General features: G+C 60.8%; 39 protein-coding genes, 1 tRNA gene and 1 pseudogene. 23 read left to right on the forward strand and 18 right to left on the reverse strand.

Translation table 11 applies throughout. The annotated features are described in order from the left end of the window. Positions 1-225: hypothetical protein (locus HEP69_RS07330; protein WP_290557905.1), on the reverse strand; the 225-nt coding region annotated here is incomplete at its 3' end. A 117-nt stretch (positions 226-342) separates the two neighbouring features. Between HEP69_RS07330 and HEP69_RS07335 the strand changes: the two genes are divergently transcribed. Further along, entirely contained in the window at positions 343-1,791 is a 1,449-nt protein-coding gene (locus HEP69_RS07335; RefSeq protein WP_290557906.1) for a TrkH family potassium uptake protein, read from the forward strand. Between the two features lie 3 nt (positions 1,792-1,794). Next, on the forward strand, positions 1,795-3,384 hold the full coding sequence (locus HEP69_RS07340) for a 5-guanidino-2-oxopentanoate decarboxylase (RefSeq protein ID WP_290557907.1): 1,590 nt from the start codon (positions 1,795-1,797) through the stop codon (positions 3,382-3,384). Between the two features lie 19 nt (positions 3,385-3,403). Here HEP69_RS07340 and HEP69_RS07345 read toward each other — a convergent pair whose 3' ends face one another. Then, the gene (locus HEP69_RS07345) at positions 3,404-5,137 is read right to left on the reverse strand and encodes a trypsin-like peptidase domain-containing protein (protein ID WP_290557942.1); all 1,734 of its coding nucleotides are present in this window, start codon (positions 5,135-5,137) and stop codon (positions 3,404-3,406) included. A 199-nt stretch (positions 5,138-5,336) separates the two neighbouring features. Between HEP69_RS07345 and HEP69_RS07350 the strand changes: the two genes are divergently transcribed. The 8 genes from HEP69_RS07350 to glmM all read left to right on the forward strand — a co-directional run bounded on the left by HEP69_RS07350 (position 5,337) and on the right by glmM (position 15,823). Further along, positions 5,337-6,266 carry a glycine--tRNA ligase subunit alpha gene (locus HEP69_RS07350; RefSeq protein ID WP_290557908.1) on the forward strand — a complete coding sequence of 310 codons (930 nt, stop codon included), beginning with the start codon at positions 5,337-5,339 and terminating at the stop codon, positions 6,264-6,266. Then, a complete protein-coding gene (locus HEP69_RS07355; RefSeq protein WP_290557909.1) occupies positions 6,263-6,790 on the forward strand; it encodes a DUF6446 family protein in 528 nt (175 codons plus the stop codon). The genes HEP69_RS07350 and HEP69_RS07355 overlap by 4 nt, the downstream gene beginning before the upstream one ends. A 13-nt stretch (positions 6,791-6,803) precedes the next feature. Further along, on the forward strand, positions 6,804-8,906 hold the full coding sequence (glyS, locus tag HEP69_RS07360) for a glycine--tRNA ligase subunit beta (protein WP_290557910.1): 2,103 nt from the start codon (positions 6,804-6,806) through the stop codon (positions 8,904-8,906). Positions 8,907-8,950: 44 nt separating this feature from the next. Further along, positions 8,951-11,551, forward strand: coding sequence for a putative PEP-binding protein (locus tag HEP69_RS07365; RefSeq protein WP_290557911.1), 2,601 nt, complete (start codon positions 8,951-8,953; stop codon positions 11,549-11,551). Between the two features lie 182 nt (positions 11,552-11,733). Beyond that, positions 11,734-12,363 (forward strand): cell wall hydrolase, encoded by a 630-nt coding sequence (locus HEP69_RS07370; RefSeq protein WP_290557912.1) that lies wholly within the window; start codon positions 11,734-11,736, stop codon positions 12,361-12,363. A 180-nt stretch (positions 12,364-12,543) separates the two neighbouring features. Further along, positions 12,544-13,464, forward strand: coding sequence for a dihydroneopterin aldolase (locus HEP69_RS07375; protein ID WP_290557913.1), 921 nt, complete (start codon positions 12,544-12,546; stop codon positions 13,462-13,464). Then, a complete protein-coding gene (gene folP / locus HEP69_RS07380; protein WP_290557914.1) occupies positions 13,461-14,471 on the forward strand; it encodes a dihydropteroate synthase in 1,011 nt (336 codons plus the stop codon). Before HEP69_RS07375 ends, folP begins: the two co-directional genes overlap by 4 nt. A 5-nt stretch (positions 14,472-14,476) precedes the next feature. Next, positions 14,477-15,823: a phosphoglucosamine mutase gene (gene glmM / locus HEP69_RS07385; RefSeq protein ID WP_290557915.1), complete on the forward strand. Its 1,347-nt coding sequence runs from the start codon at positions 14,477-14,479 to the stop codon at positions 15,821-15,823. A gap of 13 nt (positions 15,824-15,836) precedes the next feature. On the opposite strand, the gene HEP69_RS07390 is transcribed toward glmM, so the two are convergent. Continuing rightward, on the reverse strand, positions 15,837-16,757 hold the full coding sequence (locus HEP69_RS07390) for a DMT family transporter (protein WP_290557916.1): 921 nt from the start codon (positions 16,755-16,757) through the stop codon (positions 15,837-15,839). 480 nt (positions 16,758-17,237) lie between these two features. On the opposite strand from HEP69_RS07390, the gene HEP69_RS07395 reads away from it, so the two are divergent. Further along, the gene (locus HEP69_RS07395) at positions 17,238-17,408 is read left to right on the forward strand and encodes a hypothetical protein (RefSeq protein ID WP_290557917.1); all 171 of its coding nucleotides are present in this window, start codon (positions 17,238-17,240) and stop codon (positions 17,406-17,408) included. Between the two features lie 72 nt (positions 17,409-17,480). On the opposite strand, the gene ilvC is transcribed toward HEP69_RS07395, so the two are convergent. Further along, positions 17,481-18,503: a ketol-acid reductoisomerase gene (gene ilvC, locus HEP69_RS07400; protein WP_290557918.1), complete on the reverse strand. Its 1,023-nt coding sequence runs from the start codon at positions 18,501-18,503 to the stop codon at positions 17,481-17,483. 132 nt (positions 18,504-18,635) lie between these two features. On the opposite strand from ilvC, the gene HEP69_RS07405 reads away from it, so the two are divergent. From HEP69_RS07405 to HEP69_RS07415, 3 genes are all read left to right on the forward strand, one after another. Then, the gene (locus tag HEP69_RS07405) at positions 18,636-19,091 is read left to right on the forward strand and encodes an Lrp/AsnC family transcriptional regulator (RefSeq protein ID WP_290557919.1); all 456 of its coding nucleotides are present in this window, start codon (positions 18,636-18,638) and stop codon (positions 19,089-19,091) included. Next, positions 19,088-19,546: an Lrp/AsnC family transcriptional regulator gene (locus HEP69_RS07410; protein ID WP_290557920.1), complete on the forward strand. Its 459-nt coding sequence runs from the start codon at positions 19,088-19,090 to the stop codon at positions 19,544-19,546. The genes HEP69_RS07405 and HEP69_RS07410 overlap by 4 nt, the downstream gene beginning before the upstream one ends. A gap of 129 nt (positions 19,547-19,675) precedes the next feature. Continuing rightward, entirely contained in the window at positions 19,676-20,803 is a 1,128-nt protein-coding gene (locus tag HEP69_RS07415) for an aminotransferase class V-fold PLP-dependent enzyme (protein ID WP_290557921.1), read from the forward strand. A gap of 67 nt (positions 20,804-20,870) precedes the next feature. On the opposite strand, the gene HEP69_RS07420 is transcribed toward HEP69_RS07415, so the two are convergent. The 3 genes from HEP69_RS07420 to HEP69_RS07430 form a co-directional block, all read right to left on the reverse strand. Then, complete coding sequence (locus HEP69_RS07420) at positions 20,871-22,067, reverse strand: UbiH/UbiF family hydroxylase (protein ID WP_290557922.1); 1,197 nt, start codon at positions 22,065-22,067, stop codon at positions 20,871-20,873. 72 nt (positions 22,068-22,139) lie between these two features. After that, positions 22,140-22,388, reverse strand: a complete 249-nt coding sequence (locus tag HEP69_RS07425; protein ID WP_290557923.1) for a hypothetical protein — start codon at positions 22,386-22,388, stop codon at positions 22,140-22,142. Between the two features lie 88 nt (positions 22,389-22,476). After that, on the reverse strand, positions 22,477-23,121 hold the full coding sequence (locus tag HEP69_RS07430; protein ID WP_290557924.1) for a pyrimidine 5'-nucleotidase: 645 nt from the start codon (positions 23,119-23,121) through the stop codon (positions 22,477-22,479). 102 nt (positions 23,122-23,223) lie between these two features. On the opposite strand from HEP69_RS07430, the gene HEP69_RS07435 reads away from it, so the two are divergent. Further along, the gene (locus tag HEP69_RS07435; RefSeq protein ID WP_290557925.1) at positions 23,224-23,877 is read left to right on the forward strand and encodes a GntR family transcriptional regulator; all 654 of its coding nucleotides are present in this window, start codon (positions 23,224-23,226) and stop codon (positions 23,875-23,877) included. A gap of 15 nt (positions 23,878-23,892) precedes the next feature. Here the strand turns inward: HEP69_RS07435 and HEP69_RS07440 are convergent, their stop codons facing one another. Together HEP69_RS07440 and carA are read right to left on the reverse strand one after the other, a co-directional pair. Then, entirely contained in the window at positions 23,893-25,794 is a 1,902-nt protein-coding gene (locus tag HEP69_RS07440) for a glycosyltransferase (RefSeq protein WP_290557926.1), read from the reverse strand. Between the two features lie 72 nt (positions 25,795-25,866). Next, entirely contained in the window at positions 25,867-27,039 is a 1,173-nt protein-coding gene (gene carA, locus HEP69_RS07445; protein WP_290557927.1) for a glutamine-hydrolyzing carbamoyl-phosphate synthase small subunit, read from the reverse strand. Between the two features lie 186 nt (positions 27,040-27,225). Here carA and HEP69_RS07450 point away from each other — a divergent pair, with 186 nt between their 5' ends. Beyond that, positions 27,226-27,690 carry a GatB/YqeY domain-containing protein gene (locus HEP69_RS07450; RefSeq protein WP_290557928.1) on the forward strand — a complete coding sequence of 155 codons (465 nt, stop codon included), beginning with the start codon at positions 27,226-27,228 and terminating at the stop codon, positions 27,688-27,690. On the opposite strand, the gene HEP69_RS07455 is transcribed toward HEP69_RS07450, so the two are convergent. Further along, positions 27,687-28,175 carry a DUF2244 domain-containing protein gene (locus tag HEP69_RS07455; RefSeq protein WP_290557929.1) on the reverse strand — a complete coding sequence of 163 codons (489 nt, stop codon included), beginning with the start codon at positions 28,173-28,175 and terminating at the stop codon, positions 27,687-27,689. The two genes, HEP69_RS07450 and HEP69_RS07455, sit on opposite strands and share 4 nt — an antisense overlap. 155 nt (positions 28,176-28,330) lie before the next feature. Between HEP69_RS07455 and HEP69_RS07460 the strand changes: the two genes are divergently transcribed. After that, on the forward strand, positions 28,331-29,341 hold the full coding sequence (locus HEP69_RS07460) for a Hint domain-containing protein (protein WP_290557930.1): 1,011 nt from the start codon (positions 28,331-28,333) through the stop codon (positions 29,339-29,341). Between the two features lie 80 nt (positions 29,342-29,421). Here the strand turns inward: HEP69_RS07460 and ctaD are convergent, their stop codons facing one another. Further along, positions 29,422-31,095, reverse strand: coding sequence for a cytochrome c oxidase subunit I (gene ctaD, locus HEP69_RS07465; RefSeq protein WP_290557931.1), 1,674 nt, complete (start codon positions 31,093-31,095; stop codon positions 29,422-29,424). A 282-nt stretch (positions 31,096-31,377) separates the two neighbouring features. Between ctaD and HEP69_RS07470 the strand changes: the two genes are divergently transcribed. After that, positions 31,378-31,797, forward strand: coding sequence for an HIT family protein (locus tag HEP69_RS07470; RefSeq protein ID WP_290557932.1), 420 nt, complete (start codon positions 31,378-31,380; stop codon positions 31,795-31,797). Between the two features lie 40 nt (positions 31,798-31,837). Here the strand turns inward: HEP69_RS07470 and lipB are convergent, their stop codons facing one another. Next, positions 31,838-32,515, reverse strand: a complete 678-nt coding sequence (gene lipB / locus HEP69_RS07475) for a lipoyl(octanoyl) transferase LipB (protein ID WP_290557943.1) — start codon at positions 32,513-32,515, stop codon at positions 31,838-31,840. 121 nt (positions 32,516-32,636) lie between these two features. Here lipB and HEP69_RS07480 point away from each other — a divergent pair, with 121 nt between their 5' ends. Together HEP69_RS07480 and HEP69_RS07485 are read left to right on the forward strand one after the other, a co-directional pair. After that, complete coding sequence (locus HEP69_RS07480; RefSeq protein WP_290557933.1) at positions 32,637-34,304, forward strand: peptidoglycan-binding domain-containing protein; 1,668 nt, start codon at positions 32,637-32,639, stop codon at positions 34,302-34,304. 121 nt (positions 34,305-34,425) lie between these two features. Continuing rightward, positions 34,426-34,512 (forward strand) — tRNA-Leu (locus tag HEP69_RS07485). Positions 34,513-35,062: 550 nt separating this feature from the next. Here the strand turns inward: HEP69_RS07485 and HEP69_RS07490 are convergent. After that, a pseudogene (locus tag HEP69_RS07490) lies at positions 35,063-36,037 on the reverse strand (recombinase family protein); the annotation flags it as partial. 557 nt (positions 36,038-36,594) lie between these two features. Here HEP69_RS07490 and HEP69_RS07495 point away from each other — a divergent pair. Further along, on the forward strand, positions 36,595-37,314 hold the full coding sequence (locus HEP69_RS07495; RefSeq protein ID WP_290557934.1) for a hypothetical protein: 720 nt from the start codon (positions 36,595-36,597) through the stop codon (positions 37,312-37,314). A gap of 316 nt (positions 37,315-37,630) precedes the next feature. On the opposite strand, the gene HEP69_RS07500 is transcribed toward HEP69_RS07495, so the two are convergent. From HEP69_RS07500 to HEP69_RS07520, 5 genes are all read right to left on the reverse strand, one after another. Further along, positions 37,631-38,653 (reverse strand): IS110 family transposase, encoded by a 1,023-nt coding sequence (locus tag HEP69_RS07500; RefSeq protein WP_290557935.1) that lies wholly within the window; start codon positions 38,651-38,653, stop codon positions 37,631-37,633. A 141-nt stretch (positions 38,654-38,794) separates the two neighbouring features. Continuing rightward, positions 38,795-39,403 (reverse strand): hypothetical protein, encoded by a 609-nt coding sequence (locus tag HEP69_RS07505; protein WP_290557936.1) that lies wholly within the window; start codon positions 39,401-39,403, stop codon positions 38,795-38,797. Beyond that, entirely contained in the window at positions 39,396-40,250 is an 855-nt protein-coding gene (locus HEP69_RS07510) for a hypothetical protein (RefSeq protein ID WP_290557937.1), read from the reverse strand. Before HEP69_RS07510 ends, HEP69_RS07505 begins: the two co-directional genes overlap by 8 nt. Before the next feature lie 322 nt (positions 40,251-40,572). After that, positions 40,573-41,187, reverse strand: coding sequence for a hypothetical protein (locus HEP69_RS07515; protein ID WP_290557938.1), 615 nt, complete (start codon positions 41,185-41,187; stop codon positions 40,573-40,575). Positions 41,188-41,269: 82 nt separating this feature from the next. Continuing rightward, on the reverse strand, positions 41,270-41,872 hold the full coding sequence (locus tag HEP69_RS07520; RefSeq protein ID WP_290557939.1) for a hypothetical protein: 603 nt from the start codon (positions 41,870-41,872) through the stop codon (positions 41,270-41,272). Between the two features lie 321 nt (positions 41,873-42,193). Here HEP69_RS07520 and HEP69_RS07525 point away from each other — a divergent pair, with 321 nt between their 5' ends. Next, positions 42,194-42,811 carry a tyrosine-type recombinase/integrase gene (locus tag HEP69_RS07525; protein ID WP_290557940.1) on the forward strand — a complete coding sequence of 206 codons (618 nt, stop codon included), beginning with the start codon at positions 42,194-42,196 and terminating at the stop codon, positions 42,809-42,811. Further along, positions 42,802-43,017 (forward strand): WGR domain-containing protein, encoded by a 216-nt coding sequence (locus tag HEP69_RS07530; RefSeq protein ID WP_290557941.1) that lies wholly within the window; start codon positions 42,802-42,804, stop codon positions 43,015-43,017. Before HEP69_RS07525 ends, HEP69_RS07530 begins: the two co-directional genes overlap by 10 nt. The last annotated feature ends 271 nt before the right edge of the window (positions 43,018-43,288 follow it).

The raw sequence follows: 43,288 nt of genomic DNA on the forward strand, positions 1-43,288 counted from the left end.
ACCGGCCCCCGCCAAACCGGCCAAAGTGTCATCCGCACCCAAGGCCAAGACCGCCGCGTCCAAGGCTAAGACAGCCGGACCGAAGGCCACAACCGCAGCACCCAAGGCGAAAGCCAAGGCATCCGCGCCCAAGGCCAAAGCCGCGAGCGCGAGCGCGAAGGCGGAGCAGAAGCCAGAGCCAACCGCCAAAGCCGCACCGGCGGAGAACACCAAAGCGGCCCGCACCCCTCGTGCGCCCTCCGAGCCGCCAAAGATGCCCGAGGGTCCCGCGAAACCCTGATCTGCGCGTCGCGGAACGGTGCGGCTTGACAGCCGGACACCGGCGCGCCAACGCTCGGCCCCATGTTGGACCTGCGCCCTATCGGATATGTGATCGGCCTTTTGGTCGCCGTTTTGGGCGCCACGATGTTGTTGCCGATGTTGGTCGATCTGGCGGAAGGGCGCGGCCATTGGCCCGCCTTTGCCGAAAGCGCGGTGATCACCATTCTGATCGGCGGGCTTTTGGCGCTGTCATGCGCCAACTCCGTCGATCAAGGGCTGACGATCCAGCAGACATTCCTGCTGACCACCAGTGTCTGGCTTGCGCTGCCGATCTTTGGCGCGCTGCCATTCATCCTGGGCGAGACGGATCTGCGCTTTGTCGATGCGTTTTTCGAGGCGATGTCAGGCCTGACCACGACCGGCTCTACTGTTCTGAGCGAGCTGGAAGAGCTGCCCAGCGGGATGCTGTTGTGGCGGGGCCTGCTGCAATGGCTGGGCGGCGTCGGTATCATTGTGGTGGCAATGGTGTTCCTGCCGGAACTGCGCGTCGGCGGCATGCAGATCTTTAAGTCCGAAGGCTTTGATACCTTTGGAAAAATCCTGCCGCGCGCCGGTGAGATCGCGCAGCGGATCTCGGTCATTTATCTGGCGCTGACGATGATCTGCGCGCTGGCCTATCTGGGGTCGGGGATGAGTGCGTTCGATGCCACCGTCCATGCCATGACCACGATCGCCACGGGCGGATTTGCCAATTACGATGCCAGTTTCGCGACATTCGGGGCCGCGACGCAGTATTTCGCGGTGGCCTTCATGCTGTTGGCCGCCCTGCCGTTCGTGCGCTTTGTCCAACTCACCGCCGGTACGGCACAACCGCTGTTGCACGATCCCCAGATCAGGGCATTTTTCCTCACGGCGTTTGTGCTGGTCGCGGGCCTCACGCTCTGGCAGCTCAGAGCGCTTGAGGTCAGCACCGAAGAGGCGTTTCGCAGCACGCTTTTCAACACCGTGTCGCTGTTGACCGGTACGGGTTACGCCAGTGCGGACTATATGCTGTGGGGCAGTTTCGCGGTCGCGGTGCTGTTTTTCACCGGGCTTATCGGAGGCTGCGCGGGATCGACGGCCTGTTCGATCAAGATCTTCCGCTATCAACTGCTTTTTGCGTCGATCCGCGCGCAGGTGGCCCGCATCCGCTCGCCCAACGGCGTGTTTGTTCCGCGCTATGACGGGCGGCCCGTGGGCGATGATGTGCTCAATTCGGTGATGTCGTTCTTCATGTTCTTCGTGGTCTCGCTGGGCGTTCTGTCGGTGGGGCTGGCGATGACGGGCCTGGATTTTGTCACGTCGCTGTCGGGGGCTGCGGCGGCGCTTGCCAATATCGGGCCGGGTCTGGGCGATCAGATCGGCCCGACGGGGAATTTCGCGGCCCTGAACGACACTGCCAAATGGATGCTGTCGATTGCCATGCTGCTGGGGCGGCTCGAACTTCTGGCGGTTTATGCCATTTTCACTGTTCACTTCTGGAGGGCCTAGACCATGACACGACCGTTGGGCGCACAGATTTCCCATATGCTCAAGGCGCGGGGCGTCGACGTGATCTTTGGCATTCCGGGCGTGCATAACCAAGAGATGTATCGCGGCATCGAAGAGGCCGGGATCACCCATGTTCTGGCCCGGCACGAACAGGGGGCGGGGTTCATGGCAGATGGCTATGCCCGGGCCTCGGGGCGTGCGGGGGTTGCGTATGTGATTACCGGACCGGGTCTGACCAACGTGCTGACGCCGCTGGGGCAGGCCTATTCCGATTCGGTGCCGGTTCTGGCGATATCCTCCTGTCTGGACGATGTGGCCGCGCGGCGCGGACAATTGCATCAGATGCTGGATCAGCGCGCCGCGGCCGATACCGTTTGCGACTGGTCGTGCGAGGCGCGTTCGCCCGATGCCGCCTATGCGTTGATCGATCGCGCGTTCACCGAGTTTGCCTGCGACCGCCCCCGGCCCAAGCACCTCCAGGTGCCGATCCTTCTGTTGGAAGGGCAGGCAGAGAACCCGCCGCCTGCGCCCGCCCGGGCCGTGCGACCGCGCGCGCCCGATGCTGAACTGGAGGCCGCGATCCGCGCGGTCTTGAGCGCTCAAAAACCGCTCTTCATCTTTGGCGGAGGCGCGCGGGGCGCCGCCGATGCGATTGGACCGCTGCTGGAGATGACCGGTGCGGCGGCATTCGTCACCTATGCGGGCCGGGGCCTGGTTGCGGCCGATGCTCCGCTTTACTTCGGCTCCTCTCTCGCGCGACCGGACAGCGACACGGTGCTGGCCGAGGCCGATCTGGTGATCGTGGCGGGCAGCGAGCTGGGAGAGGTCGATCTTTGGCGCGACAGGCCCGACATCCGGGGCCGGATGATCCGCATCGATCTGGACCCGGAGGTATTGGCGCAGGCGCGGGCAGGGGATCTGGCGGTGCGCGCAGATGCGGCTGCCTTTCTGACGGCGATGCGCATCGCGATCCCGGCCCGGACCGAGGACCGCGCGCCCTGCTGGGATGAAGCCAGGGTTGCCGCCGCCCGGCAGCGCTGGCGTGCCGAGGTCGATGCCGAGGGTCCGGGTATCGTCCCGGTCTGTGCCGCCCTTCAGGCCGCGCTGCCCCAGAACATGATGGTCTATTCCGACATGACCACCTTTGCCTATGCCGCCAAAGAGGTATGGGATATGCCACGTCCCGGGCACTGGCACCATCCCACGGGCTTTGGCACGCTGGGTTACGCGCTTCCTGCGGCGATTGGCGGGGCGGTGGCGCGGCCTGGCCTGCCCACCTTGTGCATCGCGGGCGATTACGGATTTCAATACACCTTGCCAGAGCTGGGTGTGGCGGTCGAACTGGGCCTGCCGCTGCCGATCCTGCTGTGGGACAACGGCAAGCTGGGGGCCATCGAAGACAGCATGACCCGTGCCCAGATCGCGCCCAACGCAGTGATCGCGCGCAACCCCGATTTCCTGGCGCTGGCCAAGGCATATGGGGCCGCGACGGCGGCGCCGAGGGATCTGGAGGCCCTCAGCCGCGCCGTCCTCGATGCGTTCGCCGCCAAGGGTCCCACCGTGATCCACCTGCGCACCGATATCGCGCTTTAGGCACCTGTGGTGCGCGGCGTCAGTCCCAGCAGCTGACCAATACGGTCATACCCGAAGCGACCCGCGACAGCTCGGTCGGGGTGATCGCGGCACCGTTGACCGCACGCTGCGGGCTGAGCCCGGCATCGGCCAGCACGTTGCCGATGGCGGTTGCGTTGGCGGCAAAACTGACATCGCCCGGCAATTGCGGGCCGCGGGTCGCGCGGGGCAAAAGCATGCCCAGCACCGTGCCGCCGGTATCCAGAACCGGCCCGCCCGCATCACCGGGCAGCGCCGCGAGGGCCAGCCGTTTCAACTCGGTCTCGCCCCTGAGGCCCTTGAGGTCCGACAGCGTGCCGAACGTCAAGGAGGGCGCGCCCAGCACCCCCTCATAGGAATAGCCCGCAACTGCCACATCCGACTGCAAGCGCGGCTGCGTGGCCACGAAACGGGCCACCGACATCGGCGCAAGAGGCGCGCCAGGGCGCAGAACGGCCACGCCCAATGCCCGGTCTTCGGTCACCAGTTCGGCCTCCACATCCGCCTCCAGCGTGATCCGCGTACAGCTCTCCACGACCTCAGAGGTCGTCACAACCGTCCCGCTGGCGTCGATGAAAAACCCCGAGCGTGACACCCGAGGCTTGCGGATCTCCAGGCCCGAGATCAGGTCGATATCCTGAACCGCTTCGCTGCCCGTCGCGGGGTCGAGAACGCCTTCGACACGGGCAAAGCTGGCCTTCATTTCCGCCAGGACCCGTTCACGCCGGGGCTCGTCTCCGCTGGGCCAGATCAGGGTAAACCCCTTGATTTGCCCATCTCTGAGCGCGGCCTCGGTATAGGAGACAATCGCGCTGTTGCGCCCTTCGAGGGTGAAACTGTCGCTGCCGCGTCTCCGCGGGCCCTCAAGCGGTACGATCTTGAGGGTTTGCATGATCTCATAAAGGCCGAACAGGGTTGTCTGATCGCCAGGCTGGCTGATCAGCAGCACCCTTGCACCGAGATCTCCGGCCGTTCCGTAATGCGCAAAGGGGGGCTCATAGGTTTCAAATGTGACCTCTCCCATCGGCAGAAGCATTTCGATGCCCGCCTCGTCGTCCCGCACCATCGCCATGCCGACACTGGTGAGCGGCGCATTGTAATCGGCCAAAAGCTCCGCGCGTTGTGCGGTGGTCAGGATCCCAGTTTCGGGATAGCCCCTGTCGACCTGCCAGGCGGCCATCGAGCCGCGCGTGCCCCGGCCAAAGGCGCCGTCAATGGCGGCATTGTAGTAGCCTGCCCATTGCAGCGCGATCTGCAAGGCGCGGCGTTCGTCGCGCGTCAGTTGCGCCTCGCTCCGCCGGGCGTCCGCCGGGCTCTCGTCAGTGGGCTGTGGTGCGGGCGCCTGAACAACGGGCTGCTGCGGGGTCTCTTGTGTGACCTGCGGTGTCTGGACCTGACCCAGGGTGTTGGCGCCCACTGGCCAGAATTGCTGCCCCAACCTCGAAGTCAGCTGGATATAGCTGTCATTGGGGATCAGCCGATCCGCGCGATAGATCTGCAACACCCGTTCGGCATCGGCGCGCAGATAGGGGCCCAGAACAACGGCATACCAGCCGCCGCCCAATGCAAAGCCGTTGACATCCGGCATCGCCCCGGCATAGCGGCGGGCGGCATCCTGGGCCGCGCTCAGGCTGGGTTGCGCCTCGATCTGGACCCAGACCACGTCCTGCTGGGCCAGCGCGGGGCGCGCCAGCATGAGAAATGTGAGGATAAATGCTGTAAAATAGGCCTTCATAAAATCCATCGAACCCTTTGTGATCCCTGTTTTTTGCACAGTCTAAACAAGATGCGGCGGGCTTGGCCATGGCTTTGCGCATAGAGGCCTGCCAGAGTTCGTCTTTTGGGCCGCGCTCGACCTGTCGCTGCCCGTTGACCCCGGCGGAACAGGGGGATAACGAGAACGCGCCCCCATGCAGCCCGAGAGCCCAGCAATCATGACGGATATCGCGACAGCCCCCCGCTCGTTCCAGGAGATCATTCTGAGGCTGCAAACCTATTGGGCTGCCAAAGGATGCGCGATCCTGCAACCCTATGACATGGAGGTGGGGGCCGGCACGTTCCACCCCGCAACCACGCTGCGGTCACTGGGCTCCAGGCCCTGGGCCGCGGCCTATGTCCAGCCGTCGCGCCGCCCGACCGATGGGCGCTATGGCGAGAACCCCAACCGTCTGCAACACTACTATCAATACCAAGTGCTGATCAAACCCAGCCCGCCCGATCTGCAAGAGCTCTATCTGGGCTCACTGGAGGCGATCGGCATCGACATGGGCCTGCACGATATCCGCTTTGTGGAGGATGACTGGGAAAGCCCGACACTGGGTGCCTGGGGGTTGGGCTGGGAGGTTTGGTGCGACGGCATGGAAGTGTCGCAATTCACGTATTTTCAGCAGGTTGGCGGCCATGATTGCCATCCGATCTCGGGCGAGCTGACCTATGGGCTTGAGCGTTTGGCGATGTATGTTCTGGGCGTCGATCATGTGATGGACATGCCCTTTAACGATCCGCAAACGCCGATCCCGCTCAGCTATGGCGATATCTTTCGCCAGACCGAAGAAGAATATGCCCGCTACAATTTCGACTCCGCCAACACGGATGTGCTGCTGCGCCAGTTCCAGGAGGCCGAGGCCGAATGTGCCGCTCTGTTGGCGCAGGAGGATATCGACCCCAAGACCGGCAGGCGCATCATCATGGCCCATCCCGCCTATGACCAATGCATCAAAGCCAGCCATATCTTTAACCTGCTGGACGCGCGCGGGGTGATTTCTGTCACCGAACGCCAGGCCTATATCGGGCGGGTCCGGGCGCTGGCCAAGCAATGCGCCGATGCGTTCGTGCGCACCAAAGCGGGTGGGCACGCGGCATGAGCGGCAAACTCCTCAGTCTCGCGATCCTGGTGTCGGCGATTCTGGCTGGTGGCGGGCTCTATTACCTCCAGATCTATGGCTTTTACGAAGACGTGCCCGAAAGCGCGCGTCCCGACATCGTATTGATTGCCCAGGCGACCGACCAGCCGGAGCCGATTGATTATGCGGCGTTCCAGGCGGTCGATGCCGACAGCTCTCCGATCCGGTTTCGGGCCTGTTTCACCACCTCTGCCGATCTTGAGACGCTGAGCGCCACCTATGTCAGCGCCGGTGACGTCATTCCGCGCAACGCGCCGGGCTGGTTTGAGTGTTTCGATGCCGCGGCCATCGCGCAGGCGCTGCGCGACGGGACAGCGCGCGCCTATCTGGGCGAAAAGAACATCCGATACGGTGTGGACCGGATCGTGGCGGTGACCCGTGACGGGCGCGGCTTTGTCTGGCACGAGTTGAACGATTGCGGGACAAAGGCCTATGACGGCACGGTCACGGGTGAGGAATGCCCGCCATTTCCCGGAACAAATTGAGAAAGTCTGAGTAATGCCCCAGCTTCTGATCGAGCTCTTCTCCGAAGAGATCCCGGCGCGGATGCAGGTTCGTGCGGCCGCCGACCTCAAGACGCGCGTGACCAACGGGCTGGTCGAGGCAGGGCTGACCTATGCGGGCGCCGAAAGCTTTTGTACGCCTCGACGGCTTGTGCTGGTGGTCGATGGGGTTCTGGACGCTTCGCCAACCCTGCGGGAAGAGCGCAAAGGCCCCAAAGTCGGCGCGCCCGACAAAGCGGTTGAAGGGTTCTTGCGGGGTGCAGGCCTCACCCGCGCGGACCTTGAAGAACGCGAGACACCCAAGGGGGCGGTCTTTTTCGCCATGATCGAAAAGCCGGGACGTCCTGCGGCCGAGATTGTGGCCGAGGTGCTGACAGATGTGATCCGCCAGTTTCCCTGGCCCAAGTCCATGCGGTGGGGCACCGGTGCGCTGCGCTGGGTGCGCCCGTTGCAGTCAATTCTCTGTATTCTCAGCGACGATGCGGGACCGTCCCCGGTTCCGCTGGAGATTGATGGGATGGTCGCGGGCGACACCACCGAGGGGCACCGATTCATGGCGCCGGGACGGTTTTCCGTCTCCAATTTCGAGGATTACACGGCAAAGCTCAAGCGCGCCTTCGTGCTGTTGAGTGCCCAGGAGCGGGCACAGCACATCTGGGCGGATGCAACCAACATGGCGTTTTCCGCAGGGCTGGAGATGGTCGAGGACAAGGGCCTTTTGGCCGAGGTTGCGGGGCTTGTCGAGTGGCCTGTGGTGTTGATGGGCGAGATCGGCGCGGAGTTCCTGGAATTGCCGCCCGAGGTCTTGCAGACCTCGATGCGCGAGCATCAGAAGTTCTTTTCCGTGCGGAACCCCAAATCGGGCCGGATCGAGAAATTCGTGACCGTCGCGAACCGCGAAACCGCCGATCATGGGGCCACCATTCTGGCGGGGAACCAAAAGGTGCTGTCCGCGCGGCTGGCGGATGCCAAATTCTTCTGGGAAAACGATCTGCGCACGATCAAGACCGTCGGTCTGGAAGGCATGGCCGGACCGCTGTCAGAGGTGACGTTCCACAACAAGCTCGGATCTCAGAAGGCGCGGGTCACGCGGATCGAAGCCCTGGCGCGCCATCTGGCGCCGATGGTTGGGGCCAAACCGGATCTCGCGGCGGAGGCGGCGCGGGTCTGCAAGGCCGATCTTGCATCGGAAATGGTCTATGAATTCCCGGAATTACAAGGAGTTATGGGCCGTTATTACGCTGTCGCGGCCGGCCATGATGATGGCGTGCCCGAGGCATGTGAGGCGCATTATTCGCCCCTTGGCCCCTCGGACGATGTGCCCACGGCGCCGGTATCGGTGGCGGTCGCGCTGGCCGACAAGATCGACATCCTGACCGGGTTCTGGGCGATTGACGAAAAGCCCACCGGGTCAAAGGATCCTTTTGCCCTGCGCCGTGCGGCGCTGGGTGTGATCCGGCTGGTGCTGGAGAATGATTTGCGGCTGGATTTGGCTTCCGCCGTTAGGAAAGCCGACATTTTGGTTGCTGAGAATGCAGATGGCATCGTTGGACCGTCTGCGAGCGGGTATATTCATGACCTTCTTTCCTTCATCCACGACCGGCTCAAAGTTTATCTGCGCGACCAGGGCATCCGTCATGACGTCATCGACGCCAGCCTGGCGATGCCTGGCAATGACGACCTGACCCTGCTTGTCACCCGTGCGCGTGCGCTGTCTGAAACGCTTGCCACGGATGACGGCGAGAACCTGATCCAGGGGTTCAAACGGGCCAACAACCTGCTTACGCAGGCCGAAGAGGCCGATGGCGTTGAGTATTCCTTTGGCCCCGATCCCAAATTCGCCGACACGCAGAGTGAACGCTCGCTGTTTGCAGCGCTGGACCGCGCCGAGGCTGTGATTGCGCCAGCGATGGAGGCGGAGGATTTCGCTCAGGCCATGGCAGCGATGGCCGACCTGCGTGGCCCGATCGATGCGTTCTTTGAGGATGTGAAGGTCAATGACGAGAACCAGACCCTGCGCCGGAACCGCCTGAACATGCTGCACCGCATCCGTGGACTCTGCCTTGAGGTTGCCGATCTGACCAAGATCGAGGGCTGAGCCCCGTGACACCGCGCACACTTGCGTGGACCGGACATCCTCCTATGCTGCGCATCACTTTTCCATGCCGCAGTGCAGAGACAGTGCAGAAAGCCGCGCCCTTGCAAACCCACCCCCATACGACACTCATTACAGCGGATGCGCCCGTGGCCACCTTCACCCATGGAGGGCGTGCGAAATGCCTGCAACGGCTGGTGCGGCTGGATCTGCCGGTCCCGACCACTGTGGCGCTGTCGTTTTCGGCGGTGCATGAGATTGCCAACGGCCATCTGCCGGACATCGCCAGTATCGTCGCTTGTTTCGCCGAAGATGCGCTGATGTGCGTTCGCCCATCCTCCGAGGATCCCGATTGGGGCGGGCCGGGGGCGATATTGAATGTCGGGATGAACGATGCACGTCTGGCGGAACTGAGCGCGACCATGGGCGCCGAGGCTGCGACCGCGCTCTATCTGCGGTTTGTGCAGGCTTACGCGTTACATGTCGCGCGGCTCGATCCAGATATTTTCGAGGATATTCAGTCCGATTGTCCGGGCGCGCTCGGCACCGCGCTTGAGCTTTATGAAAGCGAGGCCGAGGAGCCCTTTCCCCAAAGCATGGCTGAGCAGTTGGCCGGTGTGCTGCGATCCATGGCGCGCGCCTGGGAGGGGACGACCGCGCGGCTTTTGCGGCAGGCCAAAGGCGCGCCGCCCGACGCGGGGCTGGGCCTTGTGGTGCAGCAGATGATCCCGGGCCTGGGCAAGGGCGAATGCGGATCGGGCGTGTTGCAACTGGTCGATCCGATGACGGGCCTGCCGCAGATCACCGGCCGGTACCTCAGCCAGAGCCAGGGCCGCGACGCTCTCGGCGCTGGGGTCGAGGCGCTTTATCTGGAGGAAGATCCGCGCGGCCCGTCCTTGGCCGAGCTTGCGCCAGAGGCCTTTGCCCGGCTTAAATTCATTGCCGCGCTGATGCGGGCGAAGCTGCGCGAAGAGATGCAGGTCGAGTTCGTGGTTCAGGGCGGCGATGTGCATATCCTGGACGGTGTGCGTGTGCCAAGATCTGCGCGGGCGACCGTGCGCATAGCGGTCGGATTGGCGCAGGATGGGATCATCCCGGCCCAGGAGGCCGTGATGCGGGTCGAACCCAACATGCTCAACGAACTTCTGCACCGTCAGATTGCCCCCGATGCGGTGCGCGATGTTCTGGGGACAGGTATCGCCGCAAGTCCGGGAGCGGCGACCGGTCGGCTGGTCTTTTCATCGGCTCAGGCGCAGGCGAGTGCCGCGCGGGGCGAGGCTTGCGTGCTGGTGCGCCGGGAAACCTCTCCCGAGGATATCCGGGGCATGCATGCCGCTGCGGCGGTGCTGACCGAGCGCGGCGGCATGACCAGTCATGCCGCCGTGATCGGGCGGGGGCTGGGCCTTCCTTGTGTTGTTGGCGCGTCGGGCATGCGGTTCCGCACCGGCAAGCAACAGATCATCGCGGAGGATGGCCGCGTGCTGAACGCGGGCGATCTGGTCACTGTAGATGGCAGTTCGGGCCAGGTTCTGGCGGGCGAGCCCGCGATGCTTGAGGCGACATTGGATGACGCATTCCAGACGCTCATGACCTGGGCGGATGCGGCCCGCGACATCGGCATCCGCGCCAATGCCGACACGCCCGCGGATGCGCAGACGGCGCGCAACTTCAACGCGCAGGGCATTGGCCTGTGCCGGACCGAGCACATGTTTTTCGAGCCTGGCCGTCTGACCGTGATGCGCGAGATGATCTTTGCCGAAACCTCCCGCGGGCGGGCTGCGGTACTGGAACGGCTCTTGCCGATGCAGCGCGACGATTTTGTCCAGCTTTTCCGTATCATGGAGGGACAGCCGGTCTGCATTCGGCTTTTCGATCCGCCCCTGCATGAGTTCCTGCCGACTTCGCGCAGCGGGCAACGCGAGCTGGCCGAGGCACTGAACCTGCCGGTTTCGCACGTGACCCGGCGGGTGGAGCAGATGAGGGAATACAACCCCATGCTGGGGCTGCGCGGCGTGCGGCTGGGCGTGACCGTGCCCGAGATCTATGACATGCAGGCGCGGGCGATTTTCGAGGCGACGCTCGAGGCCAGCCACGAAAGCGATCCGGTGGTGCCCGAAATCATGATCCCGCTCGTCTCTGCCAAGCGCGAAGTCGAACTGGTCAAGGCCCGGGTGGATGCGGTCGCAGCCGAGGTGCGCACCGAACGGGGGCGCGATTTCAACTATCGCCTGGGTGTGATGGTCGAGACGCCGCGCGCCGCTCTGCGTGCCCATGAGATCGCCCAGCATGTGTCGTTTCTCAGCTTTGGAACCAACGATCTGACGCAGATGACCTATGGGTTGAGCCGCGACGATGCCGGTCGGTTCATGTCGGCCTATGTCCAGCAGGGCGTCTTTGCCGAGGATCCGTTCCGAACCTTGGATATCGACGGCGTGGGTGAGCTGCTGCGTCTGGGTGTCGAACGCGGCCGACAGGCGCGCCCGGACGTGATCCTGTCGATCTGCGGGGAGCATGGCGGCAATCCCGAATCAATCGCCTTTTGCCGCGAGGCCGGCTTCGACTATGTGTCCTGCTCTCCGTTCCGGGTGCCGGTGGCGCGACTGACCGCCGCGCAGCTTGCCATTGGCCACAAGATGGGCGCGGACTGACCCGCTTGCCCCTCTATATAGTGTATCTGCCTTGGTCGCTCAGGACCCTGATCGGCGGAAAGCCGCGGCGAACTGCCCCGGAAAGCGTCAAAAACTAGACCTTTTAACCTGTTTCCGTTAGGAGCACCTGATGCGTGGCCCTGGGGGAAGGGTTGCGCGTCGGATTTTAAGGTGACCATCTCATGCTGAGACTTCTTTGCTGCCTGATTGTGGCCGGTTTGGCCATAACCGCCCCTGCCGATGCATCAGAAGAGGCGCTGCGCGAAGTGATCGAGCGCGAACGCGCGTCGTTGTCGATGATCCCGCGCGCCCGGCTCAAGGCGCTGATTTCCGAACCCGAGAGCCACACGCCGGCCTTCAGCTATTCGCGCGACTGGGTCGATGCGCAGCCCGGCGCACAGGGTGACGCCGAATGGCGCTGCCTGGCCGAGGCGCTGTATTTCGAGGCCCGCGGTGAGACCGTCAAGGGCCAGTTTGCGGTGGCGGAAGTGATCCTCAACCGGGTGAAAAGCGCGCGCTTTCCGTCGTCGATCTGCGGCGTGATCAATCAGGGAACGGGCCGCCGTTACCAGTGCCAATTCACCTATACCTGCGATGGCTATAAGGACGTGATCGGTGAACCGCGCGCCTTTGCCCGTGTGGGCAAGGTGGCCCGCGCGATCATCGATGGCGCCAACAACGACCTCACAAACGGCGCCACGCATTATCACACAACCGCCGTCAACCCGAATTGGAGCCGGATCTATACGCGGACGGCCCGGATTGGTGTGCATCTCTTTTACCGGCATAACTTCCGCACGGCGTCGAACTGATCGTACCCGGCCACGCTTGGCCTGCCCCAAAGGGGCGGTCGCTTGCGTCGCATAAATGCAGCAGGTTGGGCTGATCTCCCAAAGGCGCCGCATTCAACCGATGGCGTGGCGGTCCCGGGCCTGACGGGAAGGCCCACTCACCTAGTATACGTGATACAAAACGATTGTGAGGCCACCCCGATGAGTTCTGAAATCCGCCTTGCCTTTGCGCACCCCTCCGAACGGTCCGAGGCGACCTCGGCCCTTGGGCCGCTCGACCGGATTTCGCTGCGCGATCATATCGTCGAGGTCGAGATCGGCGCGTTTCAGGCCGAACGGGGCACCACGCAGCGGATCTGCTTTAACGTGGTGGTCGAGGTTGAGCCGATTGCCGCGCCGCTTGACGATGATGTCGACCGGATCCTCTCCTATGACCGGGTCACGGAGGCGATTGCGCATGAGCTTTCGGAAGAACGGCTCAACCTGCTTGAGACGCTCGCCGCGCGCATCGCCGAGCGCATCCTGCTGGAGCCGCAAGCGGTGCGGGCCTTCGTGCGGATCGAGAAGCTCGACCGGGGTCCGGGTGCGCTGGGCGTTGAGATCGTGCGCAGCCGTGCGCAGATCGAGACCGCCGAACGGGAAGACCAGAAACCGCACCCACGGCTGGTCTACCTGTCCAACGACGCAATGGCCTCGGCCCATCTGTCCGGCTGGATCGATCAGCTGGAAGAACGCGCGCGGCCGCTGATCTTGTGTGTCGGGGCGCCGGATCGACCCGCCCCCCGGACCGGTCATGGCATGACCCAGCGCCGGGTCGATCTGTTGGCAATCGAACAGAATGCCTGGATGCTGGCCGCGCGGGATCCGCGCTGCGTGGTAGTCTCGACCCGAACTGAACTGGATTGGGCCATGAAGAACGGGCAAATCAGCGTCTGGGCCCCGTCCAAGATCGTGCTGGACGCGGTTGATGGACCGTCCGCCCATCCGCGCGACGCGGTCGCACTGGCCGCGTGGTTCGCGGCCACCTTCGAGGCCGGGGAAATGATGGTGATCGGCGCGGCTCTGCCGGAAGCGGCGTCGCTGCCGCTGCGGGCCGTGCCGGTGGATCAGGCACAGCTGTGAGTGTCTATCGCCCCCTTGTTCAATCGGACCCGACACGCCCTGCCGGTGCTGTGTTGCTGGCCGGGGGCCCGCTGTGGTTCACCCATGCCGAACGGCTGACGCGCGGCTCCAGGCCCGAACTGGTCACGGCGGCCGAGATCCCGCCCGAGCCGCTTGCCCGGCTCAGCGCATCGCGGGCGCCGATTGCGGGTGTGACCTTTGATGCCCCCCGGCTGATGGGTATCCTGAACGTCACGCCGGACAGCTTTTCCGATGGCGGGCTGCATCATGAACCCACAGATGCCCTGATTGCCGCGCGCGAGATGATGGAGCGCGGCGCAGACATTCTGGATATCGGCGGCGAATCCACCCGCCCCGGAGCCCTGGAGGTTCCTGTCAATCAGGAGATCCAGCGTGTCCTGCCCGTGATTGGGGCGATTGGCGCTGAACTGAGCATTCCGCTCTCCATCGACACGCGCAAGGCGGCCGTGGCCGAGATCGCGTTGGCGGGTGGTGCTGCGTTGGTGAACGATGTGGCGGGCTTTACCTTTGATCCCGATCTCGCGCCGCTCTGTGCGAGGCTTGGAGCGCCTGTCTGCGTGATGCACGCGCTGGGCGATCCGACCACAATGCAGCACGATCCGCGCTATGATGATGTCGTGCTGGACGTATATGATTTCCTGCAAGCGCGCATCGACGCATTGGTCGAGGCCGGTGTCGCCCGGGATCAGATCATTGTCGATCCGGGCATCGGGTTCGGCAAGACGATCGCACATAACCTGACGCTGCTGCATAATGTGTCTGTCTTTCATGGGCTTGGCTGTCCCGTTTTGCTGGGTGTGTCGCGCAAACGTTTCATTGGCGTGATCGGACATGCGCCGATTGCCGCCGAAAGGGCGCCGGGGTCCATCGCGGTGGGGCTTGCGGCATTGGCCCAAGGCGTGCAAATCCTAAGGGTGCATGACGTGGCCGCAACGGCGCAGGCGCTTCGCCTGTGGCGTGCGGTGCGGGACAACAAAGAAAAATAGGCACCATGCGAAAGCTTTTTGGGACAGATGGCGTGCGCGGCACCGCCAATCATCATCCAATGACCGCCGACATGGCGCTCAAGATCGGGGCGGCCGTGGGCCGGTTCTTTCGTCGGGAGGCGGGGGGCGTGCACCGGGTCGTTATCGGCAAGGATACCCGCCTGTCCGGCTATATGTTCGAGAGTGCGCTGACCGCGGGTCTGACGTCGACGGGGATGAACGTGCTGTTGCTGGGGCCGGTGCCGACGCCTGCGGTGGGTCTGATGACCCGGTCGATGCGCGCCGATTTGGGCGTGATGATCTCGGCCAGCCATAACCCGGCCGAGGATAATGGCATCAAGTTCTTTGGCCCGGATGGCTTTAAGCTGAGCGATGAGGCCGAGACCGAGATCGAGGCGTTGATCGACGCCGGTGTCGAGGCCGCCAGACCCGGCAATATCGGGCGCGCCAAGCGGATCGACGACGCGCGGTTTCGCTATGGCGAGCGGCTCAAGGCGTCATTGCCGCGTGAATTTCGGCTCGACGGGCTCAAGGTGGTGATTGACTGCGCCAACGGGGCCGCGCACCGGGCCGCGCCGGAAATCCTGTGGGAGCTGGGCGCGGACGTGATCCCGGTTGGGGTCAGCCCCAATGGCACGAATATCAACCAGGGCTGCGGGTCGACCCAGCCCCGAGTTGCCGCCGAAACGGTCGTTTCCCATGGCGCGCATGTGGGCATTTGCCTGGATGGCGATGCCGACCGGGTGATCCTGATCGACCAGACGGGCGCGATTGCCGATGGCGATCAGATCATGGCGCTTCTGGCCACGCGCTGGGCGGCGGAGGATCGTCTGTCGGGCGGCGCGCTGGTGGCAACGGTGATGTCGAACCTGGGGCTGGAACGACACTTGCAGGCCCATGGCCTGCGGCTGGAACGCACGGGCGTGGGCGACCGCTATGTGGTGGAGCGGATGCGCGCGGGAGGCTTTAATCTGGGCGGTGAGCAATCCGGTCATATCGTGATGAGCGATTTTGCCACCACGGGTGACGGGCTGATGGCGGGTCTGCATTTTCTGGCCGAGATGATCCGGTCGGGTGAAGCGGCCTCGACACTCACCCAGCAGTTCACGCCGGTGCCGCAGCTTCTCAAGAATGTTCGTTTCGTTGCGGGTCAGACACCGTTGGAGCGTGCGGGCGTGAAATCGGCCATCGCGGCGGCGGAGGATCAGCTAGAGGGGCAGGGGCGCCTGTTGATCCGCAAATCCGGCACCGAGCCTCTGATCCGCGTGATGGCGGAATGTGAGGACCCGGCCCTGCTGGAGCGGACCGTCGACAGTGTCGTTGACGCCGTGGCCGACGCGGTCTCGGCCTGAGGGGCGCAGCGCGTCACGCACGCCGGAACAATCGCGTCAGCGCCCCGTACTGGCTGAGCGCGACACCGCCCAGGATCAGAGCCATGGCCCAGAGGAGCGACGGCGGCAGCGGTTCGGCCAGGAGCCAGGCACCCAGAAGAACCGACCACAGCGGGACCTGGTAATTGGTCAGCGACATAAACACCGGACCCGCCGTGCGCACCACCATCACCCGCAGGAAATTGGCGCCCGCCGTGGGCACGAGGCCCAGAAAGGCGAGGATCCACAAGGTGCGGGCGTCGGGCAGGGGCGGTGGACCCTCGATAACAAACGCGATGGGAACCACAATCGTTGTCCCGACGACCATCAGAACCGTGGCCAGCCCAATGGGGTCCACGGCCGGCAATCGGCGCATCAGGATCGAGCTGACGGCATAGCAGCTTGCAGCGGCAAAACAGGCAATCCGCCCCGGCAGTTCCAGCGACGTGCCGGTGCTTTCAAACGCCTGCGCGCCGATCAGCACAACGACCCCCACAAATCCAATCGCAAACCCGGTAGAACGGCGCAGGGTCATCCGTTCGCCCGGCACAAACACATGCGCCAGCGGCAGAATGATCAACGCGACTGCCGCCATGCTGACCCCGGCAAAGCCTGCCGTCACATATTGCTGCCCCCAGGCCAGCAACATGAACGGTATGGCCGAGCTGAGCGCGCCCACCAGCAAAAGCGCGCTCCACTGGCTGGGCTGGGGGCGCTCCAGAAACAGCTTCCATCCCAACGCGCTCCAGATAAGCAGGGTCATCGCCGCGCCGAAGCTGATCCGGGCGGCTGCCAGCCAGAAGGGGGTGATGCCGTCCAGCGCAAGTTCCGTGACCAGGAACGTCCCGCCCCAGGTCAGGCCGAGAATGCCGACCATGGCCCAGCTTTTCCATGTGATGTCCGGCGCTTGGATCATTCGGCGTTCCTTGGGGGTGCAGACAGGGGTGCCCGCCTGCACCATCGGGTCTTCCCTGAGCTTGTGGTACACGCATCCCGGGACCGCAAGACCTTCCTGTCGCGGATCCGATCCAGCTCTCGTGGAGTGGTCAATCTTTCGAAACGCGCTGTGCGTGAAGCTCCCGGTCGCTGGCCGGGGAAGGGCGCTGGCCCCCCAAATTCAGGCATGGGACATCTTGCAAGAGCCAGCCGCGTCTTGGGCACAGGCCGCCCAAGCTTCGCGCGAATGTTCCAGAGCAAAACGTCATTTAGATCTGTCAGGATCTGTCGTGGCGCGCTGTCGCTGTAAGCGAAGGTCGGATGGCGGCGCCGTATCGTGGCCCTTTGATCCGCAGGCCCCGGCGTGCGCTCTGCAAAGACGCAAAAACGGAACTTTTCCGCCGGTTTGCGCGTTTCGTGACGGTATTCTGCACCGATACCCGACAGAGGAGACCGCCCGATGGATCTGACATTCCTGCTCGTGACGCTGGCGCTAGGCACCATGCTCGCCGTGGTTCTGTTCGCGCTGCTCAGCAAGAAAAACGTCGAGGATCGCCGCAACGATCCCGACAGCAAGAGAAGCACCTTGGCCAAGGACGGCCCATCGCATGGGGCGCCGCAAGACGTGTAAAGGCCAGACCATGAGCCGACCGACAGAAAACGGCCCCGCAAGAAATGCAGGGCCGTTGCCGGGTTGCGCAGTCTAGTTCTTTTCCTTGTCGACCATCTTGCCGGCGGAAATCCACGGCATCATGCCGCGCAGCTTTTGGCCGACTTCCTCGATCTGATGCGCGTCGTTCATCCGGCGCGTGCCCTTGAAGAAAGGTTGACCCACGGCATTTTCCTGCATGAAGTCGCGCACGAATTTGCCGGTCTGAATGTCGGTCAGGATCGCCTTCATCCGCGCTTTGGTCTCGTCATAAGGCAGCACGCGCGGCCCGGAGACATACTCGCCATATTCGGCGGTGTTCGAGATCGAGTAATTCATGTTGGCGATGCCGCCTTCATAGATCAGATCGACGATCAGCTTGACCTCATGCAGACACTCGAAATAGGCCATCTCGGGGGCATAGCCGGCCTCGACCAGGGTCTCGAACCCCATGCGGATCAGCTCCACCAGACCGCCGCAGAGCACGGCCTGCTCACCGAACAGATCGGTCTCGCATTCCTCACGGAAATTCGTCTCGATTATGCCGGAGCGGCCGCCGCCAATGGCTGAGCAATAGGACAGGCCAATCTCAAGCGCCTTGCCCGACGCGTCGTTGTCCACGGCCACCAGGCAGGGCACGCCACCGCCCTTGGTGTATTCGCCGCGCACGGTATGACCCGGGCCCTTGGGCGCCATCATGATCACATCGACACCGGGTTTCGGCTCGATCAGGCCGAAATGCACGTTCAGACCGTGGGCAAAGGCAATCGCGGCACCCTCACGGATGTTATCATGCACATATTTACGATAGGTTTCGGCCTGCAATTCATCGGGCATGGTGAACATGATCAGGTCGGCCCATGCGGCGGCCTCGGCGATGCCCATAACCTTGAGCCCTTCGCCTTCGGCCTTCTTGGCGCTGGCCGATCCATCGCGGAGCGCGACGACCAGGTTCTTGGCACCGCTGTCGCGCAGGTTCAGCGCGTGAGCGTGGCCCTGGCTGCCATAGCCCAGAATGGCCACTTTCTTGTCCTTGATCAGGTTGATGTCGCAATCGCGGTCATAATAAACGCGCATGATATGGGTCCTTTCGGTTCGTGATGTCGATGTTCTACGCGCCACCGGCCGGGCAATACAGATATGATGAGTGTATTTCTGGAGCCAATTACGATAAATTCATTCTCTGCAAAGGCTATTTCGGGAATCATCATGCTCAAGGACGAAGATCGCCGCATCCTCCGATACCTTCAGTCGGACCCGACCTTGTCCCATGCGGAGCTTGCCGAACGGACACGGCTCAGCCCGCAAAGCATCACCCGCCGCATCGCCCGCCTGGAGGAGGTTGGCATTCTCAAAGGCGTCTGCGCCCGGATCGATTGGCAAAAGCTGGGCTACAGCGTGGAGGTGTCGTTGCGCTTTACGCTCGACAAGACCCAGCCGCGTGCCTTTGACGAGTTTCTCGACGCGGCCCGTTCGGTGCCGGAGGTTCTGGAAATGCAGACCTTCCTGGGTCGTGTCGATGTGCGCCTGTCGGTGATCGCCCGCGATATGGCGCATTATCAGGAGGTCTACCGCGACCGCATTCTGACCCTGCCGCATATCGCCGAGATCGAGGCGCTGATGCATGTCGCCCGCATCAAATCCGAAGAGGCGTTGCCGATATGAGCGATCTGGACGATCTCGACCGCAAACTGCTCACCGCGCTGGCCCACGACGCACGCCAAAGCGCAGGCGCCCTCGCGCGCCGGTTCGGTGTGTCGCAACCCGCCGCCTGGCGGCGCATCAAACGGTTGCAGGAGGCGGGCATTCTGGCGGGCCGCCGTCTGATGCTGGATGCGGACAAGCTGGGCTACGGTGTGACGGTCTTTCTCGGCATCAAGCTGGCCACCAAGGGCCGCGTCAGCCTGGATGATTTCGAGCGTGCGGTTTCCGCGATTCCCGAGGTGCAGACGGTCGAACATGTGCTGGGACTCTATGACTACCGGCTGCGCGTGGTCGCGCGCGATCTTCCGGATTTCGAGCGGATTCTCAGACGCCGGATCATGACCCTGCCCGGCGCGGGCGAGGTTGAGGCCAATGTGCTCTTGAGTGAAGAACGCCGACCGGGTCCGCTTGGCTAGCATCGTGGGCGCGGGTTTCGGATGGGCAACATGGCACGCGGTCTGTCTCGGCCTATGCGGCAACGAGGCCTTTGCCTCTGTTCGGGACCACCGCTACATCTGCGAGGCAACGTGGAAAAGGAAACGATGATGGCCGCTCTGCTCGATACCGTGGACCCTGACGGGCTTGAAGAATTCTCGGTCGTCTTCACCGACCGATCCCTTAATCATATGTCGGCGGCCTTTCAGAAGGTCATGACCGATATCTCCGAGATGCTTAAAGAGGTCTATAACGCCGATAACGTGGCTGTCATTCCCGGTGGCGGCACCTACGCGATGGAAGCCGTCGCGCGCCAGTTTGCCCGTGGCGCCAACGTGATGGTGGTGCGCAACGGCTGGTTCTCCTACCGCTGGAGCCAGATTTTCGAGGCCGGAGATCTGACCGCCTCGACCACCGTGCTCAAAGCGCGCCGCGCGGGCAATCAAAGCCAGACGCCCTTCGCGCCCGCCCCGATCGAGGATGTCGTGGCCACCATCCGGGCCGAAAAGCCGGACATCGTTTTCGCCCCGCATGTGGAAACCAGTGCCGGTGTGATCCTGCCAGACACCTATATCTCAGCTATGGCCTCGGCGGCCCATGAGGTCGGCGCGCTGATGGTCCTCGATTGCATCGCCTCGGGCTGTGCCTGGGTCGACATGACCGCCACCGGCGTCGATGTCCTGATCTCCGCCCCGCAAAAGGGCTGGAGCGCGCAGCCTTGCGCGGGCCTCGTGATGCTCTCGGACCGGGCCGAGGCACGCCTGGCCGAGACGACCTCCGACAGCTTTGCCATTGATCTCAAGAAATGGCGCCAGATCATGCAGACCTATGAAGACGGCGGTCACGCCTATCATGCCACGATGCCCACCGATGGGTTGCGCGCATTTCGCGACACGATGCGCGAGACGCGCAACTACGGCTTTGACCGGCTCAAGCAGGCGCAATGGGCGCTCGGCGACGCGGTGCGCGCCATGATGGCCGAAAAGGGCATCGTTTCCGTGGCCGCCGATGGCTTCGGTGCGCCGGGCGTCGTGGTCTGCTACACCACCGATCCCGATATCCAGTCCGGCAAGGCCTTCGCCGAACACGGCATGCAGATCGCGGCCGGTGTGCCCCTGCAATGCGACGAGCCCGCCGATTACAGAAGCTTCCGCATCGGTCTTTTCGGCCTCGACAAGCTCTACGATGTCGCGGGCACCGTTGCGCGCTTGCGCCGCGTGGTGGACCAGGTGCTCTGAAGGCTTTCTTGTCTTTCCAAATACCGGCGGGGGTCTGGGGGCTGGCCCCCAGTCCGGCACTGATCCCTCAGCGCACGCCCAGCCCCATCTGCATCAAGGTCCGCCGTACCGGTGCCAGCGCGTAAAGCGCATCCAGACCCTTGGCGCGGGCATCACGCAACGGCTGCCCGCTCACCATTGACGCCCGGTTGAGCAGATCGATGCCTTGTGCCCTGAGCCGGATCTCACCGATGCGCGCGCGATGATAGGCGTCCAGCATCTGCGCGTCCCCCAACCCCTCGGGGCGCGCGTCCGCCAGATCCAGCAGACAGCGCAGATCGGCCAGCGACATGTTCAGCCCCTGTGCGCCAATCGGGGGAACCACATGGGCCGCCTCCGCCATCAGCGCCAGCCGCTCGCCCGCAAGCCGCTCGGCCTCTTGGGTGATGATCGGCCAGATCGTGCGACGTGAGGCCAGGGTGAAGGGGCCGAACAGATGGCAGGACCGCACCGACATCGCGGTCTCAAAGGCCGGGATATCCATCTGCAATAGCTCGGCCGCCTTGGGTCCTTCCTCCATCCACACCACGGCAGAGGAGGGGCGCCCGTCATAATCCGGCAGGGGCACCAATGTGAATGGACCGCCCGTGCGGTGGATTTCGGTCGAGACATTGTCATGCGGGATCGGGTGGGTGACGGCAAAGGCCAGCGCCTTTTGCCCATAGCGCTTGATGCGGGTACCAATCCCCGCCGCCTCCCGCATGGGCGAGGCGCGCCCGTCACAGGCCAGTACCAGCCGGGTGCGGATGCGACCGCCATCGCTCAGACCCACCCGGGCCTCGGCCTGGCGGGTAAAAAGCGTGGTGGTCGCCGTCCCGGGGCGGAAATCGACATTTTCGATCTCGGCCAGCCGCGCCACCAATTCGCGCCGCAACAGCCAATTGGGCAGGTTCCACCCGAATGGCTGGTCCGAGATATCGGCGGCGTTGAATTCGCGCGTGACACGCGGGGTCGCGATCTCCCCGCCTGCATCGACGATGCGCATGATCTGCAACGGCGCGGCATGCGGGGCAAATCGCCCCCAAAGCCCCGCACGCTCCAAAAGCGCGCGCGCCGGTTGCAGGATCGCGGTGGTCCGCAGATCGGACCCATCCGCATCGCGGTCCGTGACGGGGGGGGCCGGGTCGACGCAGATCACACGGAATCCGGCCACAGCCAAACAGGCCGCTGCCGTCAGCCCTGCGATCCCGCCCCCGGAAATCAGGATGTCACAGTCAAAATCCATTGATACCGCTCCTTTCCCGGCAATCTAGGCCAGGCCCGGAAGGGTGCCAAGCGACATCCTGACGCCGCGGGCCTATCCCCAGGAGTAGAGCACGAGCAGAACAAACATGATCGGCACAAGGGCCAGCGCGGGCAGATAGAGCCCCGGCAGACCAAAGACCAGAACGGCCGACATCCACAGGCTCACAAAGGCTACCAACGCGAACCAGATATTGTCCTTGTCACCGAACAGCAGATCGCGCGCGACCCAGCCGATAACCGGAATAGCCAGAAAAAGCCGCATCCAAAACGGGTGGCGGTGGGGGATATAGGCAGCACTCATGTGATCGTTTCTCCTGTTTAGCACGGTCAGCCTGAGATAGGCGTTCTGCGGCAGCGGAGGAGGGCCAAACTGTCGCATTTCCGATGGTTTAGATAAGGTTTTTCAGAAAGGACGTAAGGTCATCTGTGTGATGGTGAATATGGTCGGCCTCGACCGGGGTTTCGGCTACGTGAACCGTGCGCATGCCCATTTCGTGCGGCGCTGTCAGATTGCGCGGATCATCCTCGAACATGGCCGCTTTTCCGGGCTCAATCCCGTCCTGGCCAAAGATCTCTTCAAAGGCGGCGCGTTCGGGTTTTGGGCGAAAGCCTGCATGTTCGACGCCGTAGACGGCGTCAAACAGACCGCTCAATCCCCGCGCCTCCAGAACGCGTTCGGCATAGGGCGCGGTGCCGTTGGTGTAGACGATCCGCCGCCCGGGCAGGGCGCGGATGTGGCCGGCCAGGTCCGCGTCGGTTTCCAGGTGATCCAGAGAGATATCGTGCACATCGGTCAGATAAGGCCCTGGATCCACTTGGTGTTCGCGCATTAATCCGGCCAGAGTGGTGCCGTAGAGCTGCCAGTAATGGCGGCGCAGGTGATCGGCTTGGGGTTTCTCCACGCCCAAGGCGTCCATCACGAACTGTGTCATGCGCACCTCGATCTGATCGAAGAGCCGCGCGCGGGGCGGGTACAAGGTGTTATCGAGATCGAACACCCATTGTGAAACATGTGAGAATGCATCTTTTACCATGTCATCGGTCCTAGGATGCTCAGGCGCGGAATTCAACGGCGGGCTTGATTGAACAGCCACTCAAACGCTAGACAGGCACATCCAGAGATCTGATGGCAGACCATGACGCAAAAACCGCCCGTGCAAACAGACGCGTATAGCCTGATCCTCGAAGCGATCGATATGGGGGTCTATAAGCCCGGCGACCGGCTTGTGGAAAGCGATCTTGCGGATCGGTTCGGCGTGTCGCGCACGCCAATCCGCGAGGCGTTGCAACGGCTTGAAACGCAATCGCTTTTGGAGCGTGACGGGCGGTCCTTGATCGTCGCTTCGCTCGATCATAACCAGATGTCCGAGCTTTATATCGTCCGGCGCGAGCTGGAAGGGTTGGCGGCCCGGCTGGCCGCGCGACATGCCACGCCCGAGGAGGTCGCGCTTTTGCGGGCGATGGTGACGGCCGATGATGCGCTGATCAATGATCCCGCCGCCCTGGCGCGGGCAAACAGGCGCTTTCACAAACAGATCCATCTGGCCTCCCATAACCGCTATCTGGTTCAGCAGCTAGACCTGGTGCATCGCACAATGGCGCTTATGGCGACGACCTCGCTTGCCGCCGATGGTCGTGGTGAGATCGCGCAGAGCGAGCATGACGGGATCGTGCGTGCGATTGAGGCGCGTGACGAGGAAGCCGCAGATCACGCGCTGTGCGAGCATATCTCCATCGCTTTCATGACCCGGCTGAAACAGGATGCCGACCGGCGCGAGGCGCAAGGGTAACACCGCAGCCTGCATCTATTGCGTGTTGGAGGACGCCTGGGTCTCCAGCTCGGGCTGGGAATGCCCGTGTTGGGTCTTGTCCCAGTAAAACGGCTTGGCCATCACTTCGTAGAGGGCCTTGTATCCGGCCAGCGCGCCCAGCGGGAAATAGACCGGCAGGGTCACGGCCCAGGGCATCAGAAACCTGTGTTCGTTGCTGGAAACGGCGATCAGCGCCACGATCAGATTGACCAGTTCCGTCACGAAGAACAGCCCAAAGATCAGCGTCAGAACCGTTGTGGAGTAGTAATCCTCGGTCGGGTGGCGCAACGCAAAGGCCTTGAGCCAGAAACTCCACAACAGGGGCGCCAGCAGGAACTGCGACAGCGTGCCCACAAAAAACGCCTGGAGGCCCAAAAACCGCTTCCAGCCGATATCGGCGAGCAAGGCGCGCGGATGGCGCATATGGACACCATAGGTCACCATGAACCCCTTGAGCCAGCGTGAGCGCTGTTTGACCCAGCGCCAGGGCCTGCAATTGGCCTCTTCGTGGGTGGCGGTCAGGATCAGTTCGGTGCGATAGCCAAACCGCGCGATCCGCACGCCCAGATCGGCATCCTCGGTCACGTTATGGGCGTCCCAGCCCCCCATTTCGTGGATCTTGTCGCGCCGCAGAAAGAGGGTGGTACCGCCCAGCGGGATCACCAGACCCAGCCGCGCCAGGCCCGGCAGAACGACCCGGAACCAGCTAGCGTACTCGATTGTGAAACACCGCGCGAGCCAGTTGGCACGGGGGTTATAGTAATCCAATATGCCTTGCAAACACGCGACATCCGGGGCGGCATTGGCGAAATGGGCGGCTACACGCTCCAGCTGGTCGGGGGCGGGGGCGTCTTCGGCATCCCAGATCCCGATAATCTCGCCCCGGCAGAAATCCAGCGCATAGTTCAGCGCGCGGGGTTTGGTGGTGATGCCGCCGCCATCCGGGACTTCGACCACGCGGATCCATCCGGGTAAATCGCAGCGGGCCAGGGCCTCGCGGGTCAGTGTATCCTTTTCCTCCAGCACCAGAATGACGTCCATCAGAACCCGAGGATAGGTCAGCCGATGCAGGCGCTTGATCAGCGCCCCGGCAATCTCGGTTTCGCGAAACAGAGGCACCATAACCGAGATCCGGGGCAATCGCTCTGGCGGCTGGTGTGGTGTGGCCGCGGGGCCGGGCACGTTCGGTTTGAGATGGGAGAGGGTGCCCACCAGTTTGAGAGCGGTGATGAAAAGGAGGCAGATCAACGCAACCGTGCAGAGCATCGCGGTTACCAGCGTCGGAGCGGTCACCAGACACGCCAGGAACGCCGCCGCCGCCACGAGGATCGCCGCCAGGGTGGTTCGGCTGATCGGGCGCCAGTGTCGACAGCTGAACCGGTGATCCACGCGCGCCTCGGCAAAGGCGGTCAGCTCCTCTCGCAATGTCCGTGCGATGGCGTCCATCACGTGGCCTTCCGATGCCAGCACCGGGACGATGGGCGGAAACTCCTTTGGCAATTCGGCTTGCAGCGCGCGGATCGCGTCTGGTCGGTCCCCGGCCACCAGAACGGCGTTACCCAGCCGCATCCAAGGCAGGCACCGGTGTTTGATCCAAAGATCGCGCGGGGCCAATCGGACCAGCTTCGGATCGGGCGGTTCAGCTTTCAGATCCACGATGTAAAGGGCGCTCTGTGCGGCGATGGCGGCCAGAACGTCCGCGTCGGTAGTGGCCCCGGCAGAGACGAGGATGTCACCAAGCGGGGCGTCAACGCTCTGTTGTCTTTCCAGGGCACGGACAAGCTGTGCCGACGTGATCTTGCCGGCTTCGACCAGATATCGGCCCAAGGGGCGGCGATCCTGATCAAAGGGCGCGGTCCGGATCGGAGTGTGCAGGGATAGCCGCGCTTCGCTCATAGGCTTTGCCTTGGTCAATGACTAAGGCAGGCATGGCAACCCTTAGTTAATGGGAGGTAAATTCACCCCGCATTACTGCGACATTCTGTCATTTTGTGTGTCCATCGCGTTGGCAAAGCGCTCAAAGAGGTAAAAACTGTCCTGCGGCCCGGGCGAGGCTTCGGGGTGGTATTGCACCGAATAGACGGGGCGATCGGCCATCCGGATACCACAGTTCGAGCCGTCAAACAGCGAGCGGTGGGTTTCCAGAACGCCCTCGGGCAGGGTCTGGGCGTCTACCGCGAAACCGTGATTCATCGACGTAATCTCGACCTTGCCGGTTTCCATATCCTTGACGGGATGGTTTGCGCCGTGATGGCCGTGGTTCATCTTGACCGTTTTGGCCCCCAGCGCGAGGGCGAGCATCTGATGGCCCAGGCAGATCCCGAATACCGGCATCTCTGACCGTTCAAGCACGTCCCGGATCATCGGCACCGCATAGCGGCCGGTCGCAGCCGGATCGCCGGGCCCGTTCGACAGAAACAGGCCATCGGGCCGATACGACAGGACATCCTCGGCGGTGGCGGTCGCGGGCAGGACGGTCACATCGCACCCGGCACTGGCCAGGCAACGCAGGATGTTGCGTTTGGCCCCGTAATCGACGGCGACCACTTTGAACTTGGGATCGCTCTGGCGGGTATAGCCTTCGGGCCAGGCCCACCGCATCTCGTCCCAGCGATAGGATTGCGCGCAGGTGACCTTGCGGGCCAGATCCATCCCTTCGAGGCCCGCAAACCCGCGCGCCGCCGCGACCAGCGCTGCGATATCGAACTGACCGCTGGGATCGTGGGCCAGAGCCACATGCGGCGCGCCCTGTTGGCGGATTGCGCGGGTCAGGCGACGGGTGTCGACGCCCCCGATGGCAATACGTCCGCGCCGGGTCAGCCAGGTCTTCAGCTCCTCGGCCGCACGCCAGTTCGAGGGCGTGGTCGGATCCCATTTGACCACCATGCCCTCGGCGACCGGATCGCCGGTCTCGTCATCATCGGGGTTCACGCCGACATTGCCGATATGCGGAAAAGTAAAGGTCACGACCTGCCCGGCGTAAGAAGGGTCGGTCATGATCTCTTGATAGCCGGTCATCGCGGTATTGAAGCACAGCTCTGCCACCGTCTGACCGGTGGCGCCGAACCCCTGTCCGTAAAACACCGTCCCATCGGCAAGGGCAAGGCAGGCGGTCGGTGTTTGGGGGGCTGCGGGGGCCATGGCGTGGCGATCTCCTCGATGCGCAAATTGGTGGCGGTATAGGGCCAAGGAGGGGGCAAGGTCAAGTCTGCACAAATATTAGGAGAGTGAGTAAAAACAATAGGTTATCTGACACGACCCTCGGTTGAACTGTGCATTTTCATCCGGTACTGTTAAAGGCTGATCACCCAGGGGATGGGACGACACATGGACATGCGCGAACGGGTCAACACGGCCCTGAAACAAGCGATGAAGGACAAGGCAGCCGGGCGGCTATCGACCCTTCGGCTGATCAATGCGGCTATCAAGGACAAGGATATCGAGGCCCGTGGCACCGGTGAGGGCGCCGGTGTCGGTGACGCCGAAGTTCTTGCGATCCTTGGCAAAATGACCAAGCAGCGGCAGGAAAGCGCGCGCGCCTACGAAGAGGGTGGGCGGCTGGATCTGGCCGAGCAGGAGCGTAGCGAGATCGGCGTGATCGAAGAGTTTCTGCCGCGTCAACTGACCGAGGCCGAGGTTGCAAAGGCCATCGATGCCGCCATCGCCGAGAGCGGTGCAGATTCGATCCGCGACATGGGCAAGGTGATGGGCGCGCTCAAGGGCAGGTATACCGGTCAGATGGATTTCGGCATGGTCGGCCCGATGGTCAAGGATCGCCTCTGCGCGTCTTAGGGGCGGTGCAGGGCGCGCGACAGTTCGTCATAAAGGGCAAGCCGCTCGTCCTCGGACAAGAACGCACCGATTTCCACGTTGCGCCCATTGCCCGATAACGTGACATAATGCGGGACGGGACCGTCCCGTACATGCATCTCGGTGCGGGCCCAATAGCGATTGCAATCCCATTCCTGAACCTCACCGCGCGGGTTGCGTCGCACAAGATGCGCCCGGTCCCCTGACAGCGTGAGCACCTCGATGATCTGCGCATTCTGGCGGGATCGTTTCAGTGCGACCCAGATGCCCGTCAGGGCCAGTAGGATAAAGGGCAGGATGCCCCACAGCACGACCGACCCCAGAAACGGCACCAACGGCACAAGCAGCATTGCAAAGGTGATCGCGATGAATACGGCAAACCCCTTGGGCGCAAGCGATTGATGCGGCCAAAGATGCAGCTCCTGCGCGCCGGGGCGGGTTTCGGATGTTGTCCAGTTGTAAGGCATTTCGCAGTCCTCAGTTCGTTTTAGCATGCCACCCCAAGCTGTCGAGAGGCCAATCCGCCGCCCCTGCAAGACGCCGAGAATTTGCCGAAACCTTTAGCCAAATCGCCCTGGCGAAAACGAGGTGCTTTAACCATTTTCGCCGATGCTGAGCGATGATGAGTTTTGACATCTTTGGCATCGACAATGAATTTGCCGCCTCGACGGGCGACAGGGTGAATGCCTATGGCACGTCATCCATCTTCGACTATCCCCCAAACGGATCCAAGGATCTGGTCATCTCCACGCAGAGTGGCGATTCCGATCCGCGCCTGTTCGAGATCGGTGACACCTATGACCTCGCCTGGGGCGGGCAGGGTGGAGGGGGGGCGATCCAGAATGCCTCCGTCATCCGCAGCGATCTGGCTCCGGACGGCGGTGGCGGCGGGATTATCGTGTTCGAGGGTGTGGATGATCAAGGTGACATCGCTCAGATCATCTGGACGCCGGGCTTTGATCTGGAGGAATGGTACTGGGATCATTACCGGCCATCGGAAGAGCCGGGGTTTTACAGCTATGATACCCAACCGGCCTATAGCCACACCTATGTCTGTTTTGCCGCGGAAACGCGGATCGCGACACCCTATGGCGCCCTGCCTGTTGGCGCGTTGCGGGTCGGGCACCGCGTTGTGACCCTGGATCATGGTCCCCGCGTGTTGCGCTGGGTCGGTCGGCGGCGCATGGGCGGCCAGGGCGCCTCTACGCCGGTGGTGTTTGAGACCGGTGCGCTGGGCAATTCCAGCCCGCTGCGCGTCTCGCAACAGCACCGGATGATGTTGCGAGACCATCGCGCGGAACTGCTTTTTGGATATGCGGAGGTTCTGGTTCCGGCCAAGGCGCTTGTCGGATGGCGCAAGACCCGCCTCGCCCCCTGTGCGGAGTTGACCTATATCCACCTGCTGCTGGACACTCATGAGATCCTCGATGCCGAAGGGGCGCCCTGTGAAAGCCTGTTTTGCGGCCCCCTCAGTCGGACGATGGCTGAGGCGGATACGTTCGTCCTGCCCGATGGGGAGGAGTGCGCGATCACCCACAGACAAACGGCGCGACCGGTCCTCAGCTATGCAGAGACGCGCGTGCTTCTGGATCTGCCTCTCGTGGCGCCCCAGCCCCAGCCGGCTCTCGTTTAGCCAAGCGGTCGGGCCAAACCAAAACGCCCCGGCGCGAGGGCCGGGGCGTTCCGTGATTTGGGTTGGGCACGTGTCGGGCCTTAGTGGGCGTGGGTCTTGTCCCAGTCTTCCCGCTTGGGCAGCTGCTCGAACGTGTGTTCGGGCGGCGGCGAGGGCAACGTCCATTCCAGCGTGTCTGCGTATTCGTTCCAGGGATTGTTCTCTGTCACGCGAGCCCCACGCCACAGCGTGTAGGCGATGACCCCAAAGAAGAACACGAACGATCCAAAGGCAATAAAGGCACCGATCGACGACCAGTAGTTCCAGAGTGCATAGGCCTCGGGATAGTCGATATACCGGCGCGGCATGCCCTGACGGCCCAGGAAGTGCTGCGGGAAGAACGTCAGGTTCGAGCCGATGAACATCGCCCAGAAATGCAGCTTGCCGGCCCATTCAGGATACATCCGGCCCGTCATCTTGGGCAGGTAGAAATAGATCCCCGCAAAGATGGCGAACACGGCGCCCAGGCTCATCACATAGTGGAAATGCGCCACGACATAGTAGGTATCGTGGTAATAGCGGTCCACGGCAGCCTGGCTGAGCACAATGCCGGTCACGCCGCCGACGGTGAAGAGGAAGAGAAAGCCAAACGCCCAGAGCATCGGTGTCTTGAACTCGATCGAGCCGCCCCACATCGTGGCGATCCAGCTGAACACCTTCACCCCTGTGGGCACGGCGATCACCATTGTGGCCAGCATGAAATAGGCCTGCTGGTTCAGCGACATGCCGACTGTGTACATGTGGTGAGCCCACACGACGAAGCCCAGCGCACCGATTGCGATCAGCGCCCAGACCATTGGCAGGTAGCCAAAGATCGGTTTGCGCGCGAAGGTCGCAATGACGTGGCTTATGATACCAAAGCCAGGCAGGATGATGATATAGACCTCAGGATGGCCAAAGAACCAGAGAATGTGCTGATAAAGCACCGGGTCGCCGCCACCGGCCGGATCAAAGAAGGTAAAACCAAAGTTCCGATCCATCAGCAGCATGGTGATGGCCCCTGCCAGAACCGGCAGCGCAAGCAGGATCAGCCAGGATGTCACGAAGATCGACCACGAGAAGAGCGGCACCTTAAAGAGCGTCATGCCCGGCGCGCGCATATTCAGGAATGTGGTAATCATGTTGATCGCGCCCAGGATCGACGACGCACCCGAGACGTGTACCGCAAAGATCGCCAGGTCCATCGACCATCCCGATTCGATGGTTGAAAGCGGTGGATAAAGCACCCAGCCCACGCCCGATCCCAACTGGTCATTGCCACCGGGGCTGAGCACCGAGGCGATCGCCAGGGTTGTGCCCGCGACGTAAAGCCAGAAGCTGAGATTGTTCATGCGCGGGAACGCCATATCCGGCGCGCCGATCTGCAACGGCATGAAATAGTTGCCAAATCCACCGAATAGCGCGGGAATCACGACAAAGAACATCATCAGGATGCCGTGCCCAGTGATCAGCACGTTCCACAGATGGCCATTGGGCGTACAGGTCGCTGACGGATCGGCAATCAGCCGTGCGCCCTCAAGGCACATGTACTGAACACCGGGCTCCATCAGCTCAAGCCGCATGTAAATCGTGAATGCCACTGAGACAAATCCGACCAACGCCGACGTAATCAGGTACAAGATCCCGATGTCTTTGTGATTGGTGGACATGAACCAGCGGGTGAAAAAGCCGCGCTGATCCTCATGCTCGTGGCCATGAATGGCTGCATCTGCCATCGGGGTCGCCTCCTGCTGTCTTCGCTGCGCGCACCACAGGGTGCAGATGCGCAGAGTTCTAGCCGGTTCTAGGATGTCAGGGCGGTCCCTTCAATGGGCGAAATTGATAAGGATCAAGATAAATGGCCGCACCTCTATGCGGCCAATAGGGTTTCTGCGGTCTGGGGCCTGGACCCTGCGCCGGGCTGCGTGTGGTCAACCCGTTCTGTCTGGGCCGACGCGCTTGACGAGGGTGGCGTTGCGCCGCACAAACGCGCAGAGCGGAGCGAGAGGGATCCCATCATGACGGCCTATGACACAGATAACATCTTTGCCAAGATTCTGCGCGGGGAAGTCCCGTCGATCAAGCTCTTTGAAGATGAAGACACCTTGTGCTTCATGGATATCATGCCCCGCTCCGATGGCCATTGCCTGGTGATCCCGAAAACGCCCTGCCGCAATGTGTTCGATGCCAGTGAAACCCAGCTGGCATCCGTGATGAAGACGGTGCAGATCATGTCGCGGGCGGTGATGACCGCATTCAAGGCCGATGGCGTTACGCTGCAACAGTTCAACGAGGCCGCAGGCGGGCAGGAGGTGTTTCACCTTCATTTTCATGTCCTGCCGCGCCACGCTGGTGTTTCGCTGCGTCCGCCGGGAAAGATGGCCGAGATGGATGTCCTGCAAGCCCAGGCGGAAAAGATCCGCGCGGCGCTTGAGTAGCGCCCCCAGAAACTGACGCAGTTTCTGGCCAGATTTTGTGTCAAAATCTGCTCGGTTCCACCATGTTCGCCTCGAATGTCGCCTTGAGCGCGACGTCGAGGTCTTCCAGTGTCACCGGAAGTCCCAGATCCACCAGGCTGGTGACGCCGTAATCGGTGATCCCGCACGGAACGATCCCCGAAAAATGCTCCAGATCCGGCTCGACGTTGATCGAAATGCCATGGAAGCTGACCCATTTGCGCAGCCGTATGCCGATCGCCGCGATCTTGTCTTCCGCCATGCGACCATCTGTTAGGGGCGGGCGATCGGGCCGCTCGATCCAGACGCCGACCCGACCGTCGCGGATGTGACCGGTCAGGCCAAACGTGCCCAGGGTCTGGATCACCCAATCCTCCAGGCTCTTGACGAACGTCCGCACATCCCGTCCGCGTTTTTCCAGATCAAGCATGACATAAACCACGCGCTGTCCTGGCCCGTGATATGTGTATTGCCCGCCGCGCCGGGCCTCAAAGACCGGAAAACGGTGCGGATCGGTCAGGTCTTCGATCCGCGCGCTTGTGCCGGCTGTGTAAAGTGGCGGGTGTTCCAGGAGCCAGACCGCCTCCTCTGCTTGCCCCGCACGGATCGCCGCCACGCGATCTTCCATGAACGCAAGCGCATCCGGGTAGCTGACGGGCCTATCCGATCTAACCCATTCAATCATTTCGATACTTCGGATCTGCGCGCGACAAAGATGGCATTGCCGGAAGTCCGCCCAGTATTTTGGTGCATCAGGGGCGTCATTCTGCTACGACTATTCTCATAAAGACGGGTCTTATTTTCTTTGGAGGGATATACAAATGAAAACAAAATACCTCATTTCAACTCTTTTTGCGGCCGCTTTGATCACCGCACCTGCAAGCCGGGTGTCTGCCGATGCAGGGGATTTTGTGGCCGGTGCGATCATCGGCGGCATCATAGGCAACGCAGCCAAAAAGAACAATCGCACCAGCACCAAGCGGCACTCCGGCGTCCCGAGATCTCAGGAAGGCCGCGATATCCAGACGTCTCTGAACTACTTTGGCTTCAATGCAGGCTCGGTTGACGGGCAGCTTGGACGCCAGTCCCGTGCGGCGGTGTCGCGGTATCAGGCTTACATGGGATATCCTGCGACCGGGCAGCTGACCCAGTTCGAGAAAGATTTCCTTATTTCATCCTACTACCGTGCGCAATCAGGTGGCCAGGCGACCACTCAGCTTGTCCTCTCGACACCGGACGGAACACGCGGTCTTTTGACCATCTACCGCGATGAACAATTGAATGGTGGCCGCGGCACGGCATCCATTAGAGGGCACTATGGCCTGCCACCGGTTGTGGCGCAGGCCGTGAATGAAATCGCCAAAAGCTCGGATCCATCCGCCGAACAGCTTGTCCAGCGGTCGGGCTTTATTCAGCTTTCCGATATGAATGGCGATGGGCAGACCGATTATATACTCGATACCTCCGTTACGGGCAGCGCATTCTGGTGTAATGCCCAGAACTGTGCGGTAAGGGTCTTCGTTTCCACGCCCGAGGGGTATGTGCGCAACGACTTTCAGGCCTTCAACGTGACCCCCGCGATGTTCTCGTGCCTGCGGGGCACCTGTTCACAAGTTCAGGCACCGACGCAACTGGCGCTTGCGCCTGCCGCACCGCAAGCCGATCAATCGCAATTGCCGCCGGTGACAAGCGTGGTGGCGCCCGGTGTCGGAACTCCGGTTGCCACGGCACAGCCCGTTGTCAAAGCCGCCCCTGCGGCGGCGTCCGCCGCACCGGCCTTGCCCTCGTTCCTGGGCGGAGCCGTCGCTGCGCCATCGCTGGCCTCGCATTGCAACAAGGTCAGCCTGCTCACGTCCTCTAATGGCGGGTTTACCACGCTCGACACCATGCATGACCCGGCCTTTGTCCTCAGCGAACAGCTTTGTCTGGCGCGCACCTATGCGATCGCGCAATCCGAAGAGATGGTTTCAAAGGTGCAAGGGTTCACGCCCCAGCAGATCGAAGCACAATGCGAAGGGTTTGGACCGGCGATGAAGGATCATGTCGCGGCGCTGTCCTTGAAAGCGCAACCGGCCGTCCAGCAGGACGTTGCCAGTTTCATCCTGTCGACCGGCATGTCGCCCGCGCAGCTGAAAGGGACCGCAAAGATCTGCCTGGGTGTCGGGTACAGCAAGGACAACATGGACGTTGCACTGGGCTCGGCGTTGCTGCTCACCGCTTTGGGGCAAACCGTTTACGCGGAATTGATGGGCCATCACCTTGCTCAGGGCTTTGGAACAGCCAAACGCACGGATATGGCGGTTGAGTGGTACCAGCAATCGGTTCAGGCGGCTGACAACGGAGCCGAATTGGTCTTTGCGCCGGGACAGCCTGAGCGGACAGATCTGATCCGGCAGGTCTCTTTGCAACTGTCGGGACAAGCGCAGGGATCGGCGGCGTCGCCGATCCAGGCCGTCACAACCTTGCCGGTTTTTTCGGTCGATCAGTGATCCGATACGGTCGAAGATACGGCGCCCTGCCGAAACACCATGCGGCAGGGCGCAGGTCAAAAAAGCATCTTCACAACGCGCGCGACTCTCGATAAACCGCCCCTACCAAGTTCAGGACAGTGCGGTCGTGGCGGAATTGGTAGACGCGCAGCGTTGAGGTCGCTGTGGGGTAACACCCGTGGAAGTTCGAGTCTTCTCGACCGCACCATTTCACATTTCGATGTGATCTTGTCGAAAAACTCAAAGATTACAGACGGTTGCGGAGTTCGAAATCCGTTTTGGCGGTCGTAGCCCAAGGGGGCTTTGAAAGCTGTTTTCAGGACCGTCTTTCGGGCGCTGGGTGATCCATTTTCGTATATATTCCAAGGGTTTGAGAGAAAGCCGCGTAAGAGTTCGAAAATCTGCCCCATGGTTGCCTTCGGTTGCGTGCTTTGGGTCAGTTTGTCGCTCAGCAAGAGCTTTTCCTCTTCCAATTTCGCGATCTTAGCCTCGAGCGCACCAACCACTTTGGGCTGTGACGTTTCAACCAACCGTTCCAGCAGAGCATCTTGTTGTTTGTCCAACGTGTTGATCTGTCGCTTGAATTCGGACTTGGCTAGCGCACTTTGATCCATGCGCTGGCCCCAAGCATCTTTCAGCATGGCCAGGGCGATATCCAAGAGCTGCTTGGACGGGGTGAGGCTTTTCAAGATCGCCTCAAAGCCAGTATCGATCTTCTCCGCTCGAATGCTCTTGCGGCATTCGGGGCAGCCACGTGTCTGGCACCAGTAGTACGGGTATTTCCGATACTTGCCCTTGGACCAGCAGGCGGTCATCGGTTGATCGCAACAAGCGCAGGTGATCGCTCCGCGCAGCGGGAAGTCATCACGGATGTCCTTTCGTGCCGGGGCGACGGGTCTGGCTGCTTTGCGGGCTTGGATCGCTTCATATGTCTCTAGGGAGATTATCGGCTCGTGATGACCTTTGCGCCGGGCAATGCCCCACGGCGCGTGTTCAATGTAGCCCGCATAGATCACACGGTTGAGCATATCGCTGACCTTTTGCTGGCGGATTTGACCGTTAGGCAGGTCTTTCGGAAAGGCAGGCTGGGCCTCAAAGAAGCGTTTCAGTTCCGCCTGTGACGCAATGCGTCCAGAGGCATAGCCTTCCAGCCCTTCTTGAATGATGGAAGCAATCGGCTCATCCCGCGTCAGCAGTTTCCCATGCGATCCGGTCTTTTTGTACTGATAGCCGATGGGCGCACAGAAGACGGCATAGCCGTTCATCATCCGCCCCTTCATGCGGTTGGAGGTCTGTTCGGCGTTTTTCTCCCGTTGATGTTGTGCCACCGAGGCCAGCATATGTTCGACCAGACGCGAGTCGCTGTCTTCGCCGAACTCAATCGACGGGCTTTCGAGAACACCGCCCGCATCACTCAGCGTTTCCCGCAGTTTGATATGCGCCTGCACACTGCGGGCGAAGCGGCTGATATCGTCAATGATAACAACCACCGAGCCTTTGGGATGCAATCGCAGAAAAGCCAGCATCCGATCCATGGCGGGGCGGCGTTCAAACTTGCCGGACATGTCATCGGCGAAGACTTCAACGACATCATAGTCTTTATAGGTGGCATATTCGCGGCAGCGGTTTTCTTGGGAGGCGAGCCCGTCGCCTTCACGAACCTGTTTGGCCCCGGACACCCGGGCGTAAATCACCGCTTTGGTTGGTTTCTGGGTTTGATCTACTCCTGCCATACGTCCTCCTCTTCCGCGTTAATTTGTGCGGCCTGTCTGTTGAACAAGGATACCAGATCGATGGACTCGTTCTCTAAAGGTTCCTGATCTTCTCCACAGATTTGTTGGACGGGGTTCAGATCAAAGCCGAGATCGACAAACATCACGACAATCGACCACAGGGTTTCGATCAGCTCCTTTTGCTGATCCAGTGGCATGTCGGTGTTGTCCAGCATGGCAGCATAAAGCTCCCAATCGATGCTCAAGGTTGGGCGGGGGATGGGCGATGACAATTCATCATGTGGCGCTTGGGGCATGCGCGCTCCTTTCTTCAATGGGTTTTGGGAAATGCGTGTCTCATCGGGCCTGCTTTTCGAAGGCGTAATATGAGAACAAATATAGAACATAGTCTCACACTTCCCGTGATCACGCAAGGAAAATATTCCCATCATTCCATACGCTTACGCGATGCATACCATTGAAGGACGGCAGCGGCTGGCGGTGTTCCAACGGTGACATCGGGTGGAAAGTCTTCGCGAAGGCTTGGCTTGCGATCCCGACCCCGATAGCTATGGCCCATGCACTTCGATCCGAAGAACAAAGAACACAAAGCCCGGCTTTACCGCGCAGTGGTGGCCGCAGCAGAGCTTACCAATGAGCGCTTTGACGATTTTCTGCAAACCCCGTTCAACCCGCCCTGGGCGCTTGCACCCAACTATCGCCGCAATCTACAGCGCGGGGATTATTCCGCCATCAGAGCACAAATGCTCTATGAATTCCTACAGGATCATCACTTCGCAGCCGCCCATCGCGAAGCCCCGGACATCTTTTCCCACAGCCCGGCCTTGCGCTGGCGGGAAATCCTGGATCAACGCGCATCGACCAATACGTTCAAGCTGGTCCTGGTCAAACGAGCGTTCGGTGTGGTCGAACGGCAGAGCCGACTCAGTGCTGCCGACACGACGATCAAGCTGGGGCAGGAGTTCTGCCTTGAACTGATAAGTGATATGGAAGGCTATGCGCTCGCCCTGCAAGGCCAGCGTGACACATGGCATGTCATTGAGATCGGTCCCAATGGTGAGCTGGTGGTTCCGATTCAGGCGGGCAAGGTCCTCCTGCCATACGCCCAGGACCGACGCCCCGATCCGCTATCGGAAAACCGAGATGTAGGATTGCATGACTTCGTCATTGTCACCTCTGCAGTCGAGACAATCCCGGTGACGGTGGATTGGCTCATCACATGGGTGAATGACGTCCCTTGTCAGCTCCATCGGGCATCGGTCAGAATCGTTGAGTGACAACGGTGCACCACAAGCACTTTCTGGGCACAGAGCGGCGCTCAGAAACAACATACAAGGGGGTGTGGATGCCCCGGTTCTGAAATCGCGTTGGTCGGTCTTGGAACTACTGATCAGGTGCAGTCAGGTGTCCGGCCTCGAAGTTGCCGCGACACAGGGCGGCGGGCCTTTATGGAGATACGCGAGCCAGGTCCCAATCACTTATGCGGTCTACTACGACCAGCCTTATATTCTGGGTTTTCTGAACGATCTCTTGATCCGTGTTCCGTAACTTTCCTTCGCCTTTCAGTCCTGCCGGTATCCGGCTGTCGTTACATTATGCGGCAGCGCGAATTTCGTAATCTCTCTCAGTCACCATCATCGCCCACAGGCGGCGGGCCATCCGGTTCGCAAGCGCCACAGCAGCCACCATGCGGGGCTTTCTCTTCAGCATATCAGCCAGCCAAGGATCATCGCAACGACCTTTCTTCTCAGCCGCACTGATCACTGACATCGCGCCAGTGACGAGCAGCCGACGTACGTCACGCTGTCCCATTTTCGTCACCCGTCCAAATCGCTCTTTCCCGCCGGTCGAAATTTGCCGTGGCACCAACCCCAGCCACGCTGCGAACCCACGACCATGATCAAAGCTCTTGGCGTCGGGGCAGAACGCCTGAATGGCCACGGCGGTAATCGGCCCGACACCAGGCATTGTTCGCAAGAGGCGCGCTTCTGACGACGCGTCGGCGATCTTCTTCAAGGCCTTGTCGATTTCACCAACGGTGTTCGTAAGCTCTGCGATGTCCTTTGCAAGTCGTTGCGCCATGTCGAAAACGGGAGCGGGCAGGTCTTCTTGGCATTCACAGCAAGCCGACACCATCCGTGCAACACTTGCGCGCGCAGATGGTAGTAAGACGCCATACTCGGCCAGATGTCCGCGCAGCGCATTAATGAGCCGGGTGCGCTGCCGCAGATAAAGGTCACGACTGCGAAACAGAACGGCTTGAGCTTGCTGCTCTTTTGATTTCACTGCGACAGAACTCATCGACGGGCGCAATGCCGCCTCAACGATGGCTTCGGCATCGACAGCGTCGTTCTTGTGCCGCTTCACAAAGGGTTTCACATAGCCTGGCGGGATTAGGTGGACGGTGTGACCATGGCTTTCGGCTTCGCGACCCCAATGGTGGGCGGTGGAGCATGCTTCCATGGCAACCACGCAAGTCGGTGTGCTGGCTAGGAATCTTTGGAACTGTGGACGACTGAGTTTCTTGCGAAACAGAACGCGCCCGCTCTTGTCTGCGCCGTGAACCTGAAAAACGCGCTTGGCCAGATCGACCCCGACGATGTGTAGCTCTTCCATATGTACTTCCTCCTCTTTGCAACCAGTCTTGGTCGAAACGGTTCAGTTGTGAACTGGCAGGAGGGGCATCCAATCCATCACTTATGCGCCTTCGGCATGAGTTTAGGTGGATTCACAACCATAGACGGCATCAAGATCGATTTACTCGACTCTGAAGCCAAGATTTGACACGAGATCGTTGTCAGCAACTAGCTTTGACTGGCGAGCTTCAACGGCCTGCTTCACTACTCGTGCTAGAGCCTCGGGAAACCCGCGCGCACTATCAGATTGAAAATCAAGCCACTTTTGAATTTCTGAAACAGTACCACTTATCTTGGATTTCACTTTTTCAGGGGACAGATCGGTTCCACTGACTGAGAAAACGATTGAATTCCCTTCAACACGCCCACGCGGTATGCTGGTCGTCCAAGTGTTCGGCTTGATATTAAACATGCCAGCGTCTCCAGTGAAAGGCAGCCTGACATCAATTGCGGTGCCTTTGATGTAATGAGGGGGATCATCGCCCCAAGAGCGCCGCCGATTGTGGCTCACATCAATTTCGATCTCGCGTTGTTTTACAGTGATATTCTCGGGGTCGAGCACAGGAGGTTCGAGTGAGTATTTTTCGCAAAGCTCTGCGATGATCTCGTCAACATCTCGTCCCTCGAAGTCGGAATCCGCCAACCTGTCAGCATCCTTCCTCGCGGCTTCTTGCTGCGCGTGAACGACAGCAGACCATTCATATTTCCAGAACAGAACTTCATCACGCATCGGTTAGTTCTCCTTCTTTCACAGAACTGTCACGTTCGTAATCGTCAGTGTGGTATTCCAGCTTTGGAGGCACCTCGGTCATAGCATAATGAACAAATTGCCGTCCTAGTGACGTCAGTTCATATCCTTTTTCATCATCGAACGCAGACTTTAGCGTTTGGCTGGCAGGCCCCCGGCGCTTCGGCGCGGTTTGTTTGATGAAATTTCCAAAAGCATCCGTGGGACGGTGCTGTCTGATCACGTGTCCGGTCGATAGATCATGGAAGAGCAATTTGTATAGGTCTGCTTCAGCTGAGTCTTCGCGTGGTCGCGTTTGTCGTAGCCGCTGCCAAATTTCACCACGAGTGATCCCGTCATTGTTGTATATTTCAGCAATGACTAGGAAATGCAGCTCGGAATACGAGTGAAGCCAGTCTAAGAACAAATGCACAACGTCATCGGACGTCAAATCTGTCGCTGCGGCGTTAGAGAGTATGTTACGTACAAACTCGCGTTTCTTGTTACTCTCAGCTCCGGCCCAATCCCGGAAAGCTTTCTTGACCAGGGACTTGTACTCTTGGGTGCTGACGCGTTCGGCAATTGCCTCGTCATGTAGATCAAGGCGCATGGCGATTTCAGCGACAGTTTGCTGTTTCTCGCGCATCTCATCTTCCATCATGGCAAGCCAATGCTTGATGAACTCATTGAGGCGCTTCTGCTCTTGTTCGGACCAATAGCCCGCAGCGGCGGAAAATATCCCTCCTACAAAAGGAACTGCACCAGCAACCTGTAGCGCACCGCGCGCTGCCTTATGCCATTTTTTTCTTTTAGGCTCATTTTCTTTATTTGTCTCGTCGGCCTTTGCCATTTCAGACTCCCAGAAAAACGTCGCCATCCTCCCAGAGCCTCTATATCGACCCACCTTGCGACCAGATGCCACATGATGTGGTGGTTACCGGGGCGTTGCACAAGGCCTTGGTTCAACCCAGCAGCGATTTTTTGGGGCGCCGCGCCCTTTATGGTGCATAACTCATGATTTCCGCACCATCCCGTCACACCAACGAAATCAACGGGGCAGGGTGGTGCGCAACTCTGGTGCAGTTCGTAGGCCGCGTTCAAACATCAAGCGTTCTGCACATGTCCGAGCGTCCATTTGCTTGCTTGGCCTCGGGGAGGCCGAGTAGCAACCATTACTCAGAACAATAAGTCACTGTGACGGTTTCACCAGATTCAAAACTCTTGTGTGCTTCCTCGAGTCCGTCAAACTCCAGCCGCGCGACATAACCATCTTCTCCCCTTGGTTCGAAGGAAAGACAAGCTTGTCGCTGTTCTATGTCCTTTAGGAAGGAAACGCGTGGGTTCTCGAGTATCGCCCCCCAAAATGTGCTCCGGTAGCTATACTCCCGATCCGGAGGGAGAGGCCGAAAAGCCATTATTTGCGGCCGAATTTCAGACGCAATTTGCAAGTCTATCGCGCGCGGCATGTTGTTGTCGTGCTCTTTTTGAAACCGGGTTAAAGTGGGGCCAATCGTCGTCCATTCGTTAAGGTCAACGAATACGGGACCGCTCACTTCGCCACCGGCGTTGTAGAACAGGCGGAGCACAAAGGTGACCAGAAAAAGCAATGCAATTCCGCCAGCAGCCTTCACGGAAAACCCTGATACGTTGCCTTCAACATTAAAAGCACCGCCTAGGACCCAAACGCCAGCAGTTGCGGCAACCAATCCGAGCAGGAAGTCAGCAAGAACGGCAAGGCCAGTGCCGGGCGGAGCGCCTACAGTAAGCAACTGTACGATCAAAAGCACAAGCAGAACCCCAACAACTACTAGGGCACGCCAAGTTCCAGGGGGCATTTCTGGGATGGGAGAAGGTTGTTCTGACATAGCTTCAGAACTCTGGTTCAAACGGGCAACTACCCACAAGATTGAGGTTTAGCTCAAAATATTGCTCAGACTGGCCAAAAATGAAACACCCATGCCCAAATTGCCCCGCGAATTGTTGAAAATCTTGTCGGTCAATATCGTCAGCACACATAATGGTAGCAAGGCTGAGTTCTTGGGCAAAAGACATTGCATTTTGTGTCAATTCAGGGAAAAGCAGAGCAGCCTCATCTTCGCCACTGAAGCTAAGCCCCGTTATTAGAATAGCAGATTGTAAGAAGCCAGGATCGATATCCTCTCTGGCCAAGCATCTTCGAAAATTCTCACTAGGAAGATCACTTTGCCAAATGGATATGGCAGTGCTGAATGTTAACGGAAACGTTCCGGAAAATTGTTGATCAAGCGCCGTAATTGCACCCGGATTACGTATGAGCTGAGACGCGTTTGCGCCTGTTTCATCTAAGGAACATTGATTGTTGCTCCAAGTCTTGGAGCAGGTTGTTGTCACAGTTGCAGATGCGTTGTCGATCTCTGGGCTGCAATCACAGCTGCCAGCCAAGCATACACCGGTTGTCGAAAGTAGAAGCAAAATAAAACAAAGGGTTCTCATGTTTTTCCTTCCAAATAAACCAAAGAAGATGCTTGAAAACTATCTAGCCAGTATGGATTCAATCAAGAAAACTGGGCCAATGAGCGGGCATTTTTCATCTCCAATAGTAGCTTTCAGCTGTGTATAAGTCACGGTTTTTGAACGGTGCAAAGAATCTTATAAAATCTGAACTTAGCAGCGTGCAATACTTACAGGAAGAAGTCTATAGTTAGCACTATTGGTAATAGTGTTAAGGGAAACATTGCCGATCATCCCCAAACGCGTGGGATGACACGAGGATTCCGCTTCGCAGCTTAACGGTTATCAGGTAAACTGTTAAACATGAGCGAAATGCGCCTCTACGATCCTGCCGGAAACCGGCTTTACCTTAACGCCGAGGAGCGGGCGGCTTTCCTGGCTGTTGCGCGCAAGCAGCCCGCGCGTGACCGCACTTTGTGCGAGACGTTGCACTTCACTGGATGCCGACCATCCGAGCTGCTGGAGATCACACCCGCCCGCGTGGACCTCTCAGGCGGCACCATCGCAATCCGCAGCTTGAAGAAGCGCAAAGATGCCACAGGCCGCCAGAAGGTGATCTACCGGACGGTGCCCGTGCCGCCGGATTATCTCGATACGCTCATTACTGCCCACGGTATCCGTGAGGCTCAGAAATCGCGGAAACAGGCAAATGCGCCGATCTGGGCGTTGAGCCGCGTGCGGGTGTGGCAGATCGTCAAGCGCATCATGATTGAAGCCGGTCTCCCCGACGCCCCGCAGCGTAGCCCCAAGGGCCTGCGGCACGGCTTCGGGATCAACGCTACCGTGAACGGCATTCCGCTTCACATGCTGCAAAAATGGATGGGCATGCGCAGCTCTCAACGACGGCGATCTACGCAGATGCGGTCGGCAAGGAAGAACAAGACATTGCATCAAGGATGTGGGGGTAGGCCATGCATCTGATCCGAACAGAGCCCGAGGCCAACCGGCACCGCTTCTGCCGTATGGACATCGTGCCGGGCCTTTTCGGCGATTGGGGGTTGGTGCGAGAGTGGGCGCGCGTCGGGCGGGCCGGTCAGCTGCGCATCGATTGGTTTGACACCGAAGCCGACGCCAAGGACGCTGGTTTCGCGTTGTACATGAAAAAGGCAAAGCGTGGTTACGAGTGACCGCCGGGATGTTGCGCAAATGTGTGCGCAATCATGGCGTTCCGCAATACGGCTGCGCGCGAGCTAAGTCTTTGATTGAACCGCCGCTTGTTTGCCGGAGACCCAGAAGTAAGGATACTGGGTTATGGAAAAGAAGAACTTTGGAAAGAGATATCCGGACGAACTGCGTGCACGTGCTGTGCGCATGGGATTGGATCACGGGAGGGAAAATCGAAGCAGATCATCGGCGATTTCATCGGTTTCCCAAAGGGTGGGGGCAGCGGGGGACCAG

Source organism: Aestuariivita sp., from assembly GCF_021404545.1.
GTDB lineage: Bacteria > Pseudomonadota > Alphaproteobacteria > Rhodobacterales > Rhodobacteraceae > Aestuariivita.

Excerpts from the sequence above, each read along its gene's own strand:
- HEP69_RS07335 (WP_290557906.1), top strand. The coding sequence starts at position 343 with ATGTTGGACCTGCGCCCTATCGGATATGTGATCGGCCTTTTGGTCGCC.
- HEP69_RS07340 (WP_290557907.1), top strand. The coding sequence starts at position 1,795 with ATGACACGACCGTTGGGCGCACAGATTTCCCATATGCTCAAGGCGCGG.
- HEP69_RS07345 (WP_290557942.1), bottom strand. The coding sequence starts at position 5,137 with ATGAAGGCCTATTTTACAGCATTTATCCTCACATTTCTCATGCTGGCG.
- HEP69_RS07350 (WP_290557908.1), top strand. The coding sequence starts at position 5,337 with ATGACGGATATCGCGACAGCCCCCCGCTCGTTCCAGGAGATCATTCTG.
- HEP69_RS07355 (WP_290557909.1), top strand. The coding sequence starts at position 6,263 with ATGAGCGGCAAACTCCTCAGTCTCGCGATCCTGGTGTCGGCGATTCTG.
- glyS (WP_290557910.1), top strand. The coding sequence starts at position 6,804 with ATGCCCCAGCTTCTGATCGAGCTCTTCTCCGAAGAGATCCCGGCGCGG.
- HEP69_RS07365 (WP_290557911.1), top strand. The coding sequence starts at position 8,951 with ATGCTGCGCATCACTTTTCCATGCCGCAGTGCAGAGACAGTGCAGAAA.
- HEP69_RS07370 (WP_290557912.1), top strand. The coding sequence starts at position 11,734 with ATGCTGAGACTTCTTTGCTGCCTGATTGTGGCCGGTTTGGCCATAACC.
- HEP69_RS07375 (WP_290557913.1), top strand. The coding sequence starts at position 12,544 with ATGAGTTCTGAAATCCGCCTTGCCTTTGCGCACCCCTCCGAACGGTCC.
- glmM (WP_290557915.1), top strand. The coding sequence starts at position 14,477 with ATGCGAAAGCTTTTTGGGACAGATGGCGTGCGCGGCACCGCCAATCAT.
- HEP69_RS07390 (WP_290557916.1), bottom strand. The coding sequence starts at position 16,757 with ATGATCCAAGCGCCGGACATCACATGGAAAAGCTGGGCCATGGTCGGC.
- HEP69_RS07395 (WP_290557917.1), top strand. The coding sequence starts at position 17,238 with ATGGATCTGACATTCCTGCTCGTGACGCTGGCGCTAGGCACCATGCTC.
- ilvC (WP_290557918.1), bottom strand. The coding sequence starts at position 18,503 with ATGCGCGTTTATTATGACCGCGATTGCGACATCAACCTGATCAAGGAC.
- HEP69_RS07405 (WP_290557919.1), top strand. The coding sequence starts at position 18,636 with ATGCTCAAGGACGAAGATCGCCGCATCCTCCGATACCTTCAGTCGGAC.
- HEP69_RS07410 (WP_290557920.1), top strand. The coding sequence starts at position 19,088 with ATGAGCGATCTGGACGATCTCGACCGCAAACTGCTCACCGCGCTGGCC.
- HEP69_RS07415 (WP_290557921.1), top strand. The coding sequence starts at position 19,676 with ATGGCCGCTCTGCTCGATACCGTGGACCCTGACGGGCTTGAAGAATTC.
- HEP69_RS07420 (WP_290557922.1), bottom strand. The coding sequence starts at position 22,067 with ATGGATTTTGACTGTGACATCCTGATTTCCGGGGGCGGGATCGCAGGG.
- HEP69_RS07425 (WP_290557923.1), bottom strand. The coding sequence starts at position 22,388 with ATGAGTGCTGCCTATATCCCCCACCGCCACCCGTTTTGGATGCGGCTT.
- HEP69_RS07430 (WP_290557924.1), bottom strand. The coding sequence starts at position 23,121 with ATGGTAAAAGATGCATTCTCACATGTTTCACAATGGGTGTTCGATCTC.
- HEP69_RS07435 (WP_290557925.1), top strand. The coding sequence starts at position 23,224 with ATGACGCAAAAACCGCCCGTGCAAACAGACGCGTATAGCCTGATCCTC.
- HEP69_RS07440 (WP_290557926.1), bottom strand. The coding sequence starts at position 25,794 with ATGAGCGAAGCGCGGCTATCCCTGCACACTCCGATCCGGACCGCGCCC.
- carA (WP_290557927.1), bottom strand. The coding sequence starts at position 27,039 with ATGGCCCCCGCAGCCCCCCAAACACCGACCGCCTGCCTTGCCCTTGCC.
- HEP69_RS07450 (WP_290557928.1), top strand. The coding sequence starts at position 27,226 with ATGGACATGCGCGAACGGGTCAACACGGCCCTGAAACAAGCGATGAAG.
- HEP69_RS07455 (WP_290557929.1), bottom strand. The coding sequence starts at position 28,175 with ATGCCTTACAACTGGACAACATCCGAAACCCGCCCCGGCGCGCAGGAG.
- HEP69_RS07460 (WP_290557930.1), top strand. The coding sequence starts at position 28,331 with ATGAGTTTTGACATCTTTGGCATCGACAATGAATTTGCCGCCTCGACG.
- ctaD (WP_290557931.1), bottom strand. The coding sequence starts at position 31,095 with ATGGCAGATGCAGCCATTCATGGCCACGAGCATGAGGATCAGCGCGGC.
- HEP69_RS07470 (WP_290557932.1), top strand. The coding sequence starts at position 31,378 with ATGACGGCCTATGACACAGATAACATCTTTGCCAAGATTCTGCGCGGG.
- HEP69_RS07480 (WP_290557933.1), top strand. The coding sequence starts at position 32,637 with ATGAAAACAAAATACCTCATTTCAACTCTTTTTGCGGCCGCTTTGATC.
- HEP69_RS07495 (WP_290557934.1), top strand. The coding sequence starts at position 36,595 with ATGCACTTCGATCCGAAGAACAAAGAACACAAAGCCCGGCTTTACCGC.
- HEP69_RS07500 (WP_290557935.1), bottom strand. The coding sequence starts at position 38,653 with ATGGAAGAGCTACACATCGTCGGGGTCGATCTGGCCAAGCGCGTTTTT.
- HEP69_RS07505 (WP_290557936.1), bottom strand. The coding sequence starts at position 39,403 with ATGCGTGATGAAGTTCTGTTCTGGAAATATGAATGGTCTGCTGTCGTT.
- HEP69_RS07510 (WP_290557937.1), bottom strand. The coding sequence starts at position 40,250 with ATGGCAAAGGCCGACGAGACAAATAAAGAAAATGAGCCTAAAAGAAAA.
- HEP69_RS07520 (WP_290557939.1), bottom strand. The coding sequence starts at position 41,872 with ATGAGAACCCTTTGTTTTATTTTGCTTCTACTTTCGACAACCGGTGTA.
- HEP69_RS07525 (WP_290557940.1), top strand. The coding sequence starts at position 42,194 with ATGAGCGAAATGCGCCTCTACGATCCTGCCGGAAACCGGCTTTACCTT.
- HEP69_RS07530 (WP_290557941.1), top strand. The coding sequence starts at position 42,802 with ATGCATCTGATCCGAACAGAGCCCGAGGCCAACCGGCACCGCTTCTGC.